52 protein-coding genes (2 of these 52 only partly in view) are annotated in these 55,632 nt (G+C 63.3%); 20 read left to right on the top strand and 32 right to left on the bottom strand.

The genetic code is table 11. From position 1 onward, the window contains the following. The 3 genes in view from AC6I6U_RS03200 to AC6I6U_RS03190 are tightly spaced (each overlapping or abutting the next) and all read left to right on the top strand, a layout consistent with a single transcriptional unit that may run on beyond the window. On the top strand, nucleotides 1–662 hold the 3' portion of the coding sequence (locus tag AC6I6U_RS03200) for a COX15/CtaA family protein (RefSeq protein WP_497880620.1). The gene continues 418 nt to the left of window position 1, outside the view; the window shows 662 of its 1,080 coding nt (coding positions 419–1,080); its start codon lies off the left edge, out of view; the stop codon is at nucleotides 660–662. Then, complete coding sequence (gene cyoE / locus AC6I6U_RS03195; protein ID WP_497880619.1) at nucleotides 650–1,549, top strand: heme o synthase; 900 nt, start codon at nucleotides 650–652, stop codon at nucleotides 1,547–1,549. The genes AC6I6U_RS03200 and cyoE overlap by 13 nt, the downstream gene beginning before the upstream one ends. After that, complete coding sequence (locus AC6I6U_RS03190; RefSeq protein WP_497880618.1) at nucleotides 1,546–2,181, top strand: SCO family protein; 636 nt, start codon at nucleotides 1,546–1,548, stop codon at nucleotides 2,179–2,181. Before cyoE ends, AC6I6U_RS03190 begins: the two co-directional genes overlap by 4 nt. 149 nt (nucleotides 2,182–2,330) lie before the next feature. Here AC6I6U_RS03190 and AC6I6U_RS03185 read toward each other — a convergent pair whose 3' ends face one another. Then, a complete protein-coding gene (locus tag AC6I6U_RS03185; RefSeq protein ID WP_497880617.1) occupies nucleotides 2,331–2,756 on the bottom strand; it encodes a VOC family protein in 426 nt (141 codons plus the stop codon). Nucleotides 2,757–2,901: 145 nt separating this feature from the next. Here AC6I6U_RS03185 and AC6I6U_RS03180 point away from each other — a divergent pair, with 145 nt between their 5' ends. Beyond that, on the top strand, nucleotides 2,902–3,759 hold the full coding sequence (locus AC6I6U_RS03180) for a LysR family transcriptional regulator (RefSeq protein ID WP_497880616.1): 858 nt from the start codon (nucleotides 2,902–2,904) through the stop codon (nucleotides 3,757–3,759). A gap of 172 nt (nucleotides 3,760–3,931) precedes the next feature. On the opposite strand, the gene AC6I6U_RS03175 is transcribed toward AC6I6U_RS03180, so the two are convergent. The 3 genes from AC6I6U_RS03175 to AC6I6U_RS03165 form a co-directional block, all read right to left on the bottom strand. After that, the gene (locus AC6I6U_RS03175; protein WP_497880615.1) at nucleotides 3,932–4,705 is read right to left on the bottom strand and encodes a MetQ/NlpA family ABC transporter substrate-binding protein; all 774 of its coding nucleotides are present in this window, start codon (nucleotides 4,703–4,705) and stop codon (nucleotides 3,932–3,934) included. A gap of 81 nt (nucleotides 4,706–4,786) precedes the next feature. After that, a complete protein-coding gene (locus AC6I6U_RS03170) occupies nucleotides 4,787–5,461 on the bottom strand; it encodes a methionine ABC transporter permease (protein WP_497880614.1) in 675 nt (224 codons plus the stop codon). Continuing rightward, nucleotides 5,461–6,468, bottom strand: coding sequence for a methionine ABC transporter ATP-binding protein (locus AC6I6U_RS03165; protein ID WP_497880613.1), 1,008 nt, complete (start codon nucleotides 6,466–6,468; stop codon nucleotides 5,461–5,463). Before AC6I6U_RS03165 ends, AC6I6U_RS03170 begins: the two co-directional genes overlap by 1 nt. Before the next feature lie 255 nt (nucleotides 6,469–6,723). On the opposite strand from AC6I6U_RS03165, the gene katE reads away from it, so the two are divergent. Beyond that, nucleotides 6,724–8,862 carry a catalase HPII gene (katE, locus tag AC6I6U_RS03160; protein WP_497880612.1) on the top strand — a complete coding sequence of 713 codons (2,139 nt, stop codon included), beginning with the start codon at nucleotides 6,724–6,726 and terminating at the stop codon, nucleotides 8,860–8,862. 87 nt (nucleotides 8,863–8,949) lie between these two features. Here katE and AC6I6U_RS03155 read toward each other — a convergent pair whose 3' ends face one another. The 4 genes from AC6I6U_RS03155 to zur are packed head-to-tail and all read right to left on the bottom strand — an operon-like array spanning nucleotide 8,950 to nucleotide 11,755. Further along, complete coding sequence (locus tag AC6I6U_RS03155) at nucleotides 8,950–9,666, bottom strand: PA5502 family lipoprotein (RefSeq protein ID WP_497880611.1); 717 nt, start codon at nucleotides 9,664–9,666, stop codon at nucleotides 8,950–8,952. Between the two features lie 37 nt (nucleotides 9,667–9,703). After that, nucleotides 9,704–10,492, bottom strand: coding sequence for a zinc ABC transporter permease subunit ZnuB (znuB, locus tag AC6I6U_RS03150; protein ID WP_497880610.1), 789 nt, complete (start codon nucleotides 10,490–10,492; stop codon nucleotides 9,704–9,706). After that, nucleotides 10,485–11,273: a zinc ABC transporter ATP-binding protein ZnuC gene (znuC, locus tag AC6I6U_RS03145; protein ID WP_497880609.1), complete on the bottom strand. Its 789-nt coding sequence runs from the start codon at nucleotides 11,271–11,273 to the stop codon at nucleotides 10,485–10,487. The genes znuB and znuC overlap by 8 nt, the downstream gene beginning before the upstream one ends. After that, complete coding sequence (zur, locus tag AC6I6U_RS03140; protein WP_026144964.1) at nucleotides 11,273–11,755, bottom strand: zinc uptake transcriptional repressor Zur; 483 nt, start codon at nucleotides 11,753–11,755, stop codon at nucleotides 11,273–11,275. The genes znuC and zur overlap by 1 nt, the downstream gene beginning before the upstream one ends. 57 nt (nucleotides 11,756–11,812) lie before the next feature. Between zur and AC6I6U_RS03135 the strand changes: the two genes are divergently transcribed. Further along, nucleotides 11,813–12,745, top strand: coding sequence for a zinc ABC transporter substrate-binding protein (locus AC6I6U_RS03135; protein ID WP_497880608.1), 933 nt, complete (start codon nucleotides 11,813–11,815; stop codon nucleotides 12,743–12,745). 151 nt (nucleotides 12,746–12,896) lie between these two features. On the opposite strand, the gene AC6I6U_RS03130 is transcribed toward AC6I6U_RS03135, so the two are convergent. Both AC6I6U_RS03130 and AC6I6U_RS03125 read right to left on the bottom strand, forming a co-directional pair. Further along, a complete protein-coding gene (locus AC6I6U_RS03130) occupies nucleotides 12,897–13,847 on the bottom strand; it encodes a homoserine kinase (protein WP_497880607.1) in 951 nt (316 codons plus the stop codon). Between the two features lie 59 nt (nucleotides 13,848–13,906). Continuing rightward, nucleotides 13,907–14,197: a DUF2782 domain-containing protein gene (locus AC6I6U_RS03125; protein WP_497880606.1), complete on the bottom strand. Its 291-nt coding sequence runs from the start codon at nucleotides 14,195–14,197 to the stop codon at nucleotides 13,907–13,909. A gap of 74 nt (nucleotides 14,198–14,271) precedes the next feature. On the opposite strand from AC6I6U_RS03125, the gene polA reads away from it, so the two are divergent. Beyond that, nucleotides 14,272–17,085: a DNA polymerase I gene (polA, locus tag AC6I6U_RS03120; protein WP_497880605.1), complete on the top strand. Its 2,814-nt coding sequence runs from the start codon at nucleotides 14,272–14,274 to the stop codon at nucleotides 17,083–17,085. A gap of 730 nt (nucleotides 17,086–17,815) precedes the next feature. On the opposite strand, the gene yihA is transcribed toward polA, so the two are convergent. Then, nucleotides 17,816–18,460 carry a ribosome biogenesis GTP-binding protein YihA/YsxC gene (gene yihA / locus AC6I6U_RS03115; protein WP_497880604.1) on the bottom strand — a complete coding sequence of 215 codons (645 nt, stop codon included), beginning with the start codon at nucleotides 18,458–18,460 and terminating at the stop codon, nucleotides 17,816–17,818. Between the two features lie 201 nt (nucleotides 18,461–18,661). Here yihA and AC6I6U_RS03110 point away from each other — a divergent pair, with 201 nt between their 5' ends. The 7 genes from AC6I6U_RS03110 to AC6I6U_RS03080 all read left to right on the top strand — a co-directional run bounded on the left by AC6I6U_RS03110 (nucleotide 18,662) and on the right by AC6I6U_RS03080 (nucleotide 26,093). After that, a complete protein-coding gene (locus AC6I6U_RS03110; protein ID WP_497880603.1) occupies nucleotides 18,662–18,952 on the top strand; it encodes a c-type cytochrome in 291 nt (96 codons plus the stop codon). 44 nt (nucleotides 18,953–18,996) lie between these two features. Then, complete coding sequence (locus AC6I6U_RS03105; protein WP_497880602.1) at nucleotides 18,997–19,602, top strand: c-type cytochrome; 606 nt, start codon at nucleotides 18,997–18,999, stop codon at nucleotides 19,600–19,602. A 193-nt stretch (nucleotides 19,603–19,795) separates the two neighbouring features. Then, nucleotides 19,796–20,446: a thiol:disulfide interchange protein DsbA/DsbL gene (locus tag AC6I6U_RS03100; RefSeq protein ID WP_017902581.1), complete on the top strand. Its 651-nt coding sequence runs from the start codon at nucleotides 19,796–19,798 to the stop codon at nucleotides 20,444–20,446. A 12-nt stretch (nucleotides 20,447–20,458) separates the two neighbouring features. After that, the gene (locus tag AC6I6U_RS03095) at nucleotides 20,459–21,316 is read left to right on the top strand and encodes an endonuclease/exonuclease/phosphatase family protein (protein ID WP_497880601.1); all 858 of its coding nucleotides are present in this window, start codon (nucleotides 20,459–20,461) and stop codon (nucleotides 21,314–21,316) included. Nucleotides 21,317–21,335: 19 nt separating this feature from the next. Next, complete coding sequence (locus tag AC6I6U_RS03090; RefSeq protein WP_497880600.1) at nucleotides 21,336–23,519, top strand: GGDEF domain-containing protein; 2,184 nt, start codon at nucleotides 21,336–21,338, stop codon at nucleotides 23,517–23,519. 98 nt (nucleotides 23,520–23,617) lie between these two features. After that, nucleotides 23,618–24,400 (top strand): N-acetylmuramoyl-L-alanine amidase, encoded by a 783-nt coding sequence (locus AC6I6U_RS03085; RefSeq protein WP_497880599.1) that lies wholly within the window; start codon nucleotides 23,618–23,620, stop codon nucleotides 24,398–24,400. Nucleotides 24,401–24,476: 76 nt separating this feature from the next. Further along, nucleotides 24,477–26,093 carry an EAL domain-containing protein gene (locus AC6I6U_RS03080; RefSeq protein ID WP_497882972.1) on the top strand — a complete coding sequence of 539 codons (1,617 nt, stop codon included), beginning with the start codon at nucleotides 24,477–24,479 and terminating at the stop codon, nucleotides 26,091–26,093. Nucleotides 26,094–26,098: 5 nt separating this feature from the next. Here the strand turns inward: AC6I6U_RS03080 and AC6I6U_RS03075 are convergent, their stop codons facing one another. Together AC6I6U_RS03075 and algB are read right to left on the bottom strand one after the other, a co-directional pair. After that, nucleotides 26,099–27,877: a KinB sensor domain-containing domain gene (locus tag AC6I6U_RS03075; RefSeq protein WP_497880598.1), complete on the bottom strand. Its 1,779-nt coding sequence runs from the start codon at nucleotides 27,875–27,877 to the stop codon at nucleotides 26,099–26,101. Between the two features lie 10 nt (nucleotides 27,878–27,887). Beyond that, entirely contained in the window at nucleotides 27,888–29,234 is a 1,347-nt protein-coding gene (algB, locus tag AC6I6U_RS03070) for a sigma-54-dependent response regulator transcription factor AlgB (protein ID WP_497880597.1), read from the bottom strand. A gap of 451 nt (nucleotides 29,235–29,685) precedes the next feature. Here algB and AC6I6U_RS03065 point away from each other — a divergent pair, with 451 nt between their 5' ends. The 5 genes from AC6I6U_RS03065 to AC6I6U_RS03045 all read left to right on the top strand — a co-directional run bounded on the left by AC6I6U_RS03065 (nucleotide 29,686) and on the right by AC6I6U_RS03045 (nucleotide 34,000). Next, a complete protein-coding gene (locus AC6I6U_RS03065) occupies nucleotides 29,686–29,976 on the top strand; it encodes a hypothetical protein (RefSeq protein ID WP_497880596.1) in 291 nt (96 codons plus the stop codon). A 96-nt stretch (nucleotides 29,977–30,072) separates the two neighbouring features. Then, on the top strand, nucleotides 30,073–30,237 hold the full coding sequence (locus tag AC6I6U_RS03060) for a DUF1328 domain-containing protein (RefSeq protein ID WP_017902664.1): 165 nt from the start codon (nucleotides 30,073–30,075) through the stop codon (nucleotides 30,235–30,237). A gap of 1 nt (nucleotide 30,238) precedes the next feature. Next, nucleotides 30,239–30,706, top strand: a complete 468-nt coding sequence (locus AC6I6U_RS03055) for an inhibitor of vertebrate lysozyme family protein (RefSeq protein WP_497880595.1) — start codon at nucleotides 30,239–30,241, stop codon at nucleotides 30,704–30,706. A gap of 671 nt (nucleotides 30,707–31,377) precedes the next feature. Beyond that, nucleotides 31,378–32,679, top strand: a complete 1,302-nt coding sequence (gltP, locus tag AC6I6U_RS03050) for a glutamate/aspartate:proton symporter GltP (protein WP_497880594.1) — start codon at nucleotides 31,378–31,380, stop codon at nucleotides 32,677–32,679. Between the two features lie 91 nt (nucleotides 32,680–32,770). Continuing rightward, nucleotides 32,771–34,000 carry a nucleoside recognition domain-containing protein gene (locus tag AC6I6U_RS03045; protein WP_497880593.1) on the top strand — a complete coding sequence of 410 codons (1,230 nt, stop codon included), beginning with the start codon at nucleotides 32,771–32,773 and terminating at the stop codon, nucleotides 33,998–34,000. A 215-nt stretch (nucleotides 34,001–34,215) separates the two neighbouring features. Here the strand turns inward: AC6I6U_RS03045 and AC6I6U_RS03040 are convergent, their stop codons facing one another. From AC6I6U_RS03040 to AC6I6U_RS02950, 19 genes are all read right to left on the bottom strand, one after another. Continuing rightward, on the bottom strand, nucleotides 34,216–34,848 hold the full coding sequence (locus AC6I6U_RS03040) for an ABC-type transport auxiliary lipoprotein family protein (RefSeq protein ID WP_497880592.1): 633 nt from the start codon (nucleotides 34,846–34,848) through the stop codon (nucleotides 34,216–34,218). Next, nucleotides 34,845–35,783, bottom strand: a complete 939-nt coding sequence (locus tag AC6I6U_RS03035) for an MlaD family protein (protein ID WP_497880591.1) — start codon at nucleotides 35,781–35,783, stop codon at nucleotides 34,845–34,847. Before AC6I6U_RS03035 ends, AC6I6U_RS03040 begins: the two co-directional genes overlap by 4 nt. A gap of 1 nt (nucleotide 35,784) precedes the next feature. Continuing rightward, nucleotides 35,785–36,588, bottom strand: a complete 804-nt coding sequence (locus AC6I6U_RS03030; protein ID WP_497880590.1) for an ABC transporter ATP-binding protein — start codon at nucleotides 36,586–36,588, stop codon at nucleotides 35,785–35,787. Beyond that, nucleotides 36,585–37,730, bottom strand: a complete 1,146-nt coding sequence (locus AC6I6U_RS03025) for an ABC transporter permease (protein ID WP_497880589.1) — start codon at nucleotides 37,728–37,730, stop codon at nucleotides 36,585–36,587. Before AC6I6U_RS03025 ends, AC6I6U_RS03030 begins: the two co-directional genes overlap by 4 nt. A gap of 65 nt (nucleotides 37,731–37,795) precedes the next feature. Then, nucleotides 37,796–38,836, bottom strand: a complete 1,041-nt coding sequence (locus tag AC6I6U_RS03020; RefSeq protein WP_497880588.1) for a DUF5924 family protein — start codon at nucleotides 38,834–38,836, stop codon at nucleotides 37,796–37,798. Nucleotides 38,837–38,987: 151 nt separating this feature from the next. Beyond that, on the bottom strand, nucleotides 38,988–40,364 hold the full coding sequence (locus AC6I6U_RS03015; RefSeq protein ID WP_497880587.1) for a M16 family metallopeptidase: 1,377 nt from the start codon (nucleotides 40,362–40,364) through the stop codon (nucleotides 38,988–38,990). Nucleotides 40,365–40,419: 55 nt separating this feature from the next. Then, nucleotides 40,420–42,078, bottom strand: coding sequence for a Na/Pi cotransporter family protein (locus AC6I6U_RS03010; protein WP_497880586.1), 1,659 nt, complete (start codon nucleotides 42,076–42,078; stop codon nucleotides 40,420–40,422). Between the two features lie 208 nt (nucleotides 42,079–42,286). Then, on the bottom strand, nucleotides 42,287–43,057 hold the full coding sequence (locus tag AC6I6U_RS03005; RefSeq protein WP_497880585.1) for a TerC family protein: 771 nt from the start codon (nucleotides 43,055–43,057) through the stop codon (nucleotides 42,287–42,289). Nucleotides 43,058–43,126: 69 nt separating this feature from the next. After that, a complete protein-coding gene (locus AC6I6U_RS03000) occupies nucleotides 43,127–44,434 on the bottom strand; it encodes a CitMHS family transporter (RefSeq protein ID WP_497880584.1) in 1,308 nt (435 codons plus the stop codon). A gap of 573 nt (nucleotides 44,435–45,007) precedes the next feature. Next, entirely contained in the window at nucleotides 45,008–46,969 is a 1,962-nt protein-coding gene (locus AC6I6U_RS02995) for a DUF7844 domain-containing protein (RefSeq protein WP_497880583.1), read from the bottom strand. Next, nucleotides 46,966–47,286, bottom strand: a complete 321-nt coding sequence (locus AC6I6U_RS02990) for a DUF2388 domain-containing protein (protein WP_497880582.1) — start codon at nucleotides 47,284–47,286, stop codon at nucleotides 46,966–46,968. The genes AC6I6U_RS02995 and AC6I6U_RS02990 overlap by 4 nt, the downstream gene beginning before the upstream one ends. Nucleotides 47,287–47,311: 25 nt before the next feature. Beyond that, nucleotides 47,312–47,605, bottom strand: coding sequence for a DUF2388 domain-containing protein (locus AC6I6U_RS02985; protein ID WP_497880581.1), 294 nt, complete (start codon nucleotides 47,603–47,605; stop codon nucleotides 47,312–47,314). Between the two features lie 127 nt (nucleotides 47,606–47,732). After that, nucleotides 47,733–48,050 (bottom strand): DUF2388 domain-containing protein, encoded by a 318-nt coding sequence (locus tag AC6I6U_RS02980; RefSeq protein ID WP_497880580.1) that lies wholly within the window; start codon nucleotides 48,048–48,050, stop codon nucleotides 47,733–47,735. A 379-nt stretch (nucleotides 48,051–48,429) separates the two neighbouring features. Next, nucleotides 48,430–48,645 (bottom strand): DUF1127 domain-containing protein, encoded by a 216-nt coding sequence (locus AC6I6U_RS02975; protein WP_010448716.1) that lies wholly within the window; start codon nucleotides 48,643–48,645, stop codon nucleotides 48,430–48,432. Between the two features lie 325 nt (nucleotides 48,646–48,970). Beyond that, a complete protein-coding gene (gene scpC / locus AC6I6U_RS02970) occupies nucleotides 48,971–50,464 on the bottom strand; it encodes a succinyl-CoA:acetate CoA-transferase ScpC (protein ID WP_497880579.1) in 1,494 nt (497 codons plus the stop codon). 180 nt (nucleotides 50,465–50,644) lie between these two features. Then, on the bottom strand, nucleotides 50,645–52,081 hold the full coding sequence (locus tag AC6I6U_RS02965; protein ID WP_497880578.1) for an NAD(P)(+) transhydrogenase (Re/Si-specific) subunit beta: 1,437 nt from the start codon (nucleotides 52,079–52,081) through the stop codon (nucleotides 50,645–50,647). Continuing rightward, entirely contained in the window at nucleotides 52,081–52,404 is a 324-nt protein-coding gene (locus tag AC6I6U_RS02960; RefSeq protein WP_338584077.1) for an NAD(P) transhydrogenase subunit alpha part 2, read from the bottom strand. Before AC6I6U_RS02960 ends, AC6I6U_RS02965 begins: the two co-directional genes overlap by 1 nt. A 16-nt stretch (nucleotides 52,405–52,420) precedes the next feature. Then, on the bottom strand, nucleotides 52,421–53,542 hold the full coding sequence (locus AC6I6U_RS02955) for a Re/Si-specific NAD(P)(+) transhydrogenase subunit alpha (protein ID WP_497880577.1): 1,122 nt from the start codon (nucleotides 53,540–53,542) through the stop codon (nucleotides 52,421–52,423). Nucleotides 53,543–53,978: 436 nt separating this feature from the next. After that, complete coding sequence (locus tag AC6I6U_RS02950) at nucleotides 53,979–54,878, bottom strand: LysR family transcriptional regulator (RefSeq protein WP_497880576.1); 900 nt, start codon at nucleotides 54,876–54,878, stop codon at nucleotides 53,979–53,981. Between the two features lie 157 nt (nucleotides 54,879–55,035). Here AC6I6U_RS02950 and AC6I6U_RS02945 point away from each other — a divergent pair, with 157 nt between their 5' ends. Beyond that, nucleotides 55,036–55,632: the 5' portion of an acyl-CoA dehydrogenase gene (locus AC6I6U_RS02945; protein WP_497880575.1), read on the top strand. 585 nt of this gene lie beyond the right edge of the window; the window shows 597 of its 1,182 coding nt (coding positions 1–597); its start codon is at nucleotides 55,036–55,038; its stop codon lies beyond the right edge, outside the window.

Genomic DNA, 55,632 nt, shown 5'->3' with positions numbered 1-55,632 from the left:
TGCTGGGCGGCTTCGCCACCTTGAGCCTGCTGTTCCTGCTGACCCTGCGCCTGTCCGGCGTACTGCCGGCGCTGGCGGTGCCGCGGCGCCTGCAACGCTGGGCGACGGCCGGGTTATTGCTGGTGATCCTGCAGATCGCCCTCGGTGGCTGGGTCAGCTCCAACTATGCCGCAGTGGCCTGCATCGACCTGCCAACCTGTCACGGCCAATGGTGGCCGGCGGCGGACTTCGCCAACGGCTTCCACCTGACCCAGCACATCGGCCCGAACTACCTGGGCGGCCAACTCGACAGCGAGGCCCGCACCGCCATTCACCTGACCCATCGCGTCGGCGCCCTGCTGGTGACCCTGGTGCTGCTGGGGCTGGCCTGGCAACTGCGGCTGGTCGGCATGACCCGCCTGGCCGGGTTGTTGCTATGCGCCCTGGCGGCACAGATCGGCCTGGGCCTGAGCAACGTCTACTTCCACCTGCCATTGCCGGTGGCCGTCGCCCACAATGCTGGCGGCGCGCTGTTGCTGCTGACGCTGGTGCTGGTCAACTATCACGCACGGACGGCCCTGGTGCGGGTGCGTAACCAGGCGCCCGCGCGCTGGCGGCTCAGCCCACGTGGCGTAGTGCATGGACCCATTACCCTCAAGGGAGAACTGCCATGGCGACTGTAGCCGGCGATCGCCATCGCCAGGCGATCTGGCGCGACTACGTGGAACTGACCAAGCCCAGGGTGGTGGTGCTGATGCTGGTCACTTCGCTGGTTGGCATGTTCCTCGCCACCCGCGCCGGCGTGCCGTGGACGGTGCTGGTCTTCGGCAACCTCGGCATCGGCCTGTGCGCGGCCGGCGCGGCGGTGGTCAATCATGTGGTGGACCGGCGCATCGATGCGGTCATGGCCCGAACCCACAAGCGGCCCATCGCCGAAGGCCGCGTCTCGCCGCCGGCGGCCCTGGGCTTTGCCCTGCTGCTGGCGGTGCTCGGCCAGGCGCTGCTGCTGGCCTTCACCAACCCGCTGACCGCCTGGCTGACCCTGGCCTCGCTGCTCGGCTACGCGGTGATCTACACCGGGTTTCTCAAGCGCGCCACGCCGCAGAATATCGTCATCGGCGGCCTGGCCGGCGCCGCGCCGCCGCTTCTGGGCTGGGTCGCGGCCACCGGGCACCTGGGCGCCGAACCGCTGCTGCTGGTGCTGATCATCTTCGCCTGGACCCCGCCGCACTTCTGGGCCCTGGCGATCCACCGCAAGGAGGAATACGCCAAGGCCGATATCCCGATGCTGCCGGTGACCCATGGCGAGCACTACACCAAGGTGCATATCCTGCTGTACACCTGCGTCCTGCTGGCGGCCAGCCTGCTGCCGTTCGTGATCCACATGAGCGGCGTGCTCTACCTGCTCTGCGCCCTCGGCCTGGGCGCGCGCTTCCTGCACTGGGCCTGGGTGCTGTACCGTGGCACCCGGCCGCATGCAGCGATCGACACCTTCAAGTACTCTATCTGGTACCTGCTCCTGTTGTTCATCGCGCTGCTCGTCGATCACTACCTACTGTTGAATCTATGACTCGAACTCAGAAAACCGTCTTCATTCTCGTCGCCGTGGTGGCCCTGGTCCTGGGGCTCACGGTCAACAAGGTCCTCAACGGCAAGGGCCAGGGCGACACCACTGCGCTGATCGATGCCGGGATCATCCTGCTGCCGCAGAGCCGCACGTTGCCGGACGTGAAGATGACCGACCAGGACGGCCAGCCGGTAGAGGTCGACCAGCTCAAGGACAAGTGGACCCTGCTGTTCTTCGGCTACACCTTCTGCCCGGACATCTGCCCGACCACCCTCGCCCAGTTGCGGCAGATCAAGAGCGAGCTGCCCAAGGAGGCGGTGGACAAGCTGCAGGTCATCCTGGTGAGCGTCGATCCCAATCGGGACAACCCCAAGCAGCTCAAGCAGTACCTGGGCTATTTCGATCCGCAGTTTCGTGGGCTGACGGCGGGCTCCATCGAGGACCTGCAGAAGCTGGCGAACGCGGTGAGCATCCCGTTCATCCCGGCCGATACCAGCAAGCCGAACTACACCGTCGACCACAGCGGCAACCTGGCGATCGTCGGGCCGGATGGCAAGCAGCGCGGGTTCATCCGTGCGCCGTTGAACAACCAGAAGCTGGTGGCGCAGTTGCCGAACATGCTCAAGCGTAACTAGTCTGGGGCCGGTGCTGGCCTCTTCGCGGGCAAGCCCTGCTCCTACAGGGCGAAGCCATACACGGAGTAGGCGTGCGACACCGGCACGGTAGGAGCAGGGCTTGTCGGGACGCCGCATCGCCGCGAAGAGCCCTCAAATTCGCCATAGAGCTACTTGGCAAACAACTGCCCGATATCCTTGAACGCCTTGAACTCCAGTGCATTGCCACACGGATCGAGCAGGAACATGGTCGCCTGCTCGCCCACCTGCCCCTTGAAGCGCACGTAGGGTTCGATCACGAACCGGGTCTCCCTGGCCCGCAGCCGGTCGGCCAGCGCTTCCCACTCGTCCCAGCCCAGCACCACGCCAAAATGCGGCACCGGCACGTCGTGGCCATCCACCGGGTTGCTCATCGCCTGCTCCTGGGCGGCGGTCCGGGCCTGGTAGTGGATCACCAACTGGTGGCCGAAGAAGTCGAAGTCGACCCAATGATCGCTGCTGCGTCCTTCCGGGCAGCCGAATACCTCGCCGTAGAAGCGCCGTGCCGCAGCCAGGTCGTGGACGGGAATTGCCAGATGAAAGGGAGAAAGCGCCATGACCGATACTCATCGTGAGAAATGAGCTTTCAGTCTAGAGACGATTATTTTGTTGAAAAGCGCATATTCTTGCCGTCGAGCACGAATTATTTTGTCGTATCCTGCCATCTCCCGATCTGTTTCATTCCGCCTTTGGATAAGCCTGATGCTGCGAGAACTCAAGACCTTCATCCGCGTGGCCCGCGAAGGCACCTTTGTCGCCGCCGGGCAGCAGTTGGGGCTGACCCAGTCGGCAGTCAGTGCGCAGATGCGAGTGCTGGAGCAGAACCTCGGCGTGCGCCTGTTCGACCGCAGCGGACGCGCTGCGGTGCTGAATGCGGCCGGGCGTCATGCGCTGCCATTGGCCGAGCAGATCCTCAGCCTGTACGGTGCGATGGCCTTGCCCACGGCCGCTGCGGAGTGGCAGGGCGAACTGCGCATCGGCGCCATCGCCACCGTGCAGACCGGTTTGCTACCCCAGGCCCTGCCGAGGTTTCGCGAGGCGGCGCCGCGAGTGGATTTGAAGCTGGTTCCCGGCGTGTCGCTCAACCTGTTGAGCCAGGTCGATGCCGGCGAGCTGGACCTGGCGCTGCTGATCAAGCCGCCGTTCGAGTTGCCCAAGGAGTTGCTGGAGATACCGCTGGCCAGCGAGGCCTTCGTGCTGATCGCACCGCTGCAACTACCGGGCGATGATCCGCTGCAACTGCTCGCCGAGCAGCCGTTCGTGCGGTATGACCGCGGCTCGTTCGGCGGGCGGCTGGTGAGCCAGTTCCTGCGCGAGCAGCGGATCCAGGTGCGGGATGTGCTGGAGCTGGACGAGATCGAGGCGATCGTGCGGATGGTCGAGTGCGGGCTGGGCGTGTCGCTGGTGCCACGGGCGGGACTATGGCTGCAACGGGCGGATCATTTGCGGGTGATCGAGCTGGGTGAGTTGACCTTCGAGCGGCAACTGATCGCGGTATTGCGCCGCGCCCAGCGCCAGCCGGCGCTGGATTGCCTGTTGGAGTGCCTGCGGGCCCGGTAGGTGTCGAACACCGGGCTTGTTTGCACAAGCGAACCTTTGTAGGAGCCGGCTTGCTGGCGATTGCGGTCCGACAGTCAACCTCTTCGCAGGCTGATACACCGCAATCGCCAGCAAGCGGAGCGCCGCCCGGCCGTCTCCCACAGGTACACGGTGCCCGTGGGAGCGGTGAGGCTTAGAACGCCGGAAGGATCGAACCCTTGTACTTATCGAGGATGAACGCCTTCACTTCCGGGCTGTGCAGCGCAGCAACCAGTTTCTTCATGGCGTCCGAATCCTTGTCGTCCGGGCGGGCCACCAGGATGTTCACGTAAGGCGAGTCCTTGCCTTCGATGAACAGCGCATCCTTGGACGGATCGAGCTTGGCTTCCAGCGCGTAGTTGGTGTTGATCAGCGCCAGGTCGACCTGGGTCAGCACGCGTGGGATGGTCGCGGCTTCCAGTTCACGGAATTTCAGGTCTTTCGGGTTTTCGGCGATGTCCTTCGGTGTCGACAGGATGTTGTGTGCGTCCTTGAGTTTGATCAGGCCGGCCTTCTCCAGTACCAGCAGCGCACGGCCGCCGTTGGTGGCGTCGTTCGGGATGACCACGGTGGCGCCGCCTGGCAGGTCTTCGAGCTTCTTGTACTTGCTGGAGTAGGCGCCCAGCGGCTCGACGTGTACGCCGGCGACGCTGATCAGGTGGGTGCCCTTGGATTTGTTGAACTCATCCAGGTATGGCTGGTGCTGGAAGAAGTTGGCGTCCAGGCGTTTCTCGGCCACCTGCACGTTCGGCTGCACGTAGTCGGTGAAGACCTTGACCTTCAAATCCACGCCTTCCTTGGCCAGGACCGGCTTGACGAATTCGAGGATTTCCGCGTGCGGTACCGGGCTGGCGGCCACGCTCAGGGTTTCTGCGGCATGGGCAGAGAACGCCGCGACGGCGGCGAAGGCAGCGATCAGTTTTTTCATCGAACGACTCCATGTGAGATGCCGCTTGGCATCTGCCGGCCTTCGGGCCGGCAATTCAGTAGATTGCGAAAGCGTTTGGGGTTACTTGCGCGAGAAACGCGCCACGAGCTTGTCGCCAATGGTCTGCAGCACCTGTACCAGCACTACCAGCATGACCACGGTGACCAGCATCACATCGTTCTGGAACCGCTGGTAACCATAGCGGATCGCCAGGTCGCCGAGGCCGCCGGCACCGACCACGCCGGCCATGGCGGTATAGCCTACCAGGGTGATGGTGGTCACGGTGATTGCCGCGAGAATGCCCGGGCGGGCCTCAGGCAACAGGGCGTTGAAGACGATCTGGCGGGTGGTCGCGCCCATGGCCTGGGTCGCTTCGATGATGCCACGGTCGACCTCGCGCAAGGCGGTTTCCACCAGGCGGGCGAAGAACGGTGCGGCACCGATCACCAGCGGCGGAATGGCGCCGGCCACCCCCAGCGAGGTGCCGGTGAGGAACACGGTGGTGGGGATGAGTACGATCAGCAGGATGATGAACGGCAGCGAACGCACCACGTTGACCACGAACGACAGCGCCGAATAGGTCGCCTTGTGCTCCAGCAGTTGGCGTGGGCTGCACAGGAACAGCAGCACGCCCAGCGGCAGGCCGAGCAGGACGGTGAACAGCAGCGAGCCGCCGAGCATCATCATGGTGTCGCCGGTGGCTTCCCAGATATCCGACCAGTCGATGTTGGCGAAGAAACTCAGGAACAGGTCCATCAGCGCAGTACCTCCATATGGACGTCAGCCGCAGTGAAGCGGGCGAAGGCGGCGTCGAGGTCGCCGCCGGTGATGGCCAGCGTCAGTTGCCCATACGGGGTGTCCTTGATGCGGTCGATACGGCCGGCGAGGATGCTGTAGTCGACTCCGGTTTCACGGGCGACAGTGCCCAGCAACGGCGCGTAGGTGGCGTCGCCCTGGAAGGTCAGGCGCACGATGCGGCCTGGCACATGGGCGAAGTCGTTGCGCTGCTCGTTTTCGTCGACCTGCTCGTCTTCCTGGACGAAACGCCGGGTGGTCGGGTGCTGGGGGTGCAGGAAGACCTGGGCCACCGGGCCCTGCTCGACGATCACGCCGGCGTCCATCACGCCGACCACGTCGCAGACGCGGCGGATCACGTCCATCTCGTGGGTGATCAGGACGATGGTCAGCTTCAGCTCGCGGTTGATCTCCGCCAGCAGTTGCAGGACCGAGGCGGTGGTCTGCGGGTCGAGGGCGCTGGTGGCTTCGTCGCACAGCAGGATCTTCGGTTTGGTCGCCAGGGCGCGGGCGATGCCGACGCGCTGTTTCTGCCCGCCGGACAATTGCGACGGGTACTTCTTCGCGTGGTCGGCCAGGCCAACGCGCTGCAGCAGCTCGGCGACGCGCTGGTCGATCTCCCGGCGGGACAGTTCACCGGCCAGGGTCAGCGGTAGCGCGACGTTGTCGGCGACGGTCTTGGACGCCAGCAGGTTGAAGTGCTGGAAGATCATCCCGACCTGTTGGCGGAAACGCCGCAGGCCGTTGGCGTCGAGCGCGGTGATTTCCTCGCCGTCGACCACGATCTTGCCACCGCTCGGGGCTTCCAGGCGGTTGATCAGGCGCAGCAGGGTACTTTTGCCGGCGCCGGAATGGCCGATCAGGCCGAACACCTGGCCTGCCTCGACGCGCAGGTTGGTCGGGTGCAGGGCGGGGATTTCCTTACCGGCGACCCGGTAGGTTTTATGGACGTTATGAAACTCGATCACGTAGCGAACCTTGTGGGGCGCAATGGAAAGGGGTCAGCGGTTAGCCGGGCGCGCATTTTAGCCTGTCCGTATAGATGCTATTAGCATTTATTTCGCATGCAACCTGCGATTTGGCAATAACACGATCAGTGGTCAGAAAAAAGGAACGGCTCGTTGCCGCTGGCAGTCACTCCTTAGGCACTTCGAATCCCACTCCTGGAGATCCTGCCGCTTATCCGGCGTTTCTCCTGCGACTGTAACCGAGGAATCTGTCTGATGAGTACCAAGAAACCTACGGCCACCAAGAGCCAGCTGGCTGGAACCGACACCCTGGATCGCGGCAACACCAATGACAAGCTGCAGAGCCTGGAACCCTTTCGTTCCGACGCCACCGAGCAGGCGTTGCGCACCAACCAGGGAGTCAAGGTCGCCGATAACCAGAACTCCCTGAAAGCCGGGGCCCGTGGGCCTTCGCTGCTGGAAGACTTCATCATGCGTGAAAAGATCACGCATTTCGACCATGAGCGGATCCCCGAACGCATCGTTCACGCGCGAGGCACTGCCGCCCATGGCTACTTCCAGGCCTACGAGAACCACGCGGCATTGACCAAGGCCGGTTTCCTGCAGAACCCCGGCACCAAGACTCCGGTGTTCGTGCGCTTCTCCACGGTCCAGGGGCCACGCGGTTCCGGGGATACCGTGCGGGACATCCGTGGCTTCGCGGTGAAGTTCTTCACCGAGGAAGGCAATTTCGACCTGGTCGGCAACAACGTGCCGGTGTTCTTCATCCAGGACGCGATCAAGTTTCCCGATTTCGTCCATGCGGTCAAACCCGAGCCGCACAACGAGATTCCCACTGGCGGTTCGGCCCACGACACTTTCTGGGACTTCGTCTCACTGGTGCCGGAATCGGCCCACGCGGTGATCTGGGCCATGTCCGACCGGGCAATTCCGCGCAGTTTGCGGGCCATGCAAGGTTTTGGCGTGCACACCTTTCGCCTGGTCGATGCCGAGGGTGGCTCGCGCTTCGTCAAGTTTCACTGGCGCCCCAGCGTCGGTACCTTCTCGCTGGTGTGGGATGAAGCGCAGAAGCTGGCCGGCAAGGACACCGATTTCCATCGCCGCGACCTCTGGGAGTCGATCGAAAGCAGTGATTACCCCGAGTGGGAGTTGGGTGTGCAGATCATTGCCGAGGAAGACGAGCACAACTTCGACTTCGATATCCTCGACCCGACCAAGCTGATTCCCGAAGAGCTGGTGCCGATTACCCCTCTGGGCAAGATGGTGCTCAATCGCAACCCCGACAATTTTTTCGCCGAAACCGAGCAGGTTGCCTTCTGTCCCGGACACATCGTGCCGGGAATCGACTTCTCCAACGACCCGCTGCTGCAGGGCCGGCTGTTTTCCTACACCGACACCCAGATCAGCCGACTGGGCGGCCCGAATTTCCACGAGATTCCGATCAACCGGCCGCTGGCACCCTTCCACAGCAGCCAGCGCGATGCCCAGCATCGTACGGTGATCGACAAGGGCCGGGCCTCCTATGAACCCAACTCGATCGATGGCGGCTGGCCGCGGGAAACCCCGCCAGCGGCGCGGGATGGCGGCTTCGAGAGTTACCCCGAGCGGATCGATGCGGCGAAGATCCGCCAGCGCAGCGAATCGTTCTCCGATCACTTCTCCCAGGCCCGGCTGTTCTTCCACAGCATGAGCCCGCACGAGAAGGAACACATCATCGCCGCCTACAGCTTCGAGCTGGGCAAGGTGGAGCGTGAGCATATCCGTGCACGGCAGGTGAACGAGATCCTTGCCAACATCGATCTGGAACTGGCCGGGCGGGTCGCCGCCAACCTCGGCCTGCCGGCACCGCAGGCGGGCACGGTGACGCCGCGCCAGACCGCGCTGGAGCAGTCGCCGGCGCTGAGCCAGGCGAACCTGCTGGCGGGGAACATCAAAACGCGCAAGGTGGCGATTCTGGCGGCGAATGGCGTCGATGGTGCAGCGATCGAGGCGGTGCAGAAGCTGTTGGAAGCGGAAGGTGCCCATGCGCGGCTGCTCGGCCCGACGTCGGCAGCGATTACCACGGCTGGCGGTGCGAGCCTGGCGGTGGATGCCTCGATGGAGGGCCTGCCGTCGGTGGCATTCGATGCGGTGTATGTGCCGGGCGGCGCCGAGTCGATCAAGGCCCTCGGCGGCAATGGCGTGGCGTTGCATTACCTGCTGGAGGCCTACAAGCACCTCAAGCCGATCGCCGTGCATGGGGACGCCAAGCCGTTGCTGGAGAAGCTGCACCTACAGGCGGACGCGGGGTTGGTGGTGGGCAGTGATGCCAAGGCGTTGAAGGCCTTTGTCGCGGCGCTGGCCGAGCATCGGGTCTGGGAGCGTGAGGAACGGGCGAAGGCGGTGCCGGCCTGACGGGGTCCACAAGATCGTTCCCACGCTCCGCGTGGGAACGATCGACTCAAGCGCCGTCGGCGCCGGGCTTGCTGGCGATCGGCGGTCTCAGGGCTTGCGCGGGCTCAGCACCACCTGGGCCTTGACCTTGCGGTCGATCTGCTTGTCGATCTTCAAGTCGAAGTTCGGATCAAGCTTCTTCACCCGCTTGCCCAGCAGGGTCTCCAGCCACGGATAGTCTTGGGTGCGCGGTACCTGGAAGGTTACCGCGCACTGGTAATTGACTACGTCCGCCGCCAGCGCATCCATCTGCTTGCGCAGCAGTGCAATGTCCTGGATGTTCAGGGCAATGGTGCTGTGTTCGGCGCTCGGGTCGATCAGCTTGGCGGCCGGCTTGGCTTCGGCAGCCTGCAAGTCGGCCTCGGCTTTTTCCAGCTCGGCCTTGCGCGCCTGGGCGATGGCACCGTTGACGCCACCGGTCAGCGCCGGGGCCTTGGGCATCAGCGCGCGGGCACGGCTCAGGGCGGTGGCGGCGGCATTGACGTCACCTTTCTGCAGGACGATCTGGCTGCGTTGCAGGTAGGCCTCGGCCAACTGCCGCTGGTACTGGACCAGTTGCGGGTCGTCCGGGGACTGCGCCTGCAAGGTGCCCAACTGGTCTTCGGCGGTGGCCAGCTCGTTGCTGTTGATGCTTTGTTCCAGCGCGGCAATCGCCGTGGTCCGGGCATCCGGCACGGCGGTTTCGGCCGGCGGGGTACTCTGGCAGGCACCCAACAGCAGGGAAAATGCGGCAAGGAGCAGATAACGGGAGGCGGAAAGCTTCATTCCTGCGACTCTCTAATTGCGCAAAAAACGAGCAAGTCTACACCCCTCTGCGTGGCAGGACAAAACTCAGCAGAAACAGCCCGGCCGCCACCACGACGATCGACGGCCCGGCGGGGGTGTCCTTGAACCACGAAAGGGCCAGCCCGCCACACACTGCCAGCACTCCCAGGAAGCTGGCGCCGAGGGCCATCTGCTCCGGTGAGCGGGCGTGTCGCTGGGCCGCCGCGGCCGGAATGATCAGCAGTGAGGTGATCAGCAGCACGCCGACGATTTTCATCGCCACGGCGATCACCACTGCGATCAGCAGCATCAGCGCCATGCGCAGGGTCGCCACCGGCAGGCCTTCGACGGTGGCCAGTTCCTCGTGCACGGTGATCGCCAGCAGTGGCCGCCACAGCGTCACCAGCAACGCCAGCACTGCCGCGCTGCCGCCGAGAATCCAGGCCAGGTCGGTGCTGCTGATCGCCAGCAGGTCGCCGAACAGGTAGGCCATCAGGTCGATGCGCACCTCGTGCATGAAGCTCAGGACCACCAGGCCGAGGGACAGCGTACTCGGTGCGAGAATCCCCAGCAGCGTGTCGGAGGCCAGTGGCTGGCGCTGTTGCAGTGTCACCAGCAGGATCGCCAGCAGCAGGCAGCCGACGGTCACCGCCAGGGTCGGGCTGATGTCCAGCAGGAAGCCCAGGGCCACGCCGAGCAGCGCGGCGTGGGACAGGGTGTCACCGAAATAGGCCATGCGCCGCCAGACCACGAACGAACCCAGCGGGCCCGCCACCAGCGCCAGGGCCAGGCCTGCAAGCAGGGCGTAGAGCAGAAAATCAGCCATGCTTGCAGCTATCTCCGTGAACGTGGACGTGGGCCGGCGTGGCCTCTTCGCTGACCACCGTGCCATGCAGGTCATGGGCGTGGTCGTGATGGTGGTGGTAGATCGCCAGGCTCGGCGCGTTGCTGCCGAACAGCTCGACGAAAGCCGGGTCTCCGCTGACCTGCTCGGGGTGGCCGGAGCAGCAGACGTGGCGGTTGAGGCAGACCACCTGGTCGGTGGTACTCATCACCAGGTGCAGGTCGTGGGAAACCATCAGCACGCCGCAGCCATGGCGGTCGCGCAGGCGGGTGATCAGGCTGTAGAGCTCGGCCTGGCCGGCGACGTCGACGCCCTGGACCGGCTCGTCGAGGACCAGCAGTTCGGGTTCGCGCAGCAGCGCCCGGGCCAGCAACACGCGTTGCATCTCGCCGCCGGAGATGCTCTGCACCGGGCTGTCGATCACCTGTTCGGCACCCACTTCAGCCAGGGCTGCCAGCGCCCTGGCACGGTCGACCCCCGGTACCAGGCGCAGGAAGCGCAGCACCGACAGCGGTAGCGTCGGGTCGACGTGCAGCTTCTGCGGCATGTAGCCGACCCGCAGTTTCGGCTTGCGCCAGACACTGCCGCGCGTCGGCTTGAGCAGGCCGAGCACGGACCGCACCAGGGTGGTCTTGCCGGCGCCATTGGGGCCGATCAGGGTGACGATCTGCCGGGGCTCGACGCTCAGGTGTATGTTGTCCAGCACGTCCTGCCCGGCGAATGTCACGCCAACCTGGTCGAGGCGAATCAGCGCAGTGCTCATCAGGCCCCCTGGCAGCCCGAGCAGAGGCCGACCACTTCGACGGTCTGGCCCTCGACGACGAAACCGACGTCGCTGGCGCCCTGGACAATGGCGTCGCTGATGGTCTTCTGCTCCAGCTCGATGGCCGCGTGGCAATTGCGGCAGATCAGGAACTGGCCCTGGTGGGCATGCTCCGGATTGTTGCAGCCGACGAAGGCGTTGAGCGAGGCGATGCGATGGACCAGGCCGTTGTCCAGCAGGAAGTCCAGCGCGCGGTACACCGTCGGCGGCGCGGCGCGGCGGCCGTCCTGCTCGCTGAGTACGGCGAGGATGTCGTAGGCGCCCAGCGGCTTGTGACTCTGCCAGACCAGTTCCAGCACCCGCCGCCGCAGGGCGGTCAGGCGCAGGCCCTGGCGCGCGCACAGGGCATCGGCCTCGGACAGCGCGCTATGCACGCAGTGGGAGTGATCGTGGGGGCGACTGGCGAGAGGGGTTTTAGGCATGAGCGGCGACGATTGTTGTGAGAGACGTTATTATGTTACCTGTTCCTGCCGCCTTGAGTGTCCATCGTGCCCCGTCTTTTTGCCTTTTTTGTCGCTATAAGCGCCGGTTTGTTCGTGACCGGAACTGTCCAGGCCCAGCAGGTCAGCGTGCTGACCAGCATCAAGCCCCTGCAATTGATCGCCGCCGCCGTCGAAGAAGGCGTGGACACGCCCGAGGTGCTGCTGCCGCCGGGCGCCTCGCCGCACAACTACGCCCTGCGGCCGTCCGATGTGCGCAAGGTGCAGTCGGTGGACCTGCTGTACTGGGTCGGCCCGGACATGGAGAGCTTCCTGCCGCGGGTCCTCAAGGGCCGCAGCCTGCCGACCGTGGCGGTGCAGGACCTGCCGGGCATGAAACTCCGTCGGTTCGCCGAAGATAGCCACTCTCACGCTGAAGATGCCGACGAGCATGACCATGATCACCGCCCAGGATCGCTGGATGCGCACCTGTGGCTGTCGACCGTCAATGCGCGGGTGATCGCTGCGCGCATGGCCGAGGACCTGGCCAAGGCCGATCCGGCCAACGCCGAGCGCTACCGGCACAATGCCGAGGCCTTCTCGGGCCGCCTGGATGCCCTGGATGCGCGGCTGAAGGCGCGCCTGGCGGGTGTGGCGAACAAGCCGTACTTCGTGTTCCACGAGGCGTTCGATTATTTCGAGGACGCTTATGGCCTCAAGCACGCCGGGGTGTTCAGCGTGGCCGCCGAGGTGCAGCCGGGTGCCCAGCATGTCGCGGCGATGCGTACGCGCTTGCAGGAAGTCGGCAAGACCTGCGTGTTCAGCGAGCCGCCGCTGCGGCCGCGGTTGGCCGAGACGCTGGTGTCCGGATTGCCGGTGAAGCTGGCGGAGCTGGATGCGCTGGGCGGTTACACGCCGGCGGCTGCCCATGGGTATGAGCAGGTGCTGGAAAAACTCGGTAACGATTTGGCCAGTTGCCTGGAATCTCTGTAAGCAGGAGAGGCCTCTTCGCGGGCAAGCCCGGCTCCTGCAGGACCTCGTCGTACACTATTCCGTGAACGACACAACCCTGTAGGAGCCGGGCTTGTCGGTGCGTCGAACCGCCGCGAAGAGGCCTTCAGGAGCGCTGAAGGACTTCTGTCGATCAGAGGGCGAACGGCAACGCCAGGCTCACCTGCTGCCGCTGCGCCAGCCGCAGTTGGAACTCCATCGGATCGTGAATCAGCACGTCCTGCCCGGCGAAGGACTCGGCCGCGATCAACCGCGACAGCCAGAAGCGCACGCACGCCACCCGCAGCAGGGTCGGCCACAGCTCGGCCTCGCTCGCGGTGAACGGCCGCAATGCCGCATACGCCCCCAGGAACGCCCGTACGCGCTGGCCATCGAGCTGGCCATCGTCATCCGAGCACCAGTCGTTCAGCGAGATCGCCACGTCGTACAGCATCGGCCCCGAGCAGGCGTTGTAGAAGTCGATCAGGCCGGTCAGGTGCGTGCCTTCGAACATCGCATTGTCGCGGAACAGGTCGGCATGCAGGTTGGCCCGCGGCAATGCGAGGATCTTCGCCTTGCAGCGTGCGATCTCTTCCAAGGCGGTTTCCAGCAGGTCGTGGGCCTCGGTGCCCAGGTGCGACTTCAGCTTGTTGCCCTCTTCGAGCATCCAGTCCAGGCCGCGATCGGTCTTGCGTTCGATGATCCGGTCGCGGGTTGCCAGGTGCAGGTGGCCGAGCAACTCGCCAACCTGGGCGCAATGCTGCGCGTTGGCCTGCTTGATGTGCTTGCCGGCCAGCCGCGGCTGCAGCAGCGCCGGCTTGCCGGCCAGTTCGCGCAGGGCCTGGCCGTCGGTGGTCCGCAGGGCGTAGGGCACTGGCAGGTCGGCATCGTGGAGTACGTCGAGCAGTTCGATGAAGAACGGCATCTCCTGCACCGGGCCGCGTTCGACCAGGGTCAGGACGTACTCGCCCTGCTCCAGGCTGATGAAGAAATTGGTGTTTTCACTGCCGGCGGCAATTCCCTGGAAATCGAGCAGGCGACCGAGCCCGTAGGGCGCGAGAAAGGTTTCCAGCTCGGGTCGAGCCAGCGGGGTGAACACAGACATGTTTAAGAGCTGCCAGTCCGGGCGCCGCGATAGAGCCGGCGCCGCTTAGGGTTAAAGGGTTACTTCCACTCGAAGATCTTCCACGACGGAATCAGCATATCCGGCTGATCCGAGCGGATGAAGTTTGCATCAGTTCCGTCGGCGCGTACCAGAAAGTATGGCTTGCCCCCTTTCGGGATGACCTTGATGGCGTACAGAAAGCCATTCTGCCGGTATTCCTGGATGGTTTTGTCGCCTTCCGTGCGAATGGTCACTTCTGGATCGGCTGAAGGCGCGTCATCCGCGGCGATCGCCGCCAACGGAGTGATTGCAAACAGGCCGGCCAACAACAAGCGATTGAGCGTGCGCATGATAACCTTGTCCCTTTGTCGTCAACGGTCCCATCATTCTACCGCTGGACCTGCCAAAAAGGTTGATACCGCTCATGAGCAAAGCACCCCTCGTCCTGGTGGACGGTTCTTCGTACCTGTACCGCGCGTTTCACGCGATGCCGCCGCTCACCAATTCCAAGGGGGTGCCGACCGGTGCGGTGAAGGGCGTCCTGAACATGCTCCGCAGCCTGCGCAAGCAGTACCCGGACAGCCCGTTCGCGGTGGTGTTCGACGCCAAGGGCGGAACCTTCCGCGACGAAATGTTCGCCGACTACAAGGCCAACCGGCCAAGCATGCCCGACGACATGCGCGTGCAGATCGAGCCGCTGCACGCCAGCGTGCGCGCCATGGGCTTCCCGCTGCTGTGCGTGGAAGGGGTGGAAGCCGACGACGTGATCGGTACCCTGGCCCGCAGCAGCGCGGCGGCAGACCGTCCGGTGGTGATCTCCACCGGCGACAAGGACATGGCCCAGTTGGTCGACGGGCATATCACCCTGGTCAACACCATGTCCGAGACGTCCATGGACGTGGAAGGCGTGAAGGCAAAGTTTGGCGTCGCGCCCGAGCAGATCATCGACCTGCTGGCGCTGATGGGCGATTCCTCCGACAACATTCCCGGGGTCAAGGGCGTTGGCGAGAAGACCGCCGTGGCCCTGCTGGTGGGGGTCAACGGCGGCCTGAAGGAGCTGTACGCCAACCTCGACCTGGTGCCGACCCTGCCGATCCGTGGGGCCAAGACCCTGCCGGCCAAGCTGCTCGAGCACGAGGAGATGGCGTTCCTGTCCTATCGGCTGGCGACCATCAAGGTCGATGTCGAGCTGGACGTCGGCCTGGACGACCTGCACCTGGCGGAGCCGGACCGCGACAAGCTGCTGGAGCTGTATGCGTCGTTGGAGTTCAAGGGTTGGCTCGACGAACTGAACCGCGAGGCCAAGCGCGCCAGCCTGCAGGAAACTACCGCGCCAGCGCCGGCGGCGAGCCAGGCGGTGGCCGAGGCAGCAGCGACAGAAAGCGCTGTGCCGGCTTCTACCGAGCCGCAGTACGAAACCATCCTCGACCAGGCTCGCTTCGATGTCTGGCTGAAGAAACTGCAGGACGCCAAGCTGTTCGCCTTCGATACCGAGACCACCGGGATCGACGCCCAGCAGGCCCAACTGGTCGGCGTGTCCTTTTCCGTGCAGGCCAATGAAGCGGCCTATATTCCGCTGACCCACTCCTACATCGGCGTGCCGGAGCAACTGGACCGCGACAGCGTGTTGCTGGCGCTGAAGCCGCTGCTGGAGGACCCGGAGAAACTCAAGGTCGGCCAGCACGCCAAGTTCGACATGAACATCCTCGCCAACTGCGCCATCGGTGGCGACCCCGATTGCGGCATCACCGTGCGTGGCATCGCCTTCGACACCATGCTCGAATCCTATGTGCTGAATTCCACCGCGACCCGGCACGATATGGACAGCCTGGCGAAGAAGTACCTGGACTACGACACCGTCAGCTTCCAGGACATCGCCGGCAAGGGCGCCAAGCAACTGACTTTCGACCAGATTCCCCTGGAACAGGCCGGCCACTACGCGGCCGAAGATGCCGACGTGACCCTGCGCCTGCACCAGGCACTGCACGAGCAACTGGCGGCCATCCCGAGCCTGGCCAGCGTGCTCAGCGATATCGAGATCCCGCTGGTGCCTGTGCTGGCTCGCATCGAGCGCCAGGGTGCGCTGGTGGACAAGGATCTGCTGGGCGTGCAGAGCATCGAGCTGGGCAACAAGATGATCGAGCTGGAGCGCCAGGCCTTCGAGATCGCTGGCGAGGAGTTCAACCTCGGCTCGCCCAAGCAGTTGGGAGTGATTCTCTACGAGAAACTCGGCCTGCCGGTGTTGAAGAAAACCGGCAAGGGCCAGCCCTCCACCGCCGAGGAAGTCTTGGCCAAGCTGGCCGAGGATGACTATCCGCTGCCCAAGGTGCTGATGCAGTACCGCTCCATGAGCAAGCTGAAGAGTACCTACACTGACCGCCTGCCGGAGCAGATCAATCCGCGCACGCAACGCATCCATACCTCCTACCACCAGGCGGTAGCGGCTACCGGTCGGCTGTCCTCCAGCGACCCGAACCTGCAGAACATTCCGGTACGTACCGCCGAAGGCCGGCGTATCCGCCAGGCGTTCGTCGCACCTAAGGGCTACAAGCTGCTGGCAGCGGACTACTCGCAGATCGAACTGCGGATCATGGCCCACCTGTCGAAGGACGAAGGCCTGCTCAATGCCTTCCGCGACAACCTCGACGTGCACACGGCCACGGCAGCCGAAGTGTTCAAGGTCGAGCTGAACGAGGTCACCTCCGATCAGCGGCGCAGCGCCAAGGCGATCAACTTCGGCCTGATCTACGGCATGGGTGCGCAGAAGCTGGGCAAGGACATCGGCGTCGATACGAAGACCGCCAAGGCCTATATCGACGTGTACTTCGCCCGCTACCCAGGGGTTCGCGAGTACATGGAGCGCACCCGAGGCCAGGCTTCGGAGCAGGGTTATGTCGAGACCTTCTTCGGTCGCCGGCTGTACCTGCCGGACATCCACTCCAACAAACCCCAGGAACGCGCGGCGGCCGAGCGTACGGCGATCAACGCGCCGATGCAGGGCACTGCGGCGGACATCATCAAGAAGGCCATGGTCAAGGTCGATGATTGGCTGAGCCATTCCGGGCTGGACGCCAAGGTCATCCTCCAGGTGCACGACGAACTGGTACTGGAGGTGCGCGAGGACCTGGTGGCCGAGGTCAGCGAGAAGATCCGCGAACACATGAGCAGCGCGGCGCAGCTGGATGTGCCGCTGCTGGTCGAGGTGGGCGTGGGCAACAACTGGGACGAGGCGCACTGATCGCGGCCTTTCCAGGCGCTCGTGGGGGATGGCCGCCTCTGGCGGTTCGCGGGAAAGCCCGGCTCCTACAGTGCGGTGTCGGGCGCAGAAATAGAGTACGACACAAAGCTTGTAGGAGCGGGGCTCGTCGGGGCGCCGAACCGCCACGAACAGGTCCGCAAGCCTTGCGCAGCCGCCGGGGCATCGAAAGATGTTTGGTTCTGAACTCTTCAGTGGCTATGCCAAATAGTTTTTGAAGATGTTCGGAACTAAATCGGGTTTTTGCCACTCAGAGTTAGTGAATGGCTGGTGAAGCCCTTCGATGCTCCTATGTTGTGTTAAGTGTTGGCAGATATTCTGGACCCCGCCCTAGCGGTCCGGAACTTGGACCCCGAACTTCCCCTCCCCATACGAAGTCCGGGGTTTTTTTTGCCCCCCAAACGGCCTGTGGTGCGTTCATGCTGCGTTAAAAAGCGGCGGAAAATGCTCATTTAGACCACTAAACTCCGCTTTTCCGCCGCTTTTTGCCTTGCCTGAACGCACCACAGACCGTTTGGCGTGCGCCTTGGTGCCGGTGCTTCATGCTGCGTTGAAACACTAAACTCCGCTTTCGAGCCGCACTTTTGCCTTGCCCGAACACACCACAGACCGTTTGGTGTACGCCGCAGTTCTGTGGTTGACACTGCTTTTCTGTAGGAGCCGGGCTTGCCCGCGAACCGCCGCAGGCGGCCATCCACCCCCATCTGCCGGATTACTCCGCCTCTTCCTCCGCACCGCTCTCCATCAGCCCCAGCCAATCGGCCAGCACCGTGTAGGCCTCTTCCAGGCCCTGGCGCTTGGGCGCCGAGAACAGCTGGATGGTCACCGCCTGGCCCCAGCCCTTGCGGATTTCCGCCTGGACCTTGAGCAGGGTGTTCTTCGCCGCGCCATAGGTCAGCTTGTCGGCCTTGGTCAGCAGGATGTGCATCGGCATTCCGCTGGCGATCGACCAGTCGAGCATCAGCCGGTCGAAGTCGGTCATCGGGTGGCGCACGTCCATCATCAGGATCAAGCCCTTGAGGCTCTCGCGGCTGCCCAGGTAGGCCTCCAGGTGACGCTGCCAGTGCTGCTTGAGCGGGATCGGGACTTTTGCATAACCGTAGCCCGGCAGGTCGACCAGACGGCGTTCATCGTCTAGCTTGAAGAAATTCAACAGCTGTGTGCGACCCGGGGTTTTCGAGGTGCGCGCCAGGCTGGCATGGGTGAGGGTGTTCAGCGCGCTGGACTTGCCGGCATTGGAACGGCCGGCAAAGGCCACTTCAAAACCGGCGTCGTCCGGGCACTGGTCGACTTTGGCAGCGCTGAGCATGAAGGTGGACTGTTGGCACAGGCCGAGAATGGGGTTCTTGAGTTGCATGGGATTTCCAATGTGGGCGGTGCCGGGAGGCGCGACAAGCTGTGTCGTTTCCGTTTCATGGACGCCAGTATATAATGCCGCAGATTTAGTGTGTGCTTTGTCCCGACGTAGGATGAGCAACACGGGAACGATTGACCTAGGCTGCGCATTAGAACGCGGCACGTTCCCAGCCCTGAAGTTCATGACTGGAACGACCAGTTCATGACCAGATGGCTGCTGGCTGCCAGTGTCCTGGTTCCGCTTTTCGGCGCCCAGGCTACACAGGAACCGGAAGCCGTGTACAACCGTGTTTGCAGTGCCTGTCATGCCGGACAGCTGCCAATGGCCCCACAGAAGGGCGACAAGGCCGCGTGGAAGCCAAGAATGGCCCAAGGCATGGATGTGCTGGTGCAACACGTGACTCAGGGTTTCAAGGCGATGCCGCCGCGTGGTTTGTGCATGGACTGCAGTACCGAGGATTACCGAAGCATCATCCAGTGGATGAGCGAGTAAGCCCGGTCCATAACTCTTAACCCTTAGCCGTATTGGATTAGCTGATGAACAAATTGATCGTGAGTCTGCTGTTGACCCTGGGGATCACCGGTCTCGCCCATGCCGCCGGCGATGCCGCTGCCGGCCAGGGCAAGGCCGCTGTCTGTGGCGCCTGCCATGGTCCTGATGGCAACAGCATGGCGCCCAACTTTCCAAAGCTGGCGGGCCAGGGTGAGCGTTACCTGGACAAGCAACTGCACGACATCAAGTCCGGCAAGCGCACCGTCCTGGAAATGACCGGCCTGCTGACCAACCTCAGCGACCAGGATATCGCCGACATTGCCGCCTACTTCGCCAGCCAGAAAGGCAGCGTCGGCGCGGCCGATCCCAAGGTCGTCGCGCGTGGTGAGGAACTGTTCCGGGGCGGCAAGCTGGACCAGGGCATGCCGTCCTGCACCGGTTGCCACTCGCCCAATGGCGCGGGCAATGCCGCGGCCGGCTTCCCGCACCTGGGTGGCCAGCACGCCCAGTACGTCGCCAAGCAGCTCACCGACTTCCGCGAAGGCGTACGCACCAACGACGGCGACACCAAGATCATGCAGAGCATCGCCGCCAAGCTGAGCAACAAGGACATCGAGGCCGTTTCCAGCTACGTGCAGGGCCTGCACTGAGGCGCGCGCGATGATTGACGCGGCCGGCCCGCGTTAATAATCGATTAATCCTTGGTTGCAAGGATAAAAGGGTGGCCTTGGCCGCCCTTTTTTGTGGCCGCTGCCGTTACACTAATCGAACCAAGAGCCCGCTCGGTCTGTCAGAAACTACAGGTCGCGACGGAGGCGACTTCCAAATCTCCAGGAGCAAAGCATGCGTAATCTGATCCTCAGCGCCGCACTCGTCACTGCCAGCCTGTTCGGCATGACCGCCCAGGCCGCAGATGTGCCACTCGAGGCCGGCAAGACCTACGTTGAACTCAAGACCCCGGTACCGGTGCAGGAGCCTGGCAAGATCGAAGTGGTCGAGATGTTCTGGTACGGCTGCCCGCATTGCTACGCCTTCGAACCGACTATCAATCCGTGGATCGAGAAGCTGCCCTCCGATGTGCACTTCGTACGTATTCCTGCCATGTTCGGCGGCCCGTGGGACAAGCACGGCCAACTGTTCCTGACCCTGGACGCCATGGGCGTCGAAACCAAGGTCCACTCGGCGGTGTTCAATGCCATCCAGAAGGAAGGCAAGAAACTGCTCGAGCCTGAAGACATGGCCGATTTCGTCGCGACCCAGGGTGTCGACAAGGAGAAGTTCCTGGCCACCTATAACTCCTTCGCCATCAAGGGCAAGATCGTCGCCGCCCGCGAGCTGGCCAAGAAGTATGAGATCAGTGGCGTACCGACCATGATCGTCAACGGCAAGTATCGTTTTGACCTCGGCACCGCTGGCGGTCCAGAGGCCGCGCTGAATGTCGCCGACCAACTGATCGCCAAAGAGCGGGCAGCTGGCGCGACCGCCGGCAAGTAAGGCGCCCCGGCCATGGCTCGCTGGGGATCGGAACGCAACGTTGGCCTTCACCCGCCGAAGGTCAATGAACACCATCTGCAATCCAGCGGCCTGCCGGCGGACAATCGCCTGAGGCTGCTCAGCTTCAACATCCAGGTCGGTATCAGCACCCAGCGCTACCGACATTACCTGACCCGCAGCTGGCAGCACCTGTTGCCGCACACCGGGCGCGCCGACAACCTGCAGAAGATCGGCGGCCTGCTCGGCGACTTCGACCTGGTGGCCTTGCAGGAGGTCGATGGTGGCAGCCTGCGCTCGGGCTACATCAACCAGGTCGAACACCTGGCCCAGCTCGGTGCCTTTCCCTACTGGTACCAGCAGCTCAATCGCAATCTCGGTCGCCTGGCCCAGCACAGCAACGGTGTGCTCAGCCGCCTGCGCCCCTGGGCGATCGAGGATCACCCGCTGCCCGGCCCGGCCGGCCGTGGTGCCATCCTGGTACGTTTCGGTGAAGGTCCGGAGGCGCTGGTGGTGGTGATGATGCACCTGGCGTTGGGCGCCCGGACGCGAACCCGGCAGCTGGCGTACATCCGCGAGCTGATCGGTGGCTTCAAGCATCAGGTGCTGATGGGCGACATGAACACCCACGCCACCGACCTGCTGCAACACTCGCCATTGCGTGACCTGGGGCTGCTCGCGCCACAGGTCGAGGCGACCTTTCCCAGCTGGCGCCCACAGCGCTGCCTCGACCATATCCTGCTCAGCCCGAGCCTGACGCTGGAGCGAGTCCAGGTACTCGCGCAGCCTATTTCCGACCATTTGCCGGTTGCCGTTGAAATTCGCCTGCCAGGTTCCATCGGTTCTGATACGTTGCCCGTCTTGAGTCGTTGAATCTCACGGACGCCCTGCAATGAGCAGCGAAGAAGCCCAGCGCTGGAAAGAGAAGTACCTGAAGAGCATCGAGCAGCAGGAAAAGCTCGAACGGCGTTGGGACGCCCGTCTCGACCTGCTCCGACGCGGGCTGGTGCGCAGCACCTTGGCGGCCGAGGGTACCGACCGGGCGGTTGACCAGTGCATGAAGGAAATGCGCGAGGTGATCCGTACCGACGACATGGACGCAGCCCTGGCCAACTTGCTGCCGCGCCTGGAAAAAGCCGTACTCGACTCCGAGCAGCGCCGCGAAACGCGGGTCGAGCAGATGGGCACCGCGCTGACTGCGCTAGTGACCCAGTTGCAAACCCTGCCCCTGCCGCGAGATGTGCGCGGGCCGCTGAAGAAATTTGCCAAGCAGCTCGATGGACGTGTCGGGAACGCCCCCGAAATTCCCCTGCTGCTCAGCGAACTGAGCCAATTGCAGGGTAAGGTGCTGACGGAGCTGGAGCATCCTGCCGAGCCGGCCCGGCCCGGCCTGCTGCAACGGTTGTTCGGTGCGAAGGAGAATGCCGAGGGGAACGCTGAAACAGCTCCGGCACCACTGCCGTCGGTGGCCACAGCCCTCGCTGACAACGATAAGCCAGCCGAGCCCGTGGCAACAGCGGCCGAACCTGCCGTGCCCGTCGTCGTGCCCGTTGCCCAGCCGGCCGCCGTTGTCGAGACGACGGCGTCGGCGGTCGAGGTGCGAGCTGCGGCTGAGCCGGTTGACGAGCCAGTCGCCGAGCCTGAACCTGTGGCCGTGCCTGTCGAGGTGGCTGCATACAATCCTCCCGTGGTCGCGGCAGAGTCCGCCCCCTCGCCTGAGGTCAAGCCGGAGTCTGATGCACCTGCACCTGCACCTGCACCTGCGCAGGAGTCGGAGCCAGAGCCGGAACCTGCGTCGCCAGCCATCGCCACGCCTGTGCCTGAAGTGGCCCAGCCGACTGCGATGCAGGTCGAGCCGCGGGTTGAGCCCGTCGACCCGCCCGAAGTGGTGACTGCCGCGCCAGCACCCTCGCTGGCCTACCTCGACAGCCTGCCGCTACCGCCGGTGATGGCCGAGGCCCTGGCCGCCGTTCATCCGGAGGACAATGAGCAGGATGTGCTCTACGCTCTGCCGGAGTCGCCGGAACCGTCCTACAGTTCGGTGGCCGAGCACATCGAGTCGACCCTGCTTGGCCTGCTGGACGAGCTGTCGCTGCCCGAGCGTCACCAGCCCCACGCCGAGGCCATGCGCCACCGCCTCGAACATGGATTGAACTGGTATGAATTGCTGCCGATCCTCGATGATCTGGCGGTCTTGATGCTGGCGATCAATGACAGTGGCCAGCATGAGTTCGAGGTGTATCTCAAGCAGCTCAACGAGCGGCTGGAGTCCTTCCAGAGCAACCTGCGGGCAGCCAGTGAGGGCCATGCCGAGGGCCGCTCGGCAGCCAATAACCTGCACAGCCAGTTACGCGAGCACGTCGATGGGCTGCAGAGCAGCGTCCAGGCGGCCGCCGACCTCGACAGCCTCAAGAATGTGTTGGAGAACCGTCTTGAAGACCTGTTGGGCACCATGGACAAGCATCAGCAGGAACGTGATGTCCGTGAACAGGAAGTCGCGGCCCGCCTGCAGGGCCTGGCCGAGCGTGTCGCGCACATGGAGCAGGAAGCCCAGGGCTATCGCGACCACCTTGAGGAACAACGGCAGAAGGCCCTGATCGACCCGCTGACCGGCCTGCCGAACCGGGCCGCCTGGGGCGAACGCCTGGACCATGAAGTCGAGCAATGGCAACAACATGGCAATACCCTGTTGATTGCGATCCTCGACCTCGACCATTTCAAGCGCATCAACGACAGTTACGGCCACCTGGCTGGCGACAAGGTGCTGAAGATCATCGCTGCCGTGCTGCGCAAGAACCTGCGTGGCAGCGATTTCATCGCCCGATTCGGCGGCGAGGAGTTTGTCCTGCTGATGCCGGCAACGCCGGTGCCAGCAGGTCTCAAGCTGGCCGAGAACCTGCGGGCGGCCATCGAGGCCTGTCCGTTCCACTTCAAGGGTGAGCGGGTCACCATCACCGTTTCCCTGGGGGTTTCGGCGTTCAAGGCCGGTGAGCGTAGCGATCATGTGCTCAAAAGAGCCGATGAGGCCTTGTACCGGGCGAAAAATGCCGGGCGCAACCGGGTGGAACTGGGCTGACGGGGTATGCAGTTTTGTCACAGCGTCTTGCCCGGGCCAGTGTCGGCGGCCCGGGTAAGTTATCCTAGAGCGTTACTGCCCTGGTTTTCGTTACTCTCATGAAATTGCTCCCTCTTCTTCTCTCGGGCCTGTTGCTCGCGGGCTGCTCCAGCGGTCCGCGTATCGACACCAGCCATCCCTCGGTCAATCACGACAGCCGTGCCCAGTTCGTCATCGTCCACTACACCTCGGCGAACATGGAAAACTCGTTGCGCCTGCTGACCCACGGCCAAGTCAGCAGCCACTACCTGATCGGCGACAACAACCCGGCCACCATCTACAAGCTGGTGGACGAGAGCCAGCGCGCCTGGCATGCCGGGGAAAGCGAGTGGCAGGGGCGGACCTGGCTGAACTCCAGCTCCATCGGCATCGAGATCGTCAATCCGGGGTTCCGCGACACGCCCGCCGGGCGCGTCTGGTACCCCTACAGTGAAGCGCAGGTCCAGGCACTGATCGTCCTGCTCAAGGACATCGTCAAGCGCAACAATATCGAGCCGCGCCATGTGATCGGCCATAGCGATATCGCCCCGCAGCGCAAGCAGGACCCCGGTCCGCTGTTCCCCTGGAAGCGCCTGGCTGCCGAGGGGTTGGGCGTCTGGCCGAATGAGCAGGCAGTGGCGAACCAGCAGCAGGTGTATGCCTACCAACTGCCGAGTGCCAGCTGGTTCCAGCAGCAATTGCGGTACCTGGGCTATACCAGCACGCCGCAGACCGGCGACTGGGATGCGGAGACGCGGCATGCGCTGGTGGCGTTCCAGATGCATTTCCGACCATCGCGTTTCGATGGCGTGGCCGATGCGCAGACTGCGGCGATCCTGCAGGTGCTGAACAGGTCAAAATAACGTCACCGCCGGACGGTCCAGGCGATCTTGCCAATCAGTTGCTATAACTCATTGGTAATCCTTCGGATATTGCATGATGCCGGCCGCCCGCGAGACGTTGCGCTCCTGGTTCCATCGTCCCTGGTCGCAGGCGTCCCTGGCTGCTCTGCTTAGTGCCATTTTGTTGCTGAGTGGCAGCCTGGTCGTGGTGGTGCGCCAGGTACGGCTGCAGGAAAGCGAGCAGATGAATGCCCAGGGCCAGCGCTTTCTCGAACGCCTTGAGCAACTGTTCGGTCAGTTGCGCGAAGGCCTCGATGTGCTCGAAGCACAGCCGCTGCGCGGTTGCGACGGGCGGATGATCGAAACCCTGCAGCAGTTGAGTTTCAGCTACCGGTTCATCTACGAAGCTTCCTATATCGGTCCCGCCCAGTCCTGTTCCAACTGGCCGCGCCAGGACCCGGAAGCCTCTTTCCGCGAACCGGACATCCGGGGCCGGACCTACAGCTACTGGCTCAATACCTCGTCCGAGCCTAACGACAACCTGGCGACGCTGATGCTGGGACGCGGCAATTTCAGGGTTTCGACGTCCCGTGGCCACCTGAGCGATGTTGTCGAGTTGCCGCCCGGCGCGAGCCTGCTGGTGGTGGTCAATCATGGCCGACGGGCGATCCCGGTCCTCGGGCCCCTGCAGGACTGGCCACCACAGGGTTGGACGCCGAGGGCCGGCGACTCGTTGCTGATCACCGATCGGCAGCTGATCTATCGCATGCCGACCAGCACCCCGGAGTACCAGTTGGTGATGGTTGCGCCACGCCAACTGATGCAACTGCGCTTCAACCCGTTGTGGTGGTGGCTGTTGCCCGCGAGCCTGCTGGTCGCCACCTGCGTTGGTGGCCTGACCCTGCAGCTCGCCCGGCAGCGCCAGTCGCTCAACGGCGAGTTGCAGGGAGCGTTGCGCCGCGGTGAGTTGCAGGTGCTTTACCAGCCGATCTTCGACCTGGGCAGTCGGCATTGTGTCGGCGCCGAGGCGCTGGTGCGCTGGCGCCGCCCGGACGGGACGCTGACCAGCCCGGACCTGTTCATACCGCTGGCGGAAGACACCGGGCAGATCCGCCAGATCACCGACTTCGTCCTGCAGCGCCTGCTGGAACAGCTCGGACGACTGTTGCGGGCCAATCCGCAGTTGTACATTTCGGTCAACCTGGCGGCTTGTGATGTGATGGTTCCACGTATCGGCGAGGTGATCGCCCGGCTGCTGCGGGCGTACCGGGTATCGCCCCGGCAGATCGCCTTCGAGGTGACCGAGCGTGGCCTGGTCGATGTGGTGGTGGCGCGGGACAATCTCCAGGCCCTGCGCGACGTCGGGCACCAGGTACTGATCGATGATTTCGGCACGGGTTACTGCAGCCTCGCCTATCTGCAGACGCTGCCGGTGGATTGCCTGAAGATCGACAAGGCATTCATCGACGCCCTCGGCCATGACGCGGCCAGCAGCGGAGTGGCGCCGCATATCATCCGGATGGCCCACGCCCTGAAGTTGCGGGTGATAGCCGAAGGCATCGAGTACGAGTCCCAGGCCATGCTGCTCAGCAGCGAAGGCGTCAGCTATGGCCAGGGCTGGCTGTTCGCCCAGGCGCTGACGGCCGTGCAGTTCATCGAGATGATCAGCCGGGGCCGGCGTTTGAATGCTCGCCGGCTGAATGACGAAGCCTAGGGCGCCTAGATGGGCAGCGCCATGTAGAACTGCGTGCCCTGCCCCGGCCGTGAATAGACGCCCATGCGTCCACCGTGCAGCTGGACGATCTCCTTGCACAGGGCCAGCCCGAGACCGGCACCGCCCTTCTTGCGCCCCACCTGGACAAAGGGCTCGAAGATGCGCCCCTGTTGGCCGTACGCAATACCTTCGCCATTGTCTTCGACGCTGATGATCACACGTTCGCCATGTCGCCGTGCCTGCAGGCGGATCAGCCCGTCCCTGGCAGTGTGGCGCAAGGCGTTGGCCAGCAGGTTATCGAGTACTCGCTCCAATTGGGCGTGGTCCGCATGCAGGCGCGGTAACGGTGGCTGGGTCTCGATCTGCAACTCGATGCCCTGGCTGAGCGCCTGTTCGGTGTAGCGCTGCCGGGCGCTTTCCAGCAACTGATCGATGTCGCATGGGGCCAGGGTGAGTTTCTGCAAGCCGTTCTGGTAACGCGAGAAGTTCAGCAGGTCGTTGATCAGCTGCATCAGGCGCTGCATCTCTTCGGTGACCGTGTTCAGCAGGTCCGCTTCCCGCGATTCGGGGTCGAAGTGCACGCGTTCCTGCAGGAGTCCGAAGGCCATGTGCATGCCAGTCACAGGGGTGCGCAGCTCATGGGAGGCGCGCAGGACGAACTCGCTGCGCACGCGCTCGAAGGCGCGCTGTTCGGTGACGTCGTGCAGCACCATCACGGCACCCAGGATATGGCCCTGGGGATGGCTGACCGGCGTCAGGCTGTAGGTCAGCAGGCGCGATTCGCCGTCGACTTCGAACTCGAGGTCTTCCGGTGCCCGCTCCAGGCTGCCACCACGCAGGATCAGGCTCAGTTGCTCATCGAGTTCCGGTCGCCCCAGGGCTTCGCCCAGGCCCTGGCCGAGGCGTGCGGCGTCCCAGCCCAGTTGGCGCTGGGCGACCGGGTTGAGGTGTTCCAGTTGGCCCTGGCGATCAATCATCAGCAAGCCGTCGTCGATGCTGTCGAGCACCGATTGCAACCGCTGCTGGCCAGCCATCAATTCGTCCACGTTGGTGGCCTGGTGCTCGCGCAGAGCCTGGGCCATGAGCCCGAAACGCCGGGTCAGCAGGTTCATTTCGCTGGCCGAGGAAATTGGCAGGGTGACATCGAAGTCGCCCTGACCGACGCGGTCGGCCGCCTTGGCGAGTGCCTCGATCGGTGCACCGAAGCGTCGGGCGATACCGTGGGCGGTGATGAAACCGATGATCAGCACCGCGAGGGCCACCAGGCCGAGTGATCCGGCAATCAGCAAGGCGCGGTTGCGGGCCGCGCTTTCGGCGATACTGAACGAGTCCAGTGTCTGTTTATGCTCGGCGATCAGGCCATTGCGCAGGGTATTGAAACTGCTGGTCAGCTCCTGGTTGCCAGCCTGACCGCTACGAAAGCGTTCGAAGACCTGCAGGAAATTCTCGTAGTCGACCCGGGCCTGGGCGAAACGCCCGCGGACATCCTCGTCCTGCTCCTGCTCGATGCCCTCGCTCAGCAGTTGTTCATAACGCGTGCGTGCGGTCTGCAAGGCCTCCAGGTCGGGCTTTTCGTTGAGCATGATGACCCACTGGTCGCCCAGGCTCTGGCGCAGCTTGAGCCCCAGGTCCAGCGTGGCAAAGTTCTCGTGGATCAGGGATTCCTGGCTCTTGGCCATTTGCGTCACGCTGACCAGTCCCAGCAGCAATCCCAGCAAGGCCACCGTGATCAGTGCCGAAATGCTCAGGAACAGTCGGGTGCGCAGCTTCATCGCAAGCTTCATGGGGCATAGCTCACAGGTTGTACTGTTTGCGTTTGCGATACAGCGTCGAAGCATCGATACCCAGGGTGCGGGCGGCTTGGTCGAGGGTATCGCTGGTGGCTAGCACGGCGCCGATGTGGGCTTTCTCCAGTTCGTCCAGGCTCATCGGCGCGCCAATGCGCGGAGCGTTGTTGGTCGGTTGCTCCCCCATGCCCAGATGGCCGATTTCCACGCGCTCCTGAGGGCAGATGATGCTGGCGCGCTCGATCACGTTGCGCAACTCGCGGATGTTGCCGGGCCAGCGATAGTTGACCAGCGCCTCGCGGGCCTCCTCGCTGAAGCCGCGTGCCGGCCGGGCGTATTCCTTGACGAAACGCGCGAGGAAGCGGTCGGCCAGGGCCAGGATGTCCTCGCTGCGCTCGCGCAGGGGCGGCAGGTGCAGGGTGATGACGTTGAGTCGGTAGAGCAGGTCCTCGCGGAAACGCCCTTCGCGGACCATGTCTTCCAGGTTCAGGTTGGTAGCGGCGAGGATGCGCACATCGGCGCGGCGGGTCACCGGGTCGCCGACCCGCTCATATTCCTTGTCCTGGATGAAGCGCAGCAGCTTGGGTTGCAGGGTCAGCGGGAAATCGCCGATTTCATCGAGGAACAGCGTACCGCCATCGGCCTGGTTGACCCGGCCAAGGGTGCTCTCGCTGGCGCCGGTGAAGGCACCGCGGCTGTGGCCGAACAGTTCGCTTTCCATCAGCTCGGCGGTCAGCGACGGGCAGTTGATGGTGACGCAGGATTTCTTCGCGCGTTTGCTCCAGCCGTGAATGGCCCGGGCCAGCTCGCCCTTGCCGGTGCCGGACTCGCCGAGAATCAGGATGTTGGCGTCGGTGCCGGCGACCTGGCGGGCGGTTTCCAGGACCACCATCATTGCCGGGCTGTGTGAATCGAGGCCGTCCTTGGGTTTACGTACTTCGCCTTCGAGCGCTTCAAGGCGTGCCGACAGTTGGCGGACTTCCAACTGCTTGGCCGTGGCCAGGCGGAGCTGGTCGGGGCTGCACGGCTTTACCAGGTAGTCCGCGGCGCCCGCCTGGATCGCATCGACAGCGGTGTCGACGGCCGAATGGGCGGTGACGATCACCACGCGCATCCAGGGTGCCTGGATACGCATCTGGGCGAGCACATCGAGCCCATTGTCCTCGCCCAGGCGCAGGTCGAGGAAGCACAGGTCGAACACCTGGCGTTGCAGCAGGGTGTCGGCCTGCGCGGCACTGTTCGCGGTGGCGACGCTATAGCCTTCGTCCTCCAGGCAGTAGCGAAAGGTGCGAAGGATGGCGGACTCGTCATCCACCAGCAGAATACGGCCTTGGTGTTCCGGGGCTGATTCCATGACCCGCGCTCCTTATATATGAATGTTCCCGATGGACCCCGGGTCGATGTTGGGCAGCCTGCCGGGTCCGTCCTGACCGGGACCCTGGCGATGCAGGGTAACCATCCCTGCAGCTGATTGCTAACCCGCTGATTTGGGGAATTTTTTGCTGTCTCTGCTTCCGACAACCGACATTCCGGCAAATTCCGGCGTTTTTTCCGCCGTCTTGTTACAGCATCTTAGGCGGTGTGTCATGGGCCTGTCGTGCATTGTGCACGACTGCAAATGGGTGATCGTGCAGGATGCTGTCCGGGCTGTTCGATATTTGTTTATAAGGCACTGATTTTATTGGATTTTTTCTGACAAAAAAATTGGCATGCGCCCTGCAATATACCTCCTACGCAAGGTTGGACCGGCCCACCGCCGCTCCAGCCAGGAATAAAGATAAAGACAGTGTCGGAGGAGTTTCAGGATGAATCGCCAACTTGCCGCCCCAATGCGTCTCTCGTCGCTACATGTTCAGCAAGGGCTTTTCGCGCTCCTCGCGTTGTTTGTCACCTTGGTGGTCGGCCAGGCATTCATGCGCTGGAGCCAGCCGGCAGTCGAGCATCATCGCGTGTTCTTCCAGGCCCCCGTTCAAACCCATTTCAGTGCCATCGGCAATGAGTCAGGCACTGGCGACCGCGTCGCCTACAGCCTGACGCCGGTGGAGCAGGCCGAACCGCTGGACGAACTGCCACGGCAGGAACGTTGGGTGTTCTAGGCAACACGCACAGGCCAGGCGGCCTGTGTGACAACTCGCAGTAGAGAGTAAAAGGCAGCAGCCAAAAATCGCAGGATAAAGGTAAGGAGAGTCATCATGTTGAGCTGGGCAATCACATTCCTGATCATTGCCATTGTCGCCGCGGTACTGGGCTTCGGTGGTATCGCCGGCACCGCCACGGGTATCGCCAAGATTCTCTTTGTCGTATTCCTGGTGATGTTCATTGCATCGTTCCTCTTCGGCCGTCGCGGTCGGGGCTGACATGTTCAATCCCACCCTGAAGGTCTTGGCCGCTGCCCTGTTGCTGGGCAGTGGGGCCTCGGCCCTGGCGGCCAACGATGGGCAGGCGCGGGCCAATGAGCTATTGAGTACGGCGCCTGAATATCGCGAGCCCTGGCAGAAGGTCGTGCAAAAGGAAGAGCGCCTGCCGGAATGGGTCATGAACCTGTCGGGCAGCGCCGAGCAGATGAACGCGGTCGAAGAGGATGGCGACCCCTACCTTGTGGGTCCGCTGTGCGAAACCGCAGACAGTTGCCGCAACAAGCGCCTGATCGTTGCCTTCAGTCTCGACAAGGCCCATGCCTACGCCATGCTGGTGGAGGTACCAGCGGGGTTGCCGGCCGACAAGTCGCCGACCCGTCATGCCGAATACCGTTTCCTCGGCAAGCCTGATGAAGGCATGCAGGGGCTGTTGAAGGAGCAACTCAAGAAGGATCCGAACTGGTATTGAGTTCGGCGGATTGAAAGAGCAGGAACTCATCATGAGTTCCTACCCCTGCATCGCCCGAGGACGGCGAATGCATGACCAGGGGGCCGGGATGCTTTGATTGTTACAGGATCGGAGTGACCTACGGGTACAGGGAGTGCCTGCGCAAGGGCCGGGTCAGGTGAAGGCAGCAGTTGGCAAACCGTCGGGCGGACCCTGCCGTTTGCCGCTGCCGCCTACTTATGTCGTTCGAACATTAAGTGCAAATTAGTATCGGATCGTCCACCCGCTGCAACCGTATATCCAGAAAAACCTTTTCCCATTGTTCTGGTCAAAGCCCGTTTTTGTAGGGTTTTTCGAAAACCATCAGGCTATTTTATTCATCCCCCGAGTGATACTAATCGCTCTGTGATGGCCGGATTACGGCCATCAGGACGGCAGAAATGTCCTCTTTCCCCACCGTTCAACGAACCTATTGTCGGACAAAACCTATGCCGATTCGGCATGGGGTAGACGGTTACGGCATTAGACGCGCCTCCCCTGCACCGCAATAGTTGCGCCTTTTTTCGCCAGCCAGAGAGCTTTTGGGCGTCTGGCGGTGACCTTCCATGGAGGGCAGATGGGTACTTCCCGCATGCCTGGGCGTGCTGGCAGGACGCATTTGCCCAAGTCCACTTGAAGCAAGGGTAAACAAGATGAAGAAGGCAAAGCTCAGCCTCGCCTGGCAGATCCTCATCGGTCTGGTACTGGGGATTGCACTCGGTGCGCTGCTCAACCATTTCAGTGCGGAAAAGGCCTGGTGGATCAGTAATGTGCTGCAACCGGCGGGCGATATCTTCATTCGCCTGATCAAGATGATCGTCATCCCGATCGTCATTTCCTCGCTGATCGTCGGCATCGCCGGTGTCGGTGATGCCAAGCAGCTGGGGCGCATCGGTCTCAAGACCATCATCTACTTCGAGATCGTCACCACCATCGCCATTCTCGTCGGCCTGGTGCTGGCCAACGTGTTCCACCCGGGCACCGGCATCGACATGAGCACGCTGGGCACCGTGGACATCTCCAAGTACAAGGCCACCGTCGCCGAAGTACAGCATGAGCACGCGTTCATCGAGACCATCCTCAACCTGATCCCGTCGAACATCATCGCCGCCATGGCGCGTGGCGAGATGCTGCCGATCATCTTCTTCTCGGTGATTTTCGGCCTCGGCCTGTCGAGCCTGCAGGCCGAACTGCGCGACCCGCTGGTGAAGATGTTCCAGGGCGTCTCGGAAACCATGTTCAAGGTCACCCACATGATCATGAACTACGCACCGATCGGTGTGTTCGCCCTGATCGCCGTGACCGTGGCCAACTTCGGCTTCGCCTCGCTGCTGCCGCTGGCCAAGCTGGTGGTGCTGGTCTACGTCGCGGTCTTCCTGTTCGCCTTTGTGGTGCTCGGGCTGATCGCCCGTCTGTTCGGCTTTTCGGTGATCAGGCTGATGCGCATCTTCAAGGACGAGCTGATCCTGGCCTATTCCACCGCCAGCTCGGAAACCGCCTTGCCGCGGATCATCGAGAAGATGGAAGCCTATGGCGCGCCGAAGGCCATCTGCAGCTTCGTGGTGCCGACCGGCTACTCGTTCAACCTCGACGGCTCGACCCTCTATCAGAGCATCGCGGCGATCTTCATTGCCCAGCTCTACGGCATCGACATGTCGATCAGCCAGCAACTGCTGCTGGTAGTGACCCTGATGGTCACCTCCAAGGGCATCGCCGGCGTACCAGGTGTTTCCTTCGTGGTGCTGCTGGCCACCCTGGGCAGCGTCGGCATTCCGCTGGAAGGCCTGGCCTTCATTGCCGGTGTCGACCGCATCATGGACATGGCGCGTACTGCCCTGAACGTGATCGGCAACGCCCTGGCCGCCCTGGTCATCGCCCGTTGGGAAGGCCTGTACGACGATGCCAAGGGTGAGCGCTACTGGAACTCGCTGCCGCACTGGCGCAGCAAGGCCTGACCGCCGCTCTTCGACAAACCCCGGATTTTCCGGGGTTTGTTGTTTCTGGCCCGACCGTTATCATTCGCCGCATATTCCAGGAGTTTTTCCGATGCTCAATGGCCTGTGGCTTGGCTTTTTCGTGGTGGCGACCGTTTCGGCGCTGGCGCAATGGCTGGTGGGTGGCAATGCCGCAATCTTCGCCAGCATGGTCGAAAGTATCTTCGCCATGGCCAAGCTGTCGGTGGAGGTCATGGTCCTGCTGTTCGGCACCCTGACCCTCTGGCTGGGTTTCCTGCGCATCGCCGAAAAGGCCGGTATCGTCGACTGGCTGGCCAAGGCCCTCGGCCCGCTGTTCAGCCGGCTGATGCCCGAGGTGCCTCGGGGCCATCCAGCCATTGGCCTGATCACCCTCAACTTCGCTGCCAACGGCCTCGGCCTGGACAACGCTGCCACGCCCATCGGCCTGAAAGCCATGCGTGCGTTGCAGGAGCTCAATCCGAGCCAGACGGTGGCGAGCAATGCGCAGATCCTGTTCCTGGTGCTCAACGCTTCGTCGCTGACCCTGCTGCCGGTGACCATCTTCATGTACCGCGCCCAGCAGGGCGCGCCGGACCCGACCCTGGTGTTCCTGCCGATCCTGCTGGCGACCAGCGCCTCGACCCTGGTCGGCCTGCTGTCGGTGGCGGTGATGCAGCGCCTGCGCCTGTGGGACCCGGTGGTGCTGGCCTACCTGGTGCCGGGGGCGCTGATCCTCGGTGGCTTCATGGCGGTGTTGGCCGGGTTGTCGGCCACGGCGCTGGCGAGCCTGTCGTCGATCCTCGGCAACCTGACGCTGTTCGGCCTGATCATGCTGTTCCTGGTGATCGGGGCCTTGCGCAAGGTGAAGGTCTACGAGGCTTTTGTTGAAGGTGCGAAGGAAGGCTTCGATGTGGCGAAGAACCTGCTGCCGTACCTGGTGGCGATGCTCTGCGCCATCGGCGTGCTGCGGGCTTCCGGGGCACTGGACTTCGGCCTCGACGGCATCCGCCACCTGGTGCAGTGGGCCGGTTGGGACGCGCGCTTCGTCGATGCGCTGCCGACGGCGATGGTCAAGCCGTTCTCCGGCAGTGCCGCGCGGGCGATGCTGATCGAGACCATGAAGACCCAGGGCGTGGACAGCTTCCCGGCCCTGGCGGCGGCGACCATCCAGGGCAGCACCGAGACCACCTTCTATGTGCTGGCCGTGTACTTCGGTGCAGTGAACATCCAGCGCGCCCGCCATGCGGTGGGCTGTGCCCTGCTGGCGGAACTGGCCGGGGTGATCGCGGCGATCGGGGTCTGTTACTGGTTCTTCGGCTGAGGCCTGCCGCGGTGTTCGCTCCTTGGAGGATGCTGGCTGGCTAACTGGCTATGAGTGACTGAGTGGCGAGCGGGCTTGCCCGCGCTGGGCCGCGAAGCGGCCCTGAAACCGGCATGCATGTCCTGCCTGATACAACGCGGTAGCCGATTCGCGGCTGCCTTGCAGCCGAGCGCGGGCAAGCCCGCTCGCCACAAAAGCCCTCAGTGGCCGGGGTCTCAGCGTTTGGCTGAAGCCTCGCCCTGCTGCACCGCCCAGCCAATCACCTGCCCCGTCAGCCTGTCGCCAGCCTGGCCGAAACTGGCGACCACCGCAGACACCTGCTTGTCGCCCAGTGGCTGGCGCACTTCGAAGCGACGGCTGGCGAGAATCCGCTGGTCGCTGTCACGTACCAGTCGCGCATCGAAACGGATCACCACCTCGGCGGCCTGCCCGTGGTATTCGGTCTGGAACGCCTGCAATTCACCACCCAGTTCGAAGTCCGCCCGCAGGTTGCTATCGTCGGTGCTCAGCAAGCGTACCCGCCCGTCACGCTGGAAGGCATCGAGAAGGCGGTTGCGCAGCAGTACCGGCGCGGGGTCGCTCCAGCGCGAGGCCTTGTAGTGGCTGAGCAGGTCACCGTGTGGAATCACGGCGATGTTCGGGCTGTTCAAGGCCTCGCCGGCAATCGGCTTGGCGAGGCGCAACGACCACTCGACCGGCTGGACCGCCGGCGCGGCCAGGCTGCCCTGGGCGGTCGGCAGCCGGTAGACGTCCACCGGCTCGGCCTCGGGCAGGATCGAGCAGGCACTGCCCAGGGCCAGGCCGGCGATCAGGGTCAGGTGGCTCAGGGCACGACGGGCAAGCCTCATGGGGTGAATTCCTTGTTCTGGTCACGGCCCAGCAGGTAGCCGCTGGGGTTGGCGTTCAGGCGTTGCGACACGGTCTTCAGGCTGCCCAGGGTTTCACGCAGTTCGCGGATTGCCGGCGCCAGTTCGTTGAGCCCCTGCAGGCCGCTGTTGACCGAATCCTGGTTGTTGGCGAGCAGCTTGTTGAGGGTTGCGCTGCTCTGTTCCAGCGACTGCATGGCCCGCTCGGCACTGCCCAGGGCCTGGGTGCCCTGGTTGTCGAGCAGGTGGTTGGCATTGCGCATCAGTTGCGAGGTCTGCTCCAGGGTACCGCTGACCTGCTTGCTGACCTGGGTCATCTGCTGCAGTACCTGGCGGATGTCATCGCGCTGGCTGGCGATGGCACCGGTGGTCTGTTGCAGGTTGTCCAGGGTCTTGCCGACGTTTTCCACATTCTCCCGGGAGAACAGCGCGTTGGCGTTATGCAGCAGCAGGTTCACGCCACTCATCAGGTCGCTGCTGTCGTTCAGCAGGCGGGAGATCGGCGACGGACTGGCGACGATCTCCGGCAGCTTGCCGTCCTTGCCCTTGAGCTCGGGGCTCTGCGGAGTGCCGCCGCTGAGCTGGATCAGCGAGGTGCCGGTGATCCCGGTCAGGGCCAGCTTGGCGCGCGTGTCTTCCTTGATCGGGGTGTCGCCGACCAGGCGGATGCGTGCCAGTACCCGGCGCGGGTCCTTGGGGTCGAGGCTCAGTTGCAGCACGTCGCCAACCTTGATCCCGCTGTACTGCACCGGGCTGCCACGAGATAAGCCGCTGACGGCCTCGTTGAAGACCACTTCGTAGTCCTTGAACGCGGTATCGACGCTGGACTTGGCCAGCCACAGGCCGAAGAGCAGTGCGCCAAGCACCACCACTACGCTGAACAGGCCGATCATCACATGATGGGCACGGGTTTCCATCTTATCCCTCCTTGAGCGGTGTTGCCGCAGCGTAGGCGGCGCGGCCTCGTGGGCCGTGGAAGTATTCGTGAATCCAGGGGTCGTCGGTTTCGGCGACCCGTTCGATGGCGTCGGCCACCCGTACGCGTTTCTGCGCCAGCACCGCGACCCGGTCGGTGATGGTGTAGAGGGTGTCGAGATCGTGGGTGATCAGGAACACACTCAGGCCAAGGGCGTCGCGCAGTGTCAGGATCAGTTGGTCGAAGGCGGCAGCGCCGATCGGGTCGAGGCCGGCGGTGGGCTCGTCGAGAAACAGGATGTCCGGGTCCAGGGCCAGGGCTCGGGCCAGGGCGGCGCGCTTGATCATGCCGCCGGAGAGCGAGGCCGGGTACTTGTTGGCGGCCGACAGCGGCAGGCCGGCCAGTGCCAGTTTCACGCAGGCCAGGTGCTCGGCGTCGGCCCGGCTGAGCCCGGCGTGTTCGATCAGCGGCAGGGCGACGTTCTCGACCACTGTCAGCGAAGAAAACAGTGCGCCCTGTTGGAACAGCACGCCAAAACGGCGCTCGATCTGCGACCTGTCCCGTTCCGGCAGGCTCGGCAGGTCCTGGCCGAACACCCGTACCTGGCCTTCACTGGGGCGGCGCAGGCCGATGATGCTGCGCATCAGCACCGACTTGCCGGTGCCGGAGCCGCCGACCACCGCCATGATCTCGCCTTTGTACAGGTCGAGGTCGAGATGCTCGTGCACGCTCTGCGAGCCGAAGCGATTGCACAACCCACGAACCTCGATCACCGCCTCGCTGGGCGGTCGCGCTACCCGGCTCACCAGCCCATCTCCATGAAGAACAGCGCGGCGACGGCGTCGAGCACGATGACGATAAAGATCGACTGGACCACGCTGGAGGTGGTGTGGGCACCGACCGATTCGGCACTGCCGCTGACCTTGAAGCCTTCCAGGCAACCCACGGCGGCGATCAGGAAGGCGAAGAATGGCGCCTTCACCAGGCCCACCAGAAAATGTTGGATACCGATGTCGGCCTGCAGCAGCGAGAGGAACATCGCCGGCGAGATGCCCAGCGACATGGCACAGACCACACCACCACCGACGATCCCGCAGATCATGGCGAGGAAGGTCAGCATCGGCAGCGCGATCAGCAGCGCCAGCACCCGTGGTAGCACCAGCAGTTCCATGGGGTCCAGGCCGAGGGTGCGGATGGCGTCGATTTCCTCGTTGGCCTTCATCGAACCGATCTGCGCGGTAAAGGCGCTGGCGGTGCGGCCGGCCATCAGAATCGCGGTCAGCAGTACGCCGAACTCACGCAGGAAGGAGAACGCCACCAGGTCCACGGTAAAGATGCTGGCGCCGAAACTGGCCAGGACCGTCGCGCCGAGAAACGCCACCACGGCGCCGACCAGGAAGGTCAGCAGGGCGATGATCGGTGCGGCATCGAGGCCGGTTTGCTCGATATGCGCGACCATCGGCGTGAGTCGCCAGCGCGACGGCCGCAGCAGGCCGCGCGCGAGGGTTTCGAGGATCAGGCCAACGAAGCCGAGCAGTTGCTGGGTGTCCTGCCAGACCTTGTCCACCGCCCGGCCGATCCGTTCGAGCAGTTGCATGCCGGCGGCCTGCTCCGGTTCCTTGACCGGCTCGCAGAAGTCGGTCAGCGAACAGTAGACGGTCTGCAGCAGCGCCCTATCGGCGGCGGACAGGTGATCGCTCTGCTCGGTCAGTTGCCCGAGGCGCTGGGCGCCCAGCAGCTCCACCAGCAGCGAGGCGCCGGCAGTGTCGAGCGCGCCCAACTGCTCCAGGTCGACGGTGGTGCTGGCGTCGTAGTGACCGAGCAATGCGGCGCAGCGACGTTTCAATTCGTTGTAGTGGGCCAGCGTCCAGTCGCCACTGACCCGCAGGCGTGCGGGTGTCGTCGAGGTGTCCAGCTGGGCGTTGCCGGCCGTCGTGCTGATGATCATGAGCTTCCGGGCTTGAACAGGTATTTACGCAAACCACTGTAATAGCACGTTAGTCTGACAAATCACTAGGACCCTTGTGCGGTCTTTGCTGCCGCTGCCTGGTCAGTGATCTCGAAACGCAGCACGCCGAGCATCTGTCCGTCTTCGGTCAGCACCCGCACCAGCCAGCGGCCGGTCGGATCGGCAGGGAAGTTCTGCTTGTGCGTCCAGGCGCGGTAGCCTTCCTTGCGCCCGCCGTGGATATCCAGGGCGATCCGGTCGACTTCGCGACCATTGAATTCCCAGACATGGTAGATCCGCTCATCGAGGCCGCGTGGCGCATTGATCGAGGTATAGGCGTAGAGCCCGCCGCCGCGCACCTGGCCGGCATCGACCTGTTCCAGGCTGGCGCCGGGAGTGCGGTCTTGCAGTTGCGTGGTCACCGCGACCTCGGTCATCCACAGGGTGGCCGGCGGTACCCAGGAACGCAGCAGCCAGCCGGCACTGCCGACGGCCAGGGTGACACTGACCAGCATCAGCCAGCCACGCACGCTGCGTAGTGGCAGGCTCACCGCCAGGCTGGGGATCGACAGCAGCAGCGCGGTGCCCAGGGCCAGCTTGTAGCTCTGGGCGGTGGTCAGGTGCAGGATGATCGGCAGTGCGGTGAGCATCGCGGCGAACAGCGTCAGCGTGTGCAGGCCCAGCAGCAGCCAGCGCTTGGGTGCCAGCCACTTGTAGTACAGCGGATCGGTGATCGACACCAGCGCCGCAGCGCCGAGCAGGCTGGTGAAGACCAGTTGGCCGCTGTTCCAGGTGGTGGTGATGAAGAAGAACGGCAGGACAAAGAACAGGCTTTCCTGATGGATCAACTGCGTGGCATAGCGCAGCAGCGGCTCGGGAATCTCGCGCTTGAACAGGCGGCTGAACAATTGGGTCAGGGTGTTTTCCAGCATCAGCCAGACCCAGCTCAGCAACAGCACGATGGCAATCAGGCTGGCCTTGCTCTGTTGGCGGTCGATGAGGATGAAGCTGGCGATCCCCGAGCAGAAGCCGAAGGCGGCGATGGCCCCCGGGTAACGCTTCATCAGTTCGAGGATGCGTTGGATGAGGAGGGTCAGCTTGGGCATGCGGCAGGTCACAGGAGTGGCGGGTGAAATAGGCCGACACAATACAGTTTTTGTCAGCTCTTATGGGATAAAGCCGATCTGTTGCTGGTGGGCTTGAGGGCCTCTTCGCGGATGAATCCGGTCCGGTTCATCCGCGAAGAGGCCCCGGAGTCTAGCGCCGTCGCCAGGCCCGCCAGCCCAACGGGAGCAGTACCAGCAGCGCCAGCAGGCCGGCTCCTAGCCACATCAGTTGGTCATAGCTGAACTGTGGCTTCTCGATCCGCAGGTAACCCGGCTGGTCCAGCAGCTTGCGCATGGCCTTGTTGGCATCCTTGAGTGTCACCGCCTGCAAGGCCTTGGCCGGATTGCTGAAGTGGCCATCCTCGTAATCGCCCAGGGCGCCCCAGTAATAGTCGGCCAGCGCGCTGTTGCCCTGCACGGCCCAGGCCTGGCGGGCGATAGCGGCCTGCTGCAGGCGGGCGAAGGTAGCCGGGTCTAGGCCGTCCTTGAGCAATTGTGCCTTCAGGTCGGCCAGCACTTGCCGGGCCTGCTCGAGATTGTCCCGCTCGACATCGGCATTGAGGCTGAAGAAACCGACGCCGCCGAGCACTTCGCGTTCGCTCCAGGGCCCGTAGGACAGGCTGTGGGCCAGGCGCAACTGGCGGTACAGTGCCCAATCCAGGTAATCCTTGAGCAGGTCGACCGCCGCGTCGGACTGGTCTTCCAGAACCGGCTCGGGAAACAGCCAGTGGATCTTCGCGCCGTTGCCGACCCAGCCACGGATCAGGTCGCGCTCGGCGGCGCCATGGTGAAGTATCTGTGGCAGTGGCAGGTGGTCGTTGGGCTCCACCGGCTCCAGCGCGCCGTACGCCCGGTCCAGGTAGGCCGGCAGCAGGCGGTCGAGGTCACCGACCATGATCAGCGTCATGTTGTTCGGCGCGTACCAGTTCTTGCGTAGCGCTTCGAGCTGCGCCCGGGTCAGGTGGCTGACCCCGGGGTGTTCACGACACTTGAGTCCCAGTTCCTCGGCCAACTGGTCGCTGCTGCGGTGCCCGCTCGGCTGGATGTCCAGCCAGCGCTGAAGGTGCGAGTAATGGCCGCCATCTTCGCGCTCGACCACCTGCTTGGCGGCGGCGATGTCGTCGTCGCTGAACCGGGTCTTGGTCAGCACCGCCAGCAGCAGGTCGAGAATCTTGCGCTGGTTGGCCGCAGGCGCCTCGATCACGAAGGTGGTGTCGGCGTCGCTGGTGTAGGCGTTCCATTCGCCGCCGAGGGCCTGCATGCGTTCTTCCAGGCCACCCTCGCCACCGGCGTCGATGCCGCTGAACAGCAAGTGTTCGAGCAGGTGCGGCAGCTCCTTGTCGGCACAGGCGAAATCGTCGAAACCGACGCCCACCACCAGCCGGATTGCCACGTGCCCGCGCTCGCTGCCCGGCTTGAGCAGCAGTTGCAGGCCGTTGGGCAATTGGTAACCCTCGACCTGGAAGCGATCAAGGGCTTGGGCGGGGACCAGCGTGAACAACAGGCAAACGAACAGCAGGCAACGCATAACCAATTTCCGCAAACGGGTTCCTACGCACAGACAACGGTCGAGCCGTGGACGTTCAAGGCGAGTGGGTGATATCGGCTGTTTCTTCCGAGGCCAGCGCGCCGGTGTCGGAGGTTTCCAGGACCACGTAGGCGCTGCTGCAGAATAACGAATTCAGGCGCTTCATGTCGGCAATCAGCTCCAGGTGCAGGGAACTGGTCTCGATGCTTTGTACGATCTTTTTCTGCAGGCGACTGACATGGGCATGGGCCAGGCGCCGTTCCTGGGCACGGAAGCGGCGCTTCTCGCGCAGCAACTGTCGGGCGCTTTCCGGGTCGGCGCTGAGAAACACCGACAGGCCCAGGCGCAGGTTGTCGGTCAACTGGCTGTGCAGGCCGGCCAGTTCCTCCAGGCCGTCTTCGGAGAACGAGCGGCGCTTGGCGGTTTTCTGCTGCTGGACCTTGCGCAGCATGCGCTCGATCAGGTCGGCCGCCAGCTTCAGGTTGATCGCCAGTTCGATGATTTCTGCCCAGCGTCGACTGTCCTGTTCGCCCAGGTCCTCGCGGGGCATCTGTGCCAGGTACAGCTTGACCGCGTTGTAGAGTACCTCGACATCATCGCTCAGGCGGCGCATCTCGATGGCCACGGCGGTCTGCTTGCCGCGCAGTACGTCGAGCATGGCGTCGAGCATGTTCTCGATCAGGTCGCCAATGCGCAGGGTCTCGCGGGCCGCGTTGGACAGCGCCAGGCCCGGGGTGGCGAGCGCTGCCAGGTCCAGATGGCGGGGTTTCAGCTTGCCGTTGGCTTCCGGCCGTTCCGGCAGCAACCAGCTGCACAGCCGTGCCATCGGTCCGACGCTGGGTAGCAGGACCAGGCAACGCACGGTGTTGTAGAGCAGGTGGAAACCGATGACCATCTCCTGCGGGCTGAAGTCCAGGTCATCGAGCCAGTGCACCAGCGGGGTCAGCACGGGAATGATCAGCAGCAGGCCGATCAGCTTGTACAGCAGGCTGCCGAGGGCGACCTGGCGGCCGGCGGCATTCTGCATGCTGGTGCTGAGGAAGGCCAGGACGCCGCTGCCGATATTGGCGCCGATCACCAGGCCGATGGCCACCGGCAGGCCGATTACCCCGGCGCCGGCCAGGGTTGCGGTGAGCAGCACGGCGGCGAGGCTGGAATAGGAAATCATCGCGAACAGCGCACCGACCAGGGCGTCGAGCAGGATGTCGCCGGTCAACGAGGCGAACACCACCTTCACGCCCTGGGCATGGGTGATTGGCGCCGCGGCTTCGACGATCAGTTGCAGGGCGAGGATGATCAGCCCCAGGCCGATGCCGACGCGGCCGAGTTGCCCGGCGCGGGTCTGCTTGCGCGAGAGGAAGAAGATCACCCCGAGGAAGATCAGCAGCGGCGACAGCCAGGACAGGTCGAAGGTCAGCACCCGGGCCATCAGCGCGGTACCGACGTCGGCACCGAGCATGGTGGCCAGGGCCGGGGTCAGCGCCATCAGACCCTGGCCGACGAAGGAGGTCACCAGCATCGCCGTGGCGTTGCTGCTCTGCACCATGGCCGTGACCAGGATGCCGGCAACGAACGCCAGTGGCCGCCTGGCCATGTTCTGGCCGATCACCTGGCGCAGGTTGGAGCCGTAGACCCGCAGGATGCCGGTGCGGACGATATGCGTGCCCCAGATCAGCAGGGTCACGGCGGAAAGCAGATTGAGCAGGGTCAGCATGGTGGGCCCCCTGGGATGCTGGTGCCCCAGAGGGGCAAGTTGAATGTATCGCGTGCCTTTCTACGACTTGTCCTTAAGCTTTAGTCGGCTATCGGCACAAGCGCCAGCATCGCATGGTTGTCAGCGCTCCTGAAACAAAACGGTCATGAAAAAAACACAAAAAAAGGGGCCGTGAGGCCCCTTTTCCTGTTTCGTCGACGCTTCGGGTCTATTGACCCGGAACATCCTTGCGCAGTTTCACCGGATCCTGCTGGGCTTTCTTTTTCGCCATCGCGGTGCGCATCTTGATGTTGATCGCCTCGACCGCCAGGGAGAACGCCATGGCGAAGTAGACGTAGCCTTTCGGTACATGTACGTCGAAGGCTTCGGCGATCAGCACGGTGCCGACCACGATCAGGAACGACAGCGCGAGCATCTTCAGCGACGGGTGTTTATCGATGAAGTCGCCGATGGCCCGCGAGGCGAGCATCATCACCAGCACTGCGACGATGATCGCCGCGACCATCACCGGTACATGGGAAACCATGCCCACGGCGGTGATCACCGAGTCGAGGGAGAACACGATGTCGATGATCGCGATCTGGATGATGGTGTAGAGGAAGTTGCCGCCCTTGCCTGCCGGGCCTTCATCGGCTGTTTCGTCCTCGCCTTCCAGGCCGTGGTAGATCTCCTGTGAGCTTTTCCACAACAGGAACAGGCCACCGAAGAACAGGATCAGGTCGCGCCCGGAGATGCCCTGGCCGAGGACCACGAACAGGTCGGCGGTCAGGCGCATGACCCAGGTGATCGACAGCAGCAACATGATCCGCGTGATCATCGCCAGGGCCAGGCCGAAGATCCGAGTGCGCTGCTGCATGTGCTTGGGCATGCGGCTGACCAGGATCGAGATCATGATGATGTTGTCGATGCCCAGGACGATCTCCAGGGCGGTCAGGGTGAAGAAGGCGACCCAGATTTCCGGGTTGGTCAGCCAATCCATGTGTGTTCCTTTGCTCGAATGTTGGGCCAGCCCTGCATCGTTCGCCGGGCTGGCGGTGAATCGTTATCGTTATAGACTGCCGAAGAGCGGGAATGTCCCCAGCAGCAATGCGCCTACCAGTATGCACAGGCACACCAGTACAGCCCATTTCAGGGTGAAGCGCTGGTGATCGCCGAATTCGATGCCGGCCAGTGCCACCAGCAGGTAGGTCGATGGAACCAGTGGGCTCAACAGATGGACGGGCTGACCGACGATCGAGGCACGTGCCATTTCCACGGCGCTGATGCCGTAGTGGCTGGCGGCTTCGGCCAGTACTGGCAGCACACCATAATAGAACGCATCGTTGGACATGAAAAAGGTGAACGGCATGCTCGCCAGCGCGGTGATCACCGCCAGGTACGGGCCGAGCGCCGGTGGAATCACCGCCAGCAGGCTCTTGGACATGGCGTCGACCATGCCGGTGCCGGACAGGATACCGGTGAAGATACCCGCGGCGAAGATCAATCCGACCACCGCCAGCACGCTGCCGGCGTGGGCGGCGATACGGTCCTTCTGCTGTTGCAGGCAGGGGTAGTTGACGATCATGGCGATACTGAACGCGACCATGAACAGCACCGGCAGTGGCAGCAGCCCGGCGATCAGTGCGCACATCAGGCCCAGGGTCAGGGCGCCGTTGAACCAGATCAGTTTCGGCCGGCGCGCTTCGGGGAACTGCGAGACGCTGATTTCGCTATGGTCGATGTCGTCACCGAGGATGTGCAACTCGCCCAGGCGGGTCCGCTCGCGCTTGCCGTAGAAGTAGGCAATCAGCAGGATCGCCAGCACGCCGGCGCACATGGCCGGGATCATTGGCACGAAGATGTCCGACGGGTCGACATGCAGCGCGCTGGCGGCACGGGCGGTCGGGCCGCCCCAGGGGGTCATGTTCATCACGCCGCCGGCGAGAATGATCAGCCCGGCCATGATCCGCGGGCTCATGCCGATGCGGCTGTACAGCGGCAGCATGGCGGCGACGCAGATCATGTAGGTGGTGGCGCCGTCACCGTCGAGGGAGACCACCAGGGCCAGCACTGCAGTGCCGACCGAAACCTTCAGCGGGTCGCCCTTGACCAGCTTGAGGATCTTGCGCACGGCCGGGTCGAACAGGCCGGAGTCGATCATCAGGGCGAAGTAGAGAATGGCGAACATCAGCATCACGCCGGTCGGCGCGAGCTTGGTGATGCCTTCGATCATCATTTTGCCGATGGTGGCGCCGAAGCCGCCGAACAGGGCGAAGAGGATCGGTACGATGATCAGGGCGATCAGCGCGGACAGGCGCTTGGTCATGATCAGGTACATGAAGGTAATGACCATGGCGAAGCCAAGGAAAGTCAGCATGGGGAGTACTCCGGGCGTAACGCGGCTAGGGAAAGGCGAAGCGGCTGGGGTCAGCGCAAGGCGGGCGCGGGCGTTACGGGCGGATTTGCAGCGAACAGGCAGGTCGGGACGGACATCGGTATCACCATTGTTGTTGTTGATTGGGCCTTTGGTGCGCTTGCGGGCGCGACCTGGCCGACCGGTCTGGTGCCGGTGGTGAGGCGATGCTAATGGGGGAAGCTTTCAGCCAGCTTTCGTGGCTGAAAGGTTGGTTTGGGAATTGTATGGCGCCGTTCGCGGATGAATCCTGCCCCACAGGGTTGGCGGCGCTCACGGCATTTGTGTCTGGCAAGATTACTGTGGCGAGCGGATTTGTATGGCAGTTGGGTTTATGTGGCGAGCGGGCTTGCCCGCGCTGGGCTGCGGAGCGGCCCTGGAGTCGACCCACGCGGTGTACCAGGCAAAACCGGCTTTGCCGGACTTGCGACTGCTTCGCAGTCGAGCGCGGGCAAGCCCGCTCGCCACATAGGCCTGATCACCATGAAAACAGGATCTATCCGCGAAAGGGGCGCGACAGCCACCACGGCTTACGGATCAGGGCAGTTCGAGGCCGCCCGCCGCCTTGTGCAGGCTGCGCAGGTGTTCGCCGACGATCTTCAGGTTGGCTTCGCTGGCTTCGATCTCGGCCTCGCGGGCCGGGTCGAGCAGCTTGCGCACTTCCTTGTCGAGGTCGCCGGTGAGACGCTGCAACTGCTGCTGGCGCTGGCTGCTCTCGGCTTCCAGGCGCTGCCATTCGCCGGGTTGTGGCAGACCGTAGCCACCGCTGCCGAGCAGTTCCGCCGGGCGGCTGAGGAAGCCGCTGTTGGCCAGGATCGCCTGCAGGGTACGGTTGGCCTGGTCCATGCCGCCGTCCTTGATGTCACGCCCGCCGAGGTACTTCTGCTTGACCTCGTCCTGGGCCAGCAGCAGTTGCCGGCGATAGCCCGCCTGTTCCAGCAGCAGCAAGGCGGCGCTGGTGCGCAGGTCGGCCTGGGTGAACCATGGACGACGTTCTTCAGGCCGCAGGGTCAGCCAGTCCTCGACGGTTTCCTGCTTGATCGGCAGGTGCTTTTTCAGCACCTCGAACATCGCCTGGTAGCGGTCCCGGTAGGAGTCGAAGCGATAGCCCAGACGCAAGGCCTCGCGCGGGTCGTCGAGCACGCTGGTGTCGGCCAGGCCGCGGCCCTTGAGCACTTCCAGCAGGCCGTTGGGCATGATGCTGTCGAGGCCCTTGAGCTGGGCGTTGTCGGTGCCGCTGCGTAACAGCTTGAGGGTCTCGACCGCGCAGTTGTTGGTGACGAAGTAGTAGTTGCCGTCATAGCTCCAGTGCATCTCGGCGGCGTGCTCGACCACTTCCTCGATTTCCTGGCGCGACAGTTTCAGCGGCACCGAGGCCAGGCTGCGCAGCTCGGTCTTGGTGTACTCGTCGATGACCTGGGCCAGCGGCAGCACAAACAATCGTGACGGGTAGGCGCCGGTCAGGCCGCCCCAGGTCGAGAGCTGCACGTCGTTGACGAAGGCGCGGTAGGACAGCACCAGGTGCTGGTCGAGGTCCAGTCGGCAATCCGGCCCGCGTGGCCGGCCAGGTGCGCAGATGACCAGGCGCAGCATGCTGTGGCCCCAGCGGCTGACCCAGTTCTGGTTGGCTTCGGCCAGCAGGTAGTCGACTTCATAGACCCGCTCGGGGTCGATCTTGCCCAGCGGCGTCTTGCCGAAATCGTTGCCGGCGTTGAGGAACGGGAAGGCCTTGGCGCAGTTGTCCTTCGCTGGCGGTGCCCAGCCGAAGCGTTCCTTGTAGTAGCGGTACAGCGCCGGACGGCGGCAGGCGTAGGCCGGGTCGAGGAGGAAGTACTCCATGTTGACCGCGACGAACTCCTTGGGATTGGTGGTCTCGTAGATGTCGGGGCTGCGGGCCACCTGCTTGTTGTGTGTCTCGCGCTGGCCGCGGGTGCCGACCGACTGCTGCCAGCCGGCCAGGTCCAGCAGGCGTGGGTCGTCGCTGAGGGTGAAGCGGCGACCGTTCTGGCCCCGACATTGGTCGGGCAGGCCGACCAGGCCGGTGTTGCCGTTCTGCAGGTTGCAGCGCTGGATCAGCCGGCGCTCGGCCTCTGGCCACAGGCGGGCGCGGTCGTAGATATGGGTCAGTTCGTGCAATACGGTGGCGAGCATTTCCTCGCGCACGGTGCCGTGGGGGCGATGGGTCTTTTTCGTTGCCGCCGAGCCGTCGACCAGGCCGGGCAGCAGGTTGCGGTTGAGCTCGACTTCCGAAACCAGCGATGCCTCGCCATAGGCGTTGTCCGGCATGCGGGTGGACCAGCTCAGGGTGATGCGTCGGTCCAGCCCCTCGATGAAGCTGGGCGGCAGGTGGGCGATGGCCTCATCCAGCAGTGCCTGGCTGGCGCGCTGCTCGGCCGGGCTCAGGCCTTCGCTGTCGAGCTGCAAGTGCAGGTTGGCCTGGGCCGTGTTGCCGCCAAGCAACAGCGAGCAGGCCAGCAGCCAGCCGGCAAATGGCTTCACAGCGCGAGGATGGCTTCGGCGAGGGTCTGGTCGCTGGCGTCGCGAGCTTCCGGCACCTGGGTGCGCAGGGCATTGAAGGCGGCTTCCAGTTGCGCTCCGCGGATCTCGCCACGGCTGGCGACGAAGCTGGCGGCGTCGTCATGGGCCTCGCGGACCACTTTCGAGTCGCGGATCGAGGTGGTGGTGTCCGAGGTGAAGTCGATGGTGCGACCCGAGGCGCGGACGATGATGTTACTGGTGGCCACCAGGGTGTGCGCCGAGGCCACGTCGGCCAGCAACAGCAAGCCGAGGGCGGCGGCGATCAGGGGGGTACGCATGAAATGTCTCCGGATACAGAAGTGACTATTTGACGAGAATTGCCTCGGCCAGTTCAAGGTCGCTTGCATGAAGTTTTGGCCGGCTGTGACGCAGCCAGCTCAAGGCCGACTCCAACTGCGCTCCCCGCACCTGGCCGTCGCTGGCGACAAAGGCAGCGGCATCATCCCGGGCCGCCAATATCAGTTTATGGTCGAAGGGCGCGGTGGTCACCTGGCTGGTGACATAACCACTGACGACGACGCCTTGTGTAGTCATGTCGAATGCGTGGGCCTGAGTGATCCAGCTGAGGGCTATGAGCAATAAGGATAATGAACGCATGAGTCTCGATGGCTGATTGAACGAGCGTCAAGGCTAGCGGAATGAGCCGGCCAGGACCAGCGCGGAGGTCTGCGACGAGCCTTTTGCGGGCATGTGGCCCTTTTTGGGCCTCATGCTCCGGTGTCCGTCAGATTGCCAGGATCGCCTGCGCCAGCTGTGCGTCGCTGGCCTGCAGTTGGGGTGCCTGGCGGCGGATAGTGTCGAACGCGCTTTCCAGCTTCACCCCGCGGATCCGGCCTTCGCTGGCGACGAAGCTGGCAGCATCGTCACGGGCGGCGCGAACGATCTTGTTGTCGCGCAGCGACGAGGTCGCATCGGACGTGGTGTCGGTGGTGGCCTGGAGCGCGCCGACCACGGCATCGGTAGTGACGAGGAAGCTGCTGGCATGGGCGGTGGCGGCCATGCACAACAGGCTGGCAGCGCCGAGCAGGCGAAGACGGGACATGGTGAATCTCCTGGACAGGGAAGAGGAACAGTGGACCAGCACAGCACGGCCACTCGAACACGGTAACGCTGAACCTCAGACGCACATTCCGCGCTGCGGGCTACCTATGACCGCGATATTAGGCGGAGTTCCGTGGAGGCGGGAAGCCGATTTTGCCGCCGTGATGACCGGTCTAGAGCCTTCTTGTCGGATTTCATAAACTGTACCGGTATGTTTTTATTTTATGAAAAACTGTACCTGTCGGTCGATCTTGGCAGATTCATCGTGAAAATCCCGGCCCTGAAACGACAGAACCCGTCGCGGTTTCCCGCGACGGGTTCTGTTTGTTCAATTCGGTTGCTGGCGGTGGACCCGGTGGGTCAGGGCCAGCGAGCGCTGCTTAGCGCCAGAACGGCTTGCTCAGCTCTTCGTAGCGCTGGGCTTCGCTGATACCGGCATCGGCCAGCAGGCGAGCATCCAGGCGAGCCAGTTGATGGCGGCTGGCGATACGGCGCTGCCACAGCATCAGGTTGGCCAGAACGCGCAGAGGCAGAGAGGCTTTGGCTTCAGTAGCGGTGTTTTCGTAGAACAGTTCGGAACTGAGTGTACGTTCCATGGTTGACATCCTTCCGCTTTTGGCGGGATCAGGGAGTGGTTTAACTTCGACTGATGCCAATGATCCTCTCATTTGCCCAGCCTCTCTAGATACAGTTCACTTGTATTGTGAGGGACCAGTTAACTGTTTATAGGTGCTGTACTGCTCGAAATTGAGGCAACTGTACCTATCTGCACGAAATTGGTGCATTTTCATGTTGGCGAGGGCGTTGGGAGGGGATTTAGGAAGGAAAAAGACCAGTACAGCAGTACAGTTTTTTATGTTTTGCGTGGAGCGGTTCGCCCGCTGACGAAACTGTGTGTGCGCCAGCGGGGAACTGTTTTGATCAGTCAGCGAGCATTTTCCCGGTTTCTTCCAGGTTCATGTGCCAGCCCAGAGCCTCGCGCAGGATGTGCGGGGTATGGCCACCCAGGGCGCAGGCGCGCTCGAAGTAGTCATTGAGCGCGGCGCGGTACAGCGGGTGCACGCAGTTGTCGATGATCGCCCGTGCCCGCTCCCGTGGCGCCAGGCCGCGCAGGTCGGCCAGGCCGATCTCGGTGACGAGGATGTCGACGTCATGCTCGGTGTGGTCAACGTGGCTGACCATCGGCACCACGCTGGAGATGGCGCCGCCCTTGGCGATCGACTTGGTGACGAAGATCGCCAGGTGCGCATTGCGGGCGAAGTCGCCGGAGCCGCCGATGCCGTTCATCATCCGGGTGCCGCAGACATGGGTGGAGTTGACGTTGCCGTACAGGTCGAACTCCAGGGCGGTGTTGATACCGATGATGCCCAGGCGACGCACCACTTCCGGATGGTTGGAGATTTCCTGCGGGCGCAGCACCAGCTTCTCTTTATAGCGCTCCAGGTTGCCGAACACATCGCTGTTGCGCCGGCCCGACAGAGTGATCGAACTGCCGGAGGCAAAGGACAGCTTGCCGGCGTCGATCAGGTCGAAGGTCGAATCCTGCAGCACTTCGGAGTACATGGTCAGGTCTTCGAACGGCGAATCGATCAGGCCGCACATCACCGCGTTGGCGATGTTGCCGATCCCCGCCTGCAGCGGGCCGAGCTTGTTGGTCATGCGCCCGTCGGCCACTTCTTCTTTAAGGAAGGCGATCAGGTGGTCGGCGATGGCCTGGGTTTCGCTGTCCGGTGGGGTCACGGTGGACGGCGAGTCGGGTTGTTCGGTGATGACGATGGCGACGATCTTCGCCGGGTCGATCGGGATTGCGGTGCTGCCGATACGGTCGTCGACCTTTACCAGCGGGATCGGTGTGCGGGTCGGCCGGTAGCTGGGGATATAGATGTCGTGCAGGCCTTCCAGGTTCGGATTGTGCGCCAGGTTGATCTCGATGATCACCTGCTTGGCGAAGATAGCGAAGCTGGCCGAGTTGCCCACCGAGGTGGTCGGCACGATATGCCCGTCTTCGGTGATCGCCACCGCTTCGATGACCGCCAGGTCCGGCAGCTTGAGCTGTTTGTTGCGCAGTTGTTCGACGGTTTCCGACAGGTGTTGGTCGATGAACATCACCTCGCCGGCGTTGATCGCCTTGCGCAGGGTGCTGTCGACCTGGAACGGCATGCGGCGCGACAACACACCGGCTTCGGTGAGCTGCTTGTCGAGATCGTTGCCCAGGCTGGCGCCGGTCATCAGGGTGATTTTCAGCGGTTCCTGCTTGGCGCGTTCGGCCAATGCATGGGGCACGGCCTTGGCTTCGCCGGCGCGGGTGAAACCGCTCATGCCGACGGTCATGCCGTCCTGGATCAGGGCGGCAGCGTCTGCCGCGCTCATTACCTTACTGGAGAGGGAAGGCAAGCGAATACGATCACGGTACATGGATTTTTTTCTCAGGCAACGGAAGCAAGATGCGCAGTCTAGAGGTTTCGAAAAGTTTCGCCGCGCGACCAAGGTCGAATGCCGACCCCAGCTCCAGGGCCTTTTGTCGGTTTTTCGCGGGCAAAGAAAAACCCCAACCTACTAAAGGATGGGGTTTTTGGTATTGCGCTGGAGCAAGAGTTATTCGACGGCCTTGACCATGTCTTCGATCACCTTCTTCGCGTCGCCGAAGACCATCATGGTCTTGTCGAGGTAGAACAGTTCGTTATCGAGACCTGCGTAGCCGCTGGCCATCGAGCGCTTGTTGACGATGATGGTCTTGGCCTTGAATGCCTCGAGAATCGGCATGCCGGCGATCGGCGACTTCGGATCGTTCTTCGCCGCCGGGTTGACCACGTCGTTGGCGCCCAATACCAGCACCACGTCGGCCTGGCCGAACTCGGAGTTGATGTCCTCCATCTCGAACACCTGGTCGTAGGGCACCTCGGCCTCGGCCAGCAGCACGTTCATGTGCCCGGGCATGCGCCCCGCCACCGGGTGGATCGCGTACTTCACGGTCACGCCATGGTGGGTCAGCTTCTCCGTCAGTTCCTTCAGCGCGTGCTGGGCACGGGCCACCGCCAGGCCGTAGCCGGGTACGATGATCACGGTGTCGGCGTTGGTCAGCAGGAAGGTCGCGTCGTCGGCCGAACCGGACTTCACCGGCCGCGCCTCTTGCGCACCCGCCGGCCCACCAGCGTCCGCCGCGTTGCCGAAGCCGCCGAGCAGTACGTTGAAGAACGAACGGTTCATCGCCTTGCACATGATGTACGAGAGGATCGCACCGGACGAACCCACCAGCGAGCCGGCGATGATCAGCATCGAGTTGTTCAACGAGAAGCCGATCCCCGCCGCTGCCCAGCCTGAGTAGCTGTTGAGCATCGACACCACCACCGGCATGTCCGCGCCACCGATCGGGATGATGATCAGCACGCCGAGCACGAAGGCCAGGGCCAGCATCAGGGCGAAGGCGCCGAGGTTGCCGGTCAGCATGAAGGTCAGGCCCAGGCCGAGGGTTGCCAGGCCCAGCAGCAGGTTCAGCTTGTGCTGTCCGCCGAACTGTACTGGTGCGCCCTGGAACAGGCGGAACTTGTACTTGCCCGACAGCTTGCCGAAGGCGATGACAGAGCCGGAGAAGGTAATTGCACCAATCGCGGCGCCGAGGAACAGTTCCAGGCGGTTACCTGCCGGAATCGAATCGCCCAGTTGCTTGACGATGCCCAGCGACTGCGGTTCGACCACCGCCGCGATGGCGATGAATACCGCCGCCAGGCCGATCATGCTGTGCATGAAGGCGACCAGCTCGGGCATCTTGGTCATCTCGACGCGTTTGGCCATGATCGAGCCAGCGGTACCGCCGATCAGCAGCCCGACAATCACGTAGCCGATACCGGCGGTGGCCAACTCGGCGCCGAGCTTGAATACCAGGCCGACGGTGGTGGCGATCGCCAGGGCCATGCCGAGCATGCCGAACAGGTTGCCGCGTCGCGACGTGGTCGGGTGCGAGAGGCCCTTGAGGGCCTGGATGAAGCAGATCGACGCGATCAGGTAGAGCGTCGTTACCAGGTTCATGCTCATTACTTGGGCGCCTCTTCTTTTACGGCTTTCGGGGCTTTCTTCTTGAACATCTCAAGCATGCGGCGTGTGACCAGGAAACCGCCGAACACGTTGACCGCCGCCAGGGCCACGGCCAGGGTGCCCATGATCTTGCCCAGCGGGGTCACGGTCAGGGCGGCGGCGAGCATGGCGCCGACGATCACGATCGCCGAGATGGCGTTGGTGACGGCCATCAAGGGGGTGTGCAGCGCGGGCGTGACGTTCCAGACCACGTGGTAACCGACATAGATCGCCAGCACGAAGATGATCAGGTTGTAGATACCGGGGGAGATAAGCTCTTCCATCTTCTCAATCCTCTGCTCAGGCGTTCTTGCGGATGACTTGGCCGTCGCGGCACATCAGGCACGCGGCGACGATGTCGTCTTCGAGGTTCACTTCGAACTGTTTTTCCTTGTTGAAGACCAGCTTCAGGAAATCCAGCAGGTTGCGTGCATACAGCGCCGAGGCATCGGCGGCGACTTCACCGGGCAGGTTGGTCGGGCCGACGATGGTCACGCCGTGGGCGACTACGACCTGGTCGGCGACGGTCAGCGGGCAGTTGCCACCCTGGGCGGCAGCCAGGTCGATCACCACCGAGCCGGGTTTCATCTGTGCGACGGTCTCGGCACTGAGCAGCACTGGCGCCTTGCGTCCGGGGATCAGGGCGGTGGTGATGACGATGTCCGCCTGTTTTGCCCGCTCGTGCACGGCCACGGCCTGGCGCTGCATCCAGCTGGCCGGCATTGGCCGGGCATAACCGCCCACGCCCACCGCGCATTCACGTTCTTCGTCGGTTTCGTACGGCACATCGACGAATTTCGCACCCAGGGACTCGATCTGCTCCTTCACCGCTGGACGCACGTCCGAGGCTTCGATCACCGCACCCAGGCGCTTGGCCGTGGCGATGGCCTGCAGCCCCGCCACACCGGCGCCGAGGATCAGCACACGGGCGGCCTTCACGGTACCGGCGGCGGTCATCAGCATCGGCATGAAGCGCGGATAGTGCTGGGCGGCGAGCAGCACCGCCTTGTAGCCGGCGATGTTGGCCTGGGACGAAAGCACGTCGAGGCTCTGCGCGCGCGAGGTGCGTGGCGCGGCTTCCAGGGCAAAGGCAGTAATACCCTGGGTAGCCAGCTTGGCGATGGTCTCGTTGTTGAAGGGGTTGAGCATGCCTACCAGCACGCTTCCGGGCTTGATCAGCACCAGCTCGTTGTCGCTGGGGGCCACTACCTTGAGAATCAGTTCGGCGCCAAAAGCTTCGGCTGCGCTGCCGATATTGGCACCTGCCGCTTCATAGGCACTGTCGATGACGCTGGCACGTAAGCCGGCGCCGCTTTGAACAGTGACCTTATGACCCTGGCCGACTAGCTTCTTGATGGTTTCCGGAGTGGCAGCAACCCGAGTTTCACCGGTCTGGGTTTCGAGGGGAACACCAATGTGCACGTCAAATCTCCTGCGTGATCTTTTTTATAAGAAGGCCAGCGCACTGCGAATGGTGCGGCTGGAGCGGCCGATCAGCACGATCCCGCCATTTTCCGGGCGGGGCGCGGCATTTTGCAGGCGAAAACCACACCCTACAAGAGATTCTGAAAGGTGACGCAAAATTAACTACAAGTCACCCCGTGACCGAATGTCGCACTGATCGGGCGCAGGCCAGCAAAATAGAGGCCTTGAAAGGATTCTGGTCGGAAATGAAGAAATTTCGAATCGGCGGTGTGAATAGTTCGACATTGCACGGAAAAGTGCCTGGAAGCCTTGCCAGTAGGCACTTTCGTACAAAAAACGACATCGCCGATACAGTTTGCGTAAAGGCGACATATTGTTATGTCTGTAGGTTTTGTGTGTATTTGACTACGGGGTCAGGTATCGCTGAGAGCCATTAATTCAGCAGGCTGTAGCCCTGTGCCTGGTTTACCAGCCAGTCACGAAAAGCCCGAAGAGACGCCGATTCGACTTTTCGGTCGGGAATCATCAGGTAATAGGCCTTGATGCTGGTGAGTGCGCTGGGGTTTGCAATCACCAGGCGTTTCTCCGCCAGTTCCCGTTGAATCAGGAACGGTGGGATAAGCGCGACCCCCATCTCGTGCATGGCTGCCTGGGCCAGCATCGAGAATAGTTCATAGCGTGGGCCTGTCATGTCGCGGGGGATGGTCAGCTCCTGGGCGTTGAACCACTGGCGCCAGGCATAGGGACGCGTGGTCTGCTGCAGCAGCGGCAGTTCGGCGATCTCGGTTGCACCCAGGCTCTGGCGGTTGCCCAGCAGTGCCGGGCTGCACACCGGCATCGGGTTTTCACCCATCAGGCGATGGGACTCGGTACCCGACCAGTCGGCGTCGCCGAAGTAGATGGCGGCATCGAAATCGGTATCGGCGAACAGGAACGGCCGGGTGCGGTTGGTCAGGTTGACCGTCACTTCCGGGTGTTGTTGCTGGAAGTCCTTGAGTCGCGGCAATAGCCATTGGGTGCCGAAGGTCGGCACCACCGCCAGTTCGATCACATTGGCGCCCTGCTGGCCCATCACTGACAGCGTGTCGCGTTCGACCGCATCGAGTTGCGTGGCGACCCGGCGGCTGTAGGAAAGCCCCGCTTCGGTGAGCTTCACCCCGCGTCTGGAGCGGCGGAACAGTTCGACCCCGAGGAACTCCTCCAAGCTGGCGATCTGTCGGCAGATGGCTCCCTGGGTGAGAGAGAGCTCGCCAGCGGCCTTGGTAAAGCTCTCGTGGCGGGCGGCAGCTTCGAAGCTGATCAGTGCGGCAGTGCTGGGGATCTTCCTGCGCATGTACGGCAATCTCACTAAAGGTGCGGGGAAATGGCTTGCGAGAAGCTTACGGAGTGAGAAATTAGCACAACAGCATGCGAAATCCTCGTTTGCCGGATCGGCATGCGGCGCCTAGGATCAATCCACGATATTTGACCTGTTTTGCGAGGAGTCTCTGATGGGCGCTAAAGCTAGCTTCAACTGGATCGATCCGCTGCTGCTGGATCAACAGCTCACTGAAGAGGAGCGGATGATTCGCGACACCGCCCAGCAATTTGCCCAGGACAAGCTCGCACCACGGGTGCTCGAAGCCTTCCGTCACGAGCAGACCGACCCGGCGATCTTCCGTGAGATGGGCGAAGTCGGCCTGCTGGGTGCGACCATTCCGGTCGAGTACGGTGGCAGTGGCCTCAACTATGTCAGCTACGGCCTGATTGCCCGTGAGGTGGAGCGTATCGATTCGGGTTATCGCTCGATGATGAGTGTGCAGTCCTCACTGGTGATGGTGCCGATCAACGAGTTCGGTACCGAGGCTCAGAAACAGAAGTACTTGCCCAAGCTGGCCAGCGGCGAGTGGATCGGTTGCTTCGGTCTGACTGAGCCGAACCACGGTTCCGACCCGGGTGCGATGATTACCCGTGCACGCAAGGTGGACGGCGGCTACAGCCTGACCGGCAGCAAGATGTGGATCACCAACAGCCCGATCGCCGATGTGTTCGTGGTCTGGGGCAAGGACGATGCCGGCGATATCCGCGGTTTTGTCCTTGAAAAAGGC

The sequence above is a fragment of the Pseudomonas sp. UTLPPB19802 genome (assembly GCF_059730225.1).
Note: the sequence above shows the minus strand (reverse complement) of the source record. Positions and strands in the feature narration are given on the sequence as shown.

Excerpts from the sequence above, each read along its gene's own strand:
- cyoE (WP_497880619.1), top strand. The coding sequence starts at position 650 with ATGGCGACTGTAGCCGGCGATCGCCATCGCCAGGCGATCTGGCGCGAC.
- AC6I6U_RS03190 (WP_497880618.1), top strand. The coding sequence starts at position 1,546 with ATGACTCGAACTCAGAAAACCGTCTTCATTCTCGTCGCCGTGGTGGCC.
- AC6I6U_RS03185 (WP_497880617.1), bottom strand. The coding sequence starts at position 2,756 with ATGGCGCTTTCTCCCTTTCATCTGGCAATTCCCGTCCACGACCTGGCT.
- AC6I6U_RS03180 (WP_497880616.1), top strand. The coding sequence starts at position 2,902 with ATGCTGCGAGAACTCAAGACCTTCATCCGCGTGGCCCGCGAAGGCACC.
- AC6I6U_RS03175 (WP_497880615.1), bottom strand. The coding sequence starts at position 4,705 with ATGAAAAAACTGATCGCTGCCTTCGCCGCCGTCGCGGCGTTCTCTGCC.
- AC6I6U_RS03170 (WP_497880614.1), bottom strand. The coding sequence starts at position 5,461 with ATGGACCTGTTCCTGAGTTTCTTCGCCAACATCGACTGGTCGGATATC.
- katE (WP_497880612.1), top strand. The coding sequence starts at position 6,724 with ATGAGTACCAAGAAACCTACGGCCACCAAGAGCCAGCTGGCTGGAACC.
- AC6I6U_RS03155 (WP_497880611.1), bottom strand. The coding sequence starts at position 9,666 with ATGAAGCTTTCCGCCTCCCGTTATCTGCTCCTTGCCGCATTTTCCCTG.
- znuB (WP_497880610.1), bottom strand. The coding sequence starts at position 10,492 with ATGGCTGATTTTCTGCTCTACGCCCTGCTTGCAGGCCTGGCCCTGGCG.
- znuC (WP_497880609.1), bottom strand. The coding sequence starts at position 11,273 with ATGAGCACTGCGCTGATTCGCCTCGACCAGGTTGGCGTGACATTCGCC.
- zur (WP_026144964.1), bottom strand. The coding sequence starts at position 11,755 with ATGCCTAAAACCCCTCTCGCCAGTCGCCCCCACGATCACTCCCACTGC.
- AC6I6U_RS03130 (WP_497880607.1), bottom strand. The coding sequence starts at position 13,847 with ATGTCTGTGTTCACCCCGCTGGCTCGACCCGAGCTGGAAACCTTTCTC.
- AC6I6U_RS03125 (WP_497880606.1), bottom strand. The coding sequence starts at position 14,197 with ATGCGCACGCTCAATCGCTTGTTGTTGGCCGGCCTGTTTGCAATCACT.
- polA (WP_497880605.1), top strand. The coding sequence starts at position 14,272 with ATGAGCAAAGCACCCCTCGTCCTGGTGGACGGTTCTTCGTACCTGTAC.
- yihA (WP_497880604.1), bottom strand. The coding sequence starts at position 18,460 with ATGCAACTCAAGAACCCCATTCTCGGCCTGTGCCAACAGTCCACCTTC.
- AC6I6U_RS03110 (WP_497880603.1), top strand. The coding sequence starts at position 18,662 with ATGACCAGATGGCTGCTGGCTGCCAGTGTCCTGGTTCCGCTTTTCGGC.
- AC6I6U_RS03105 (WP_497880602.1), top strand. The coding sequence starts at position 18,997 with ATGAACAAATTGATCGTGAGTCTGCTGTTGACCCTGGGGATCACCGGT.
- AC6I6U_RS03100 (WP_017902581.1), top strand. The coding sequence starts at position 19,796 with ATGCGTAATCTGATCCTCAGCGCCGCACTCGTCACTGCCAGCCTGTTC.
- AC6I6U_RS03095 (WP_497880601.1), top strand. The coding sequence starts at position 20,459 with ATGGCTCGCTGGGGATCGGAACGCAACGTTGGCCTTCACCCGCCGAAG.
- AC6I6U_RS03090 (WP_497880600.1), top strand. The coding sequence starts at position 21,336 with ATGAGCAGCGAAGAAGCCCAGCGCTGGAAAGAGAAGTACCTGAAGAGC.
- AC6I6U_RS03085 (WP_497880599.1), top strand. The coding sequence starts at position 23,618 with ATGAAATTGCTCCCTCTTCTTCTCTCGGGCCTGTTGCTCGCGGGCTGC.
- AC6I6U_RS03080 (WP_497882972.1), top strand. The coding sequence starts at position 24,477 with ATGCCGGCCGCCCGCGAGACGTTGCGCTCCTGGTTCCATCGTCCCTGG.
- AC6I6U_RS03075 (WP_497880598.1), bottom strand. The coding sequence starts at position 27,877 with ATGAAGCTTGCGATGAAGCTGCGCACCCGACTGTTCCTGAGCATTTCG.
- algB (WP_497880597.1), bottom strand. The coding sequence starts at position 29,234 with ATGGAATCAGCCCCGGAACACCAAGGCCGTATTCTGCTGGTGGATGAC.
- AC6I6U_RS03065 (WP_497880596.1), top strand. The coding sequence starts at position 29,686 with ATGAATCGCCAACTTGCCGCCCCAATGCGTCTCTCGTCGCTACATGTT.
- AC6I6U_RS03060 (WP_017902664.1), top strand. The coding sequence starts at position 30,073 with ATGTTGAGCTGGGCAATCACATTCCTGATCATTGCCATTGTCGCCGCG.
- AC6I6U_RS03055 (WP_497880595.1), top strand. The coding sequence starts at position 30,239 with ATGTTCAATCCCACCCTGAAGGTCTTGGCCGCTGCCCTGTTGCTGGGC.
- gltP (WP_497880594.1), top strand. The coding sequence starts at position 31,378 with ATGAAGAAGGCAAAGCTCAGCCTCGCCTGGCAGATCCTCATCGGTCTG.
- AC6I6U_RS03045 (WP_497880593.1), top strand. The coding sequence starts at position 32,771 with ATGCTCAATGGCCTGTGGCTTGGCTTTTTCGTGGTGGCGACCGTTTCG.
- AC6I6U_RS03040 (WP_497880592.1), bottom strand. The coding sequence starts at position 34,848 with ATGAGGCTTGCCCGTCGTGCCCTGAGCCACCTGACCCTGATCGCCGGC.
- AC6I6U_RS03035 (WP_497880591.1), bottom strand. The coding sequence starts at position 35,783 with ATGGAAACCCGTGCCCATCATGTGATGATCGGCCTGTTCAGCGTAGTG.
- AC6I6U_RS03025 (WP_497880589.1), bottom strand. The coding sequence starts at position 37,730 with ATGATCATCAGCACGACGGCCGGCAACGCCCAGCTGGACACCTCGACG.
- AC6I6U_RS03020 (WP_497880588.1), bottom strand. The coding sequence starts at position 38,836 with ATGCCCAAGCTGACCCTCCTCATCCAACGCATCCTCGAACTGATGAAG.
- AC6I6U_RS03015 (WP_497880587.1), bottom strand. The coding sequence starts at position 40,364 with ATGCGTTGCCTGCTGTTCGTTTGCCTGTTGTTCACGCTGGTCCCCGCC.
- AC6I6U_RS03010 (WP_497880586.1), bottom strand. The coding sequence starts at position 42,078 with ATGCTGACCCTGCTCAATCTGCTTTCCGCCGTGACCCTGCTGATCTGG.
- AC6I6U_RS03005 (WP_497880585.1), bottom strand. The coding sequence starts at position 43,057 with ATGGATTGGCTGACCAACCCGGAAATCTGGGTCGCCTTCTTCACCCTG.
- AC6I6U_RS03000 (WP_497880584.1), bottom strand. The coding sequence starts at position 44,434 with ATGCTGACTTTCCTTGGCTTCGCCATGGTCATTACCTTCATGTACCTG.
- AC6I6U_RS02990 (WP_497880582.1), bottom strand. The coding sequence starts at position 47,286 with ATGCGTACCCCCCTGATCGCCGCCGCCCTCGGCTTGCTGTTGCTGGCC.
- AC6I6U_RS02985 (WP_497880581.1), bottom strand. The coding sequence starts at position 47,605 with ATGCGTTCATTATCCTTATTGCTCATAGCCCTCAGCTGGATCACTCAG.
- AC6I6U_RS02980 (WP_497880580.1), bottom strand. The coding sequence starts at position 48,050 with ATGTCCCGTCTTCGCCTGCTCGGCGCTGCCAGCCTGTTGTGCATGGCC.
- AC6I6U_RS02975 (WP_010448716.1), bottom strand. The coding sequence starts at position 48,645 with ATGGAACGTACACTCAGTTCCGAACTGTTCTACGAAAACACCGCTACT.
- scpC (WP_497880579.1), bottom strand. The coding sequence starts at position 50,464 with ATGTACCGTGATCGTATTCGCTTGCCTTCCCTCTCCAGTAAGGTAATG.
- AC6I6U_RS02965 (WP_497880578.1), bottom strand. The coding sequence starts at position 52,081 with ATGAGCATGAACCTGGTAACGACGCTCTACCTGATCGCGTCGATCTGC.
- AC6I6U_RS02960 (WP_338584077.1), bottom strand. The coding sequence starts at position 52,404 with ATGGAAGAGCTTATCTCCCCCGGTATCTACAACCTGATCATCTTCGTG.
- AC6I6U_RS02950 (WP_497880576.1), bottom strand. The coding sequence starts at position 54,878 with ATGCGCAGGAAGATCCCCAGCACTGCCGCACTGATCAGCTTCGAAGCT.